Source organism: Rhodohalobacter mucosus, from assembly GCF_003150675.1.
Taxonomy (GTDB): Bacteria; Bacteroidota; Rhodothermia; order Balneolales; family Balneolaceae; genus Rhodohalobacter; species Rhodohalobacter mucosus.
The window spans coordinates 115,343-173,013 of sequence record NZ_QGGB01000010.1 but is presented as its reverse complement, the minus strand read 5'-3'; the positions used below and the strand labels follow the sequence as shown (position 1 = coordinate 173,013).

Below are 57,671 nucleotides of genomic sequence, written 5' to 3'. Positions count from 1 at the left end.
CGACGGGATTGTGATTGTACTGTACCTGATTGCCGTTGCCTTTTTCGGCATCTGGTCGGCGGGTAAACAGAAAACCTCTACGGATTATTTTCTCGGTGGGCGCAACATGCCCTGGTGGGCCATTCTGTTTTCGGTAGTAGCTACAGAGACCAGTACCCTCACGTTTATCAGTATTCCTGCCGTGGCGTATGGCGGAGACCTGACGTTTCTTCAGCTTACGTTTGGTTATATCCTGGGACGTATCATTGTTGCCGTCTGGTTTTTGCCGGCCTACGTGAAGGGGGAGATGACCACTGCCTACCAGTTTCTGGAGCAGCGATTTGGTTCCGGATTGAGAAAAGCTGCTGGTTCCACATTCATAATCACACGGTTGCTGGCGGATGGAGTCCGTCTTTTTGCCACTGCTATTCCCCTGGCGATCATTTTCCGATTTGCAGGACTGTTCGATTCATGGGGTGATGGATCACTCTATCTGCTTGCGATCACAGTTATTGCTGCCGTTACGCTGGTTTATACATTTATCGGAGGCATCAGGGCAGTAATCTGGATGGATGTAGTTCAGATGGTGGTTTACCTGGGCGGAGCGCTTTTTGCACTGTTGCTGATGGTCGGAAAAATTCCTTTGACAGGATCCGAAATAACGGCATTTCTGTCAGCTGAGAACAAGATGAGGCTCTTTAATTGGGGAACAGACCTTGGCATACGTGAAATACTGGCGAATCCGTATGTGTTTTGGGTGTCTCTATTTGGCGGTGCGATATTTTCCATTGCATCGCACGGTACCGATCAGCTTATTGTCCAGAGGCTGCTGGCAACAGGCGATGTGAAATCAAGCCGGAAAGCCCTGATCTGGAGCGGCTTTGCGGCGTCTGCACAGTTCGCTTTTTTCCTCTTTATCGGACTGATGCTCTACGTGTTTTATCAGGGAGCCGGTCTCGAAGAGCTGAACCTGCGAACGACCGATGAAATATTTGCCCGTTTTATCGTGGATCAGATGCCCCCGGGTGTCGCAGGGCTGATCATAGCTTCCCTTTTTGCCGCCGCCATGAGCAGCCTCAGTTCATCACTGAATGCGCTCGCGTCATCCACAACCTATGATCTTCTCAAGCCGGTTTTTGGCACCGATTGGGACGGTGAAAAAGAGCTCTGGATTTCCAGGCTAACCACTATTTTTTGGGGTTTGATGCTGAGCGGTTCCGCATTCCTTTTTACCTGGCTGCAGCTCTCCGGAGATGACCAGCCGGCGGTCGTTGAGCTGGGCCTGGGAATTGCATCATATACGTACGGCGGATTGCTGGGTATTTTTGTGTTGGGCAGATTGTTTGCAAAACCTGATAAGACCGATGCGATGGTTGGATTTTTTTCCGGCCTGATTTCCCTGCTGTTCATGGTTGAAGGTGCGCTTCAGCAGTATATTCCCGGGGAAGGACTTACAGTTGCGTGGCCGCTCTATACATTTGCAGGCGCTGTGATCGTAGTTGCCGTGGCAAACGGGTCATATTACTTTAGAAAGGCATTTCGCAACTAGCAGTGTATGCACTCCGGTTCCGGGTGAAATCGATAAATTGTTCAGTGCAGGTGTTCCTGATCGGTAAATTCCAGAATGAGGCTTCGTATTTCTTCAATACCTTTACCGGATTGGGCGGAACAGGGAATTACAGGTACGTCGATATTCATCTCTTCAAGAATTTTCCGGATTGCTGCAAGTGAGCTTCTCAGCTTGTTATTGGAGATCTTGTCGGCTTTGGTAAGAAGAATGGCAAATGGTTTCTGGTTCGAACCAAGCCAGTAAAAGAATTCTTCGTCCAGCTTGGATGGAGGATGCCGTGAATCTACCAGATGCAGGACGAGGTGAAGCGTGTTTCGTTTAAGCAGGTAGTTCTGAATATCCCGACCCCAGCGATCACGTTCTTTTTTGGGAACCTTTGCATAGCCGAATCCGGGAAGATCAACAAGGTAGAACGAGTCGTCTATCTCGTAGTAGTTCATCTGTTGGGTTTTACCCGGAGTATTGCTCGTACGGGCCAGCCTTTTTCGGTTGGTGATCTTATTGATGATTGATGACTTGCCTACATTCGATCGTCCCGCAAAACATATCTCGGGCAGCGATTCGGGCGGGCAGTCGGATAATTTTGGGGCACTTGTAATGAAGCGCGCCTTATTAAAAGCCATCAAACAATTTCATTTTCTTCTTTCTGTACGCCAAAATCGACGGGCACCGGGTAGTTACCGGTAAAGCAGGCTGTACAGTAGCCGTGCCTGGATGGGTTGGCTTCCCTGACGGCGGTTACCAGTCCTTCAGCGGAAAGGTAACGCAGGCTGTCTACGCCGATCTCTTCTGCAATCGCGTGCACATCACGATTGAAGCGGTTTGCGATGAGCTCGTCGGGGCTTGGAAAGTCCATGCCGTAAAAACAGGGGTGGGTGATAGGCGGTGAACTCACCAGGAAATGAATCTCAAGCGGATTGGCCTCCCGTATCATATCCACAAGATAGCGGGATGTAGTGCCGCGCACGATCGAGTCGTCCACGATAATAACGGAGCGGCCTTCAATCACACCTTTCACCGTATTGAACTTGGTCCGTACTTTCTGCTCTCTTGATTTTTGCCCGGGTGAGATGAAGGTACGGCCTACATAGTGATTTCGAATCAGCCCGATGTCGTACTTACAGTCATTGCCGGCTTTCTGATTTTCATGGGCATATCCCAGGGCGGCAGTATTGCTTGAATCAGGCACCGAAATGACAATTGGCTTTTTATCGGGATCGGGGTGGTTCAGAATCTTATCAATAGGGTGTTCCTTGGCCAGTTGTTTGCCAAGATTTCGGCGGATTTTATCCACCATCTCACCGAATATCTTGCTGTCGGGGCGCGAAAAATAGACATATTCAAAAATGCACTGACTGCTCGAGGTTCCTTTTTGCGGTTCAAGGTAGTAGGATTTGGGCTCCTTTCGTGCATTCGCCTCCCGGTCAATGACAATCACCTCGCCGGGCTCCACATCACGGATGTAGTCGGCACCGATGATGTCAAATGCACAGGTTTCGCTGGCAACCGTATAGGAGCCGTCGATCATGCCCAGTGCGAGTGGTCGGAACCCATTTGGGTCCCTGACCGCAATAAGCTTTGTGTCAGTCAGAATAACAAGGCAGTACGCCCCTTCGATCTGTTGAAGGGCGTCCATGATCTGCTCCATCTGTGTTTCCTTGCGGCTGTGTGAGATCAGGTGAAGTATCAACTCCGTATCGGAGGTACTTTGAAAAAGAACACCCTCATGCCGAAATCGCTCGCGAAGAGTTCTGGCATTCGACAGATTTCCATTATGTCCTATGGCCAGGTTTCCGTTTCTATAGTGTACGCGAAAAGGTTGAATATTGGCGGGATTGCGGGATGAACCCGATGTGGAATACCGGTTGTGGCCGATAGCAGAGCGACCCTTCAATTCCTTTTTGAAAATTTTTGCATCATCAAATACCGATAAAACCAAACCGAAATCCTTGTGCATGGGCATCACATAACGCCCTTTTTTTTCATCGTAATAGGTGCTTACGATCCCCGCTGATTCCTGACCGCGATGCTGGAGAGCGTGAAGTCCGTAGTAGGTGAGAAGTGCAGCATCGGTGTGGTCATAAATACCGAAAATACCGCAGTAGTCATAAGGTTTATCCATCATGTCAGAAGAAGCGAATCAATAGGGTTCCAAGGAGTTCAAAAGATATGGAAAAGATGCTTAAATCGCAGTCTGGTATTCTTGTGTTCCGGGTGGCAAAGGTTTCCGGCTATTTCGCTGCAACTCCAATTTTAACAAGCTCCGGTATCATTTTTTAGAAAGTATTGCGTATTATTATTGCCATGAAAGCAAAACAGATTCTTCCATACATCCAGACTTCGTTCCGGATTCTGCTCGGAGCACTGCTTCTGGTTGCGGGTATTTTAAAAGTTCAGGACAACAGCGCACTGTTCGAAAGTGTGGCATATATCACCTGGATCCCGCTTGGTTTAAAATCCCTGATCATTGATACACTTCCCTGGATTGAAATTGTGATGGGTTCCCTTCTGATTTTTAATCTGTTTGGCTCGGTTGTAAAACCTGCTGTGTCAGCCATTTATCTGGCATTCTTTATTTTTGCCATTTACGGTCTTGGATCCGGAATGGAGGGAGACTGCGGCTGCTTCGGAGATCCTGAAAACGGATCCATTCTGGCCATGCTTCTGGGTAGTGAATTCGGCTGGAAGATGGTGATGCGGAACGGCATTTTTGTTGGCATGGCAGGGCTTCTCTTCCTGAAAACGGGAAATAACAGTACAGACTCACCAGAATAGTGCACTCTGTATGTTGCTGGTCTAACAAGTAAATTCGTTTCCCGGACGAGATAAGGGATTCTATGAAGGTCCGGTTCTTCTGTTTTTTGAGGAATAGTTCATAGCGAATGGCACCGGTTTTGGTTTCGAATGACTTGTAAAACGTCAGGTCCCATGGAATTCCGGACCTGGTTGAAACAGTCCATCGATCGTTATGACGCTCCAGTCGTTGTTGCGGCGTCAGTGAGGTGTGTCCTTTGTAGTAGGTATCTCTGGAAGGACTGTACATAATGTAAGCGTAATACATGTCTCTTGATTACTTAAAATAAAAAAAGCTCAATTCATGAGTACACGAATTGAGCTTTTGAATAAATGGAGCGGGAAACGGGATTTGAACCCGCGACCCCGACCTTGGTCCCGAGGCGTCGGGATGCTCTGCCCCTGAGCTATTGAGTAAATTCATTTTCCCTGGACGAGATAAGGGATTCTATGAAGGCCCGGTTCTTCTGTTTCTTCAGGAATAGTTCATAGCGAATGGCCTCGGTTTTGGTTTCGAATGACTTGTAAAACGTCAGGTCCCATGGAATTCCGGACCTGGTTGAAACAGTCCATTGATCGTTATGACGCTCCAGTCGTTGTTGCGGCGTCAGTGAGGTGTGTCCTTTGTAGTAGGTATCTCTGGAAGGGCTGTAGATAATGTATGCGTAATACATGTCTCTTGATTACTTAAAATAAAAAAAGCTCAATCCATGAGTACACGAATTGAGCTTTTTAATAAATGGAGCGGGAAACGGGATTTGAACCCGCGACCCCGACCTTGGCAAGGTCGTGCTCTACCACTGAGCTATTCCCGCTAAAGTTGGTACAAAAAAACAGTATGTCACTCGGTTTGGCTGGGTGCGACCCCGACCTTGGTCCCGAGACTTCGGGATGCTCTACCACTGAGCTATTCCCGCTAAAGTTGGTACAAAAAACAGTATGTCAATCGGTCCGGCTGGGTGCGACCCCGGCCTTGGTCCCGAGACGTCGGGATGCTCTACCAATGAGCTATTCCCGCTAAAGTTGGTACAAAAAACAGTATGTCAATCGGTCCGGCTGGGTGCGACCCCGACCTTGGTCCCGAGGCGTCGGGATGCTCTACCACTGAGCTATTCCCGCTAAAGTTGGTACAAAAAACAGTATGTCAATCGGTCCGGCTGGGTGCGACCCCGACCTTGGTCCCGAGACGTCGGGATGCTCTACCATTTACCCTTTGAAGTCCGGGAATTTCCGGACGCAGGAGGGCTGAGCTATTCCCGCTTTTATCAAGACTGTAAATATACAGCCATTTTCGAGACCTTTTCAAGACTATTTTCTGATTTTCTGTAATACCTTCCTGTCTGTAATCCTGTTTTGGATGGCATCATCATCAGGTATAACCGGTTTATCACGGTATCGGTCTACCATGCACAGAAAACCGAGAGGTTCACCTTTGTCGGCATGAAACTGATGGATGGTATCCGGAGAGATGAATATGACGTCATGAAGTGCGAGATGATGAATTTCATTGTCCAGGATCAGCGAACCACTGCCCCTGATAATCACAACACTGTGCGGATGCCGGTGCTGCTCCAGGCTTGAATAACCCCCGTCCCGGATTTCAAAATACCTGCTGTGAAAATTCAGTTCCTCTGTTTCGTCACCCAAAAGTGAATAGCGATGGACCCCCTTGAAATTGCTGGTACCGGTTTTGTACTCTTTCCGCTCCACACCTTTCCATGTAAAACCGTCCGCTTTTATTATCCTGGATCTGTTTTTCATGTATTCCGTAATCTTTGTTGAAATTCAGCTGCAGCGAACTGCAGGCCCTCTGGGTGCTGATACAAGCTCCCGCCTATCAGAAAAACGGTATCCCGGCCGTATTTGTTCATCCACTCCGGTACAGTGTCTCTGTTTATTCCGCCTCCGGGCACCGGAAATGCACTTTTTATGCCTTCAATATTCTGCCTGCAATGTTCATTTATATCCATACACTGTTCAACAGTGAAAGAAAACCGGCCCATTGCGTTTGGATAGATGATAAAATCAGCTCCCATCGCTCTCCAGAGGGTTCCAAAGTAGAGCGGGGCAACGATCCCCTGAGAGTGACTTACAACCATGGATCCTGAAAATGAGGGATGTGCTATTACCGGCAGCTCACCAATCGTTGCAAGTTCCTTCATAATGGCGGGTCCGCAGAGCTGGGCAGAAACCAGAACACCGTCTGCACCGCAATCAGCAGCTTCCCGATACCGATCCATAAGCCGGTTGGGGGTGGTTGTAATGTTTGGAAAATAGAGTGTTCTCTTGCCGCTTTTCTGCATTCCTTTTTCAATTGCCGATACGCAAGCCTTTACTCGCGCCGAGAACGGGGCGCTCTGTTGATCTGCAAGGCCATGATCATCTTTTATGATGTCCAATCCGCCTGCTGCAAACTGTTCTGCGCGCAATGCAAGCTCATCGGGTGATAATCCCACGGGCTTGAGTGCGGTACAGCTTAGTGGCCTGTCAGAAACACCGGAAAGCTCCCGGATGCCTTGGATGCCGAATGATGGGCCCGGGAGCACCCCATGGAGCTTATCTTTTTCCAGATCGATTAGCTGTATTCCGGGCTGAAGGGAGATGTTCCCAAAAATCACGTTCAGAAACTGGGTTGGATCATCATCAAAAAGATGAAGGGGGTAGCCGATGGTTGCAGACCAAAGGTTATCACTGGAAGGGAATAGTGACAGAAGCTGAGCAATGGATGATGAGACATGATCGGGAACGGCATCGCGCGGCATTTCCACAGACTGCTCCAGGCAGATGGAATCAGCAATCTGTTCAGCCGCCCCGATGTCATCTGCGGTAAAGCGATAGGTTGCGTGAAACAGCTTGGACTCCGGTTCAACGGTGGCCATGGCACACCTCTCCTCAGCAGGTAATGGTTTCCGACCGTTTTGGACCGGTAGAGATGATCGTAAAACGAACTCCCGTGTACTCTTCTATAAACCGGATATATTTTTGTGCATTTTCGGGCAGCTCTTTGAATTCTGAAATATTTCTTGTTGAACTTTTCCAGCCTTCAAAATCTCTGTAAACCGGTTTAAGTTTATCAACCATATCAGCATCAAGTGGAAACACTGTGGTCTCTTTGCCATTCAGCTCGTAATGAGTACAAACCCTGATGGTTTCAAAATCGTCTAAAACATCCAGTTTGGTAAGCGCAAGTTCATTCATTCCGTTGAGTCGCACCGCGTATAGCAGAGCCGGAAGGTCGAGCCATCCACATCTGCGAGGCCTGCCTGTTGTGGCGCCAAACTCCTGTCCGTTCCTGCGTAGTGTTTCCCCGAAGTTGTCATTCAGCTCAGTGGGGAAAGGCCCGTTACCAACCCGCGTGCAGTATGCTTTTGTGATGCCGGTTGAGTGGGTGATGGCAAGCGGTGGTATGCCGCTTCCTGTGCAGGCGCCGCCGGCTGTGGGCGACGAAGATGTAACATAAGGATAAGTGCCGTGGTCTACATCCAGCAGACTGCCCTGTGCTCCCTCCAGAAGTACCGACTCACCTTTCTTCAGGGCGCTGTGAAGCAGATCGGTTGTGTTGCAGATGAAGGATTTCAAACGAACCATGGCAGGACGCAGGGCATCCATCATCTCGGAGGTTTTGAGTGTATCTTCACCATAGATGTGCTCCAGGGCATTGTTGATATCATTCAGGTTTCTTGAGATTTTTTCCTGAAGGAGTTCTTCGTGCAACAGGTCGCCCATTCTTATTCCAACACGCGACACCTTGCTGACATAGGCGGGCCCGATACCCCGGCCAGTCGTGCCAATGGCGTCTTTCCCCCTGCTCTTCTCTTTTACCTGATCCAGTATTTTATGATAAGGAAGGATAACGTGGGCTGAGCTGCTGATGAATAGCCGGTCTTTCAGATCCACATCCAGTTTTTCGACCTCTGCAATTTCCTCAACCAGGGCAACAGGATCTATAACGACGCCATTGCCGATCACACACCTGGAGTTGCCGTTAAACATTCCGGATGGGATAAGATGAAGCACAATGGTTTTATCATCAAACTTCAGGGTATGCCCTGCATTAGCCCCTCCCTGATACCGGACCACGTAATGGGCTTCCTTGCTCAGAAGATCAACAACTTTTCCTTTTCCCTCATCACCCCACTGGGCACCAATTATGATACGTACTGACATAGATTCCAAAAAAAAGGAGGTGCTGATACACCTCCCTGTTCATCGTTTAGATTAAGTGTAACAATGTTATTCTTCGAATGAAGCGATGGCTTCATCTAAAGATTTAAAATTCTTAAACACTGTAATGAGCTTGGTAACCATCAGAAGACTCTGAATTTTATCAGCAGCATTCGCAATTCTGAGATCACCGCCCGCTTTGCGCATTGTGGTGAGTCCGCCGATAAGCATGCCAAGACCCGAAGAGTTCATGAATTTTACTTTCCCGAGGTCGACAACGATATTTTTCTTGTCTTCCTCAATAAGCTCATGAAGTTTTTCATTCAGGTTTACGGCGTCAGGCCCCCCCATCACATTGCCTTTAAATTCTATGACAACACAGTTATAACGCTCAGAAACATTAAAGCTCATAGTATTTGCTGTTTTTAAAGTTAGATGAACGAAGATTAAGACTTCGCTTTATTCATGGCTCGTTTCTGAAGCTCAACGACGAGCGAACTTGCCACAAAAAGAGAACTGTATGTACCTAGAATGATACCCAAAACAAGTGCAAACGCAAAACCTTTCAGCACTTCACCGCCAAAGATAAATAGCACGAGTACTACAAACAAGGTAGTGACAGATGTGATCACAGTACGGCTGAGTGTATCATTCAGGCTTTTATTGATCATTTCCTTAAACTCCATCGTCTTGTACACTATGGAGTTTTCGCGAATACGGTCAAATACCACCACGGTGTCGTTCAGTGAATATCCGACAATAGTCAGGAAAGCCGCAATGATGGCCTGATCAATGCTTACGTTAAATGGTGCGATTTCGCCCATAACGGTAAATATTCCCAATACAATCAGTACGTCGTGGGCCAGGGCGGCAATCGCGCCGGCTGAAAAGTACCATCCCTTGAAGCGTATGAAAATGTAAATGAAGACAACCGCCAGGGCAAAGAAGATGGAATTTATAGCCCCCCGCCGTAGATCATCAGCAAAACGAGGCCCCACAAGGTCGGTTTTTTGAATAGATACGGGATTGTCCGGATACATGGCCGTCACAGTGCTCATGATGATGTCACTTACTTCGGTGATGTCACCTTCTGCATCGGTGCGTATCAGTATCTCGCTTTCAGATCCGAATAGCTTTATTTCCGGTGTGGAACCCAGCGGTTCTGTAAGTTCATTTCGTATGTCGGTGACGCTTACCGGGCTTTCAAACTGAAATACAAACTCTTTTCCGCCACGGAAGTCAATTCCGTAGTTCAGCCCCATTGTAAGGATTGCAACGATCGACCCGATTACCAGGGCTCCGGAAATGAAGTATGCAATATTGTGATATTTTATAAAGTCAAAACTGGGTGTTTCAAACCATCTCATAATGTATACCTGTTTTTTTAAGTAAAAATGTTTGTTTGAGGATCAACCGAAGCTGACATCTGCGGTTTTTTCACGGGTCAGATAGTCAACTACCACCCTGGTGATTACGATGGCACTGAAGAGAGATGCCACAATACCGGCCATCAGCGTAATTGCAAAGCCCTTGATCGGTCCTACACCAAAACTGTAGAGAATGATAGCCACAAAGAAGGTGGTCACGTTGGCGTCAATAATGGCGCTCATTGCATTAGAGTACCCGTTATCGATAGCGGCCCTGAGTGTCTTGCCGCCGCGCATCTCCTCGCGGATCCGGTCGAATATCAGCACGTTCGCATCCACGGCCATACCAATGGTAAGTACGATACCTGCAATTCCAGGAAGGGTGAGAGTAGCCTGAAAGCCGGCCAGGATTCCCAGAATGAAGATAATATTCAGGATTAGAGCCAGATCGGCTATGGCGCCACCAACACGATAGTATACAATCATAAAAATGGCTACCACACTGAGCCCGAAAATGACCGAATAAAGGCCGGCCTGAATGGAGGCTTCACCGAGCGAAGCACCCACGGTCCGTTCTTCCACAATATCGAGCGGGGCGGGAAGGGCACCCGAGAGAAGGATGTTTACAAGATCCTCAGCCTCCTGCACACCGCCAATACCGGTAATGGATGAGCGTCCGTTATTGATCTGATTCTGCACGGTCGGGTATGATTCTACATAACCGTCGAGCACGATGGCAACAGGGCGGCCGATATTGGCCCCCGTAATGCGCGACCAGCGCCGTGCACCCTCCGAATTCATCGTCATGGATACCTCAGCGGCATTGGTCGTGGGCTCAAACGCTACGCGGGCCTCTGTGATCACATCGCCTGTAAGCTCAATCTGGCTGCGGACCGCAATCAGTTCCACGAGTCCGGTTCCGCTATCAAATGCAAACGGCCGGGCTCCCCACATCAAAACCGTATTTCTGGGAATCAGTCGCTGTACCTCTTCCATCGACAACAAACGATTTACGGCAGCTGTATCCGTCTCCGCTGCGTAACCGAAGGAGTATTGCGATACACCCTGGAAACTGAAAATGTCAAGCAGGTTTTGCATACCCTGTTCTTCCAGCTCCTCGCGGTTTTCCTGGAAATAGGTCGAGATCTGCTGTTTTGAAGCATTGATTTCATCCGGTTCGGCCGCCATCCTGAATTCGAGTCGCGCCGTTCCTCTCAGAAGATCTCTTACACGTTCTTCGTCATCCACGCCGGGCAGCTCTACAATAATTCGGTTTGTACCCTGCTGTACAATTGAAGGCTCGGATACGCCAAAGCGGTCAACCCTTGACCTGATAATCTCCATGGCCCGGGTAACAGCCGAATCGCGCTGTGTTCTGAGATAGGTGGCAATCTCTTCGTTGGTTGAGCGTCGTGTGATATTTTCCGCATCCGAACGGTAATATCTGCTGAGGAGTCCGTCAGGGTTACGGGCCTCAAATTCAGAGACGAATTCATCCACAAAGTCAGTGTTGTTCTGAACAGCCTGTTCTTCGGCCACATTGATGATTTGCTCAAGCTCGTCATCCGCGTTATCACCGGCCAGTTCCAGAATCAGCTGTGGTTCTCCGATCTGAAGGGTTACGTACATGCCGCCCTGAAGATCCAGTCCAAGCTTAAGTGATCGTTCTCTGAGACTCTGCAGTTTTTCATTGTTATCGCTTTGGTAGCGAACCAGCTCGGTTTCGGTGAGGCTTTCCATGTGACGCTGTTCCAGGCTCCATTGGATGGTGGGGAACAGGTACCAAAGGGTCAGGCCCAGAAAAACGACGATAGAGCCGATTTTAAATCCGTTATTTTGATTTTTCATGATTGTATGAAAATGATTGGTTGGTAGAGTTTTAATATTTAATCAGCAGATCTGTCGCCAATCGAAAAGAGGGCAGCCAGATCTGGTATTAGCTATTCTAAAAATGTTTGCCGGGCGCGAACTGAAAGATGTATGTTCACGACACACGACAACTGGAGAAAAAATGAATCAGGAAACCATCAGGGAGCGTTGATGCTGATTCCAAAAGCAAGTGGAGAAGGTGCAGAAGAAGGCTCTGCTCCGGCATGCGATATAGCAGTTACAGATTCTGACTCATGATTAAGGTGAATATTAAATCCCGAAAGGCTGTTCCACCCGTTGCCCGAATCATGCCATTTTAAAAATATCTTCCCCGACTCATTGAGGAAACCGTTCATCTGACTGCTTTGATGGTGATAATCATTCCACTGTTCAATCAGCCATGACGGGTTTTGATCAGAGGGAAGTTCCGTTTCGCTTCCGCTGTGAGCGGAGAGCCGGAAAACTTCTTTATGACTGGCGATCAACTGCGACGCTTCTTTAAGCAGCAGCGAGAAATCACCTGTTTGATCGGGAAGCTTGCGGATGCTGTCGCGTACCTTTGATTCATTCTCATCACCCGTCTCCACAACGTTGTGGCTGAGCCAGCGGGTGAAGGACGTTTTTTTGGCCTGACCCGACAATGGGAGAAAAAGGTGAGACAGGAATCCGGCCATAACAAAACCGATTACGGCCGTACGATAGATATGTAGAAATCGATCAAACATCAGAACGGAAAAATATGCAGTAACAGGCCGGTTGACAAATTAATTTTGCAGGCTTTGAAACCCTTCACATATCAGTCTGCAGCCGCTTTCTCCCTGCTGCGCGAGAGTTCTTCATTCAGATAACGGCCCGTATGGCTTTCGGAAATGCGGCTAACCTCTTCCGGTGTTCCCTCTGCGATAATTTCACCGCCGCCTTCGCCGCCTTCGGGGCCAAGGTCAATGATCCAGTCGGCAGCTTTGATAAGATCCATGTTATGCTCGATCACAATCACCGTGTTACCTTTCTCTACCAGCTTTTGAATCACGTCAACCAGCATGCGAACATCCTGAAAATGAAGACCGGTGGTCGGCTCATCCATGATATAGATGGTGTCGCCGGTGCCTATCTTGGAAAGTTCCCTGGATAGCTTGATTCGCTGCGCTTCACCGCCGCTCAGCGTGGTACTCGACTGGCCAAGTGTGAGATAACCAAGGCCCACGGAGTTCAATGTCTTCAGTTTGCGTTTGATTGCCGGTACGGAGTCAAAAAATTCAACGGCTTCGCTAACAGGCATCTGAAGCACGTCCGAAATATTTTTGCCCTTATAATGAATTTCAAGGGTCTCACGATTGTACCGTTTGCCGTTGCAGACTTCGCAGTTCACATAGATATCGGGCAGGAAATTCATTTCAATTTTACGAACACCGTCACCCTTGCAGGTTTCGCACCGGCCGCCTTTTACATTGAATGAAAAACGGCCCTGATCGTATCCCCTGATTTTGGATTCGGGCAACTCTGCAAAAAGCGACCTGATATGGTCGAAGACTTTGGTGTATGTGCCCGGATTGGATCTCGGTGTACGGCCTATCGGACTCTGATCAATGGAGATCACCTTGTCAACATGGTTCAGGCCCTCTACAGTTTTATAGGGAAGGGGGACTGATTTGGAATTGTAAAATTCGTTGGAAAGAATAGGAACCAGCGTTTGATTGATCAGTGAACTCTTTCCGCTGCCGCTAACCCCTGTAACGCAAATAAACTTTCCGAGGGGTACCGAAAGATCCACTTCTTTCAGGTTATGCCCCCTGGCGTTATGAATGCGGATCTCTTTGCCGGAACCCTTGCGCCGCTTCCCGGGAAGGGGAATAGACTCCTCATCACGCAGAAATTTCATCGTCATGGAGTCCGGGTCGAGTTCGTCCGGTGTGCCTTTGGTAACGATGTAACCGCCATGCGTTCCTGCCCCGGGACCCAGATCCACCACATAATCCGCATGTTCAATGGTTTCCCGGTCATGCTCTACAACAATAACGGAGTTTCCAAGATCACGCAGGGTTTCAAGTGATTTGATCAGTTTGATGTTATCCCGTTGGTGAAGGCCGATACTGGGCTCATCAAGGATATAGAGCACCCCGACGAGCTGCGTACCGATCTGGGTAGCCAGACGTATCCGCTGAGCCTCACCGCCCGAGAGCGTTTGTGCTTCGCGATCGAGCGACAAATAGCTCAGGCCAACATTCAACAGAAAATCGATTCGGTCGATAATCTCTTTGAGCACCTGCTGGCCAATTTTGCGCTGTCTCTCCGACAGTTTCAGGTTGCCGATTGTTTTCCGAAGGTTCCGGATATCCCGCTGCACCAGGTCCTGAATGGTGAATCCGTCAATCTTATAGGATAACGCTTCATGATTCAGCCTTCCGCCGCCGCACTCGGGGCAGGTTATTTTTGATAAAAACGCTTTTGCCTTGTCGCGCTGTTTGTTTGATTTGCTCTCCTCATACTGTTCGCGAATCACCGACCGCAGACCGGAAAATTTATGCTTGTAGGTGACGTTGCTGTTTTTGAAATCATAACTGACGTTGAATTTCTTGTCTCCGCCTCCCTCAAACAATAAGTCGAGTGCTTCATCGCTGAAATTTTTCAGTGGCATGTCAAAATCATGATCAACCGACTCAAGTACCGCACGAATTTGCTTGAAGATGAATATATCCCTCGGCTGTCCCAGGTAGCGGATACCCCCGTCACTGATCGATTGCTCCGGATTGGGTATAACCAGTTCACGGCTCACGTCGTATCTGTAACCAAGACCGTTACACGCTTTACAGGCTCCGTACGGTGAATTAAATGAGAAGAGATTCGGAGCGGGATCCTCATAGGAGAGGCCGCTTTCAGGATCAAAAAGGTGTTTTGAATATACCTGATCCTTCAGTCCGCCGTCCTTTTCCTGAATTCCAAGAATCAGGTTTCCATCAGCCATTTCCAGGGCCATGTGGACGCTTTCAGAAATGCGTTTTTCACTGTTTGGCGAGATAACAAACCGGTCGACCACAACTTCAATATTGTGGGTTTTATACCGGTCGAGCTTTATCTCTCCCTCAAGGTCGAGCATCTCGCCATCCACGCGGGCCTTAACAAACCCCTGCTTTTGCATCTGATCAAAGAGTTCACGGTAGTGGCCTTTCCTGCCCCTGACAACCGGTGCAAGGCAGTAGGCTTTGGTGCCTTTTGGAAGCTGCAGAATGGCCTCTACAATTTGATCAGAGGTCTGTTTCTCCATTTTATTGCCGGACAGATAGGAGTACGGAATACCGATTCGGGCATAGAGAAGTCTCAGAAAGTCATAAATCTCGGTCACCGTTCCTACGGTGGAGCGCGGGTTTCGATTAGTGGTTTTCTGATCGATAGAGATCACCGGTGAGAGCCCGTCGATAAAATCAACTTCGGGCCTCTCCATCATTCCCAGAAACTGCCGTGCATAGGCAGATAGCGACTCCATAAATCGTCGTTGTCCCTCTGCGTAGATGGTGTCGAACGCCAGGGATGATTTACCTGAACCTGAAAGCCCGGTGAAAACGACCAGCCGTTCCCGGGGAATATCTATGTCCAGATTTTTAAGATTGTGTTCGCGTGCTCCGCGTATAATGATGTGTTGATGCAAGAATCGGTAATTAAATTGCTAAACCAACAAAAATACAAAAGCTTTAGGGCAATGGCATCTTATCTGTGGGGTAAAAAACGATTGCCGGAGCTGAATCGTTTACCCATTTGATGCCGCACGTTAATAAAGTGGCTTCTTCAGTAAGGTATCTTAAAACACAAATGATCCGTATCTTGGCACTCTTTTAACAAATTATCTGCAGCAATAACGTAAGAATTAGGAATGAGTACCCCGTCCAAAACCGCCAACCCCATTCAGATACCCGAGATGTTCGAAAGTGAAGGGTGGCATCCGTTATCCTGGAATAAAAAGGAGATCAGCCAGCTACCTCCTTATCCAGACACAGAGGAGCTTCAAAAGGCATACAATGAACTCCGGTCTCTGCCGCCTCTTATCACTTCCTGGGAAGTGGAAGCACTGAAAGAGAAGCTTGCAAACGTCTCGGAAGGCAAGGCATTTTTGCTGCAGGGCGGTGACTGTGCTGAAACTTTTGATGCCTGTAAGGCACCCAAAATTGTGAATATGCTCAAAGTAATGCTTCAGATGAGCTTTATTCTTGTGCACGAAATGGGAAGGCCGGTTGTGAGAATAGGCCGCATTGCGGGTCAATACGCCAAACCGAGGTCCAGAGACTTTGAAACGGTGAACGGAGAGGAAATGCTCAACTACCGCGGGGATCTGATTAACAGTATTGAGGCGACCCGTGAAGCCCGTACACCCGATCCGCAGCGCCTTCTTACGGCCTATGAGAAAGCTGCGCTTACGCTGAATTTTTTGCGGGCACTGTCGGACGAAGGATTTGCCGATCTGCAGCACCCCGAGCAGTGGGAGCTCGATTTCATGAAAAACAACGAGTACTACAAAGAGTACGAGGCAATGGTGAACTCCATCCATAAAGCGATCAATTTTATGGAGACCATCACGCCAAACAGTTTCAGCACGCTTCACAAAGTTGATCTCTATACGTCTCATGAAGCATTGAACCTATATTACGATGCGGCGCAGACGCAACGGGTGCCCAGAAAAACAGGCTGGTTCAACCTGAGCGGACACATGGTCTGGCTTGGAAATCGTACAAAGCAGCTCGATGGCGCACATATCGAATACCTGAGCGGCATACGCAATCCAATCGGAATCAAGGTCGGGCCGCCTTTTGACCTTGAAGAGACCCTGCAGGTTATTGAAAAACTAAACCCAGGCCGTGAAGCTGGTAAAATTGTGATCATAACCCGTATGGGCGCAGATTACGTGGATAAACATCTGCCGACTTTCATCCGCGCACTCAAACAGGAAGGACATCCTGTAGTCTGGAGCTGCGACCCGATGCACGGCAATACATTTTCCACAGAGAAAAATCTGAAAACGCGCAGCTTCAATAATATTCTGGAAGAGATCAGGACAACGTTTGCCGTTCACCGATCGGAGGGAAGCTACCTTGGCGGGGTTCACCTGGAACTTACGGGTGATAACGTAACCGAGTGCGTTGGCGGTGCAAACGGCCTAAACGAGACCGGCCTTGATATCAACTACGAAACATATTGCGATCCCAGGCTCAATTACGAACAAAGCCTGGAAATGGCCTTTCTGGTCGCGAAGGAGTGGAACAAAAGCTACGGACAAGCGTGATTCTAAACTGCATGCCTGCTTTCGGCATGTTACAATAAGCCTCCGCCGGAAACTGCAAGCGCCACTTTTGCAGTTTTTACAAGCCAGTCTGTCTTTCACATAATGACAGGGGGTCGTATTGCGTTATAGGAAGTGAAATACCTGCAGTACAGTTTGTCAGGTATGACAAAAAAACGCCTGATTATCCGTTTGGCACTTCAATTGCAACATGTAGTAACAAACAATTGAAACAAAAAATGGAGGTCCGATTATGGCACTCATTAGATATTCACAACCACAAACCGATCCGTTCGGCAAGAGATTTTCCGACATTATTGATGAATTCTTTAATGATGCGGTTGCTACGCGTCAAGCAGGTTTCTCTCCCAGAATTGATATTTCTGAAAATGAGAAACAGTTTCTGATTGATGTTGCGCTGCCGGGTGTTAATAAAGACGACATCGACGTAAATCTTGAGAATGGCCGTCTGACAATCAGCGGTGAACGCAAATTTGAATCAGAAGACGAAGGAAAACAGTATCACAGAGTTGAAAGTCATTACGGTTCTTTTACACGAACCTTTCAGCTACCTGATAATGTAGATGACAACAGCGTCTCAGCAGCCTATAAAGATGGGATTTTGGAAATATCCATTGATAAAAGTGAAGAGAAGCTGAAAAAACAAATTAAGGTCAAGTAACCATATGTTTAAAAGAGCTGTTCTACTTAGTCCCCTAAAGAGAGCAGGTTAGTTAGCGCCGGAGCTGCTGTGAAATGCGCCTCCGGCATTTTTTTGAGATGTAACGATACAATATTGTACGTTTGAAACAGGTTAATCTACAGGGATTATCCCGCCTGTATCTCATTTTGATTGTAAACGAAGAACAGTTTTCAATCTGACGAATTAAATAAAACACTCACATTTAATATTTCCATGGATCGATTAACCAAGAGTATTATTGCAGTTGTAGCCGTCGCTTTTTTTCTGATTGGTATAAATTTCGGATCGGATCTGGGTTTCACCTCAGATTCAGCCGGATCAGGCCAGGAGCTTCCCGAATTCAGAACACTGGATAAATCTGAAGCGAGTCCAAACGTTCTGCGGGACTTTAACAATGCGCTGGTTGACGTGGCCGACCGTACCAACCCGACCGTTGTGACCATTAATACAACGCAGACCGTTACCCAGCGCCAGCGATCGCCTTTTTCACTCTTTTTCGACGATCCCCGCTTTGATCAGGAGCGTGAATTTCAGAGAAGGGGACTCGGATCCGGCGTGATTGTATCCGATGACGGATATATACTGACTAACAACCACGTGATTGAAGGAGCTGAGGAGATCCAGGTATCGTTATATGATGGAACTGAGCTGGATGCAGAAATTGTAGGTGCGGATCCTGCAAGTGATATTGCTGTTCTGAAGATATCCATGGATGACCTTACGGCCATACCGCTTGGAGACAGCGACGAACTTCGAGTGGGTGAGATGGTTCTCGCGATCGGAAGCCCGCTTCAGACCCAGTTTGCCAATACGGTTTCGATGGGTATTGTGAGTGCCAAAGGACGTACAGGGGTCAGGCTGAATCAGTTTGAAAACTATATTCAGACCGATGCAGCCATCAATCCGGGCAATTCAGGCGGCCCCTTGATTAATGTGGATGGAGAGCTTATCGGTATCAATACAGCCATAGCAAGCCGTAGCGGCGGCAGCCAGGGAATCGGGTTTGCCATACCGGTAAATATGGCGCGCAATGTTATGGAAGCACTTATTAGCGAAGGGCGTGTTTCGCGAGGATATCTTGGCATTACGCTTGGCGGTGAAGTGGACAGAACAATGGCCCGCGCATTGGGTATGGAAACACCCCGCGGTTTTGTGGTGGGCGATGTTGTTGAAGGAGGCCCCGCAGATGAATCGGGACTCATGGAAGGAGACGTAGTTGTACGACTGAATGGCGAAATCGTGCAAAACTTTCTCGATTTCAGGATCGCAATTGCCAATACAATGCCCGGTACGGAAGTTGAGATTGAAGTTTTCCGTGACGGAGAGAACCGCACATTGACCGTAGAACTTGGTGAACTCGAAACAGAAGAAATTGTATCCGAAATGGAGAACAACGATATGGAGAATCTCCGTGAAGAGCTGGGTTTTGCAGTGGATGAACTGACCGATAATATTCGGCGACAGCTGAATCTGGACTCTCAGACGTCCGGTGTGGTTGTTTCCGATATCAGCGAGGGCAGTCAGGCCTACGGTCAGGGACTGCGCAGGGGCGATGTGATTTCGCAGGTGGCCGGAACACAGGTGACATCACCGCAGGAATTTTATGGTGCAATTCAGGCATTGATGGATGAAGGCACTGAAGTGGCCCTGTTGCGCGTTAACAGACAGGGAAGGAATATTTTCGTAGCATTTGAGTTGTAAAAACTCAAATATGTTAATGGTTAAGGTCAGGCCTGCCGGTTGATTCGGGCAGGCCTTTTCTATTTCTATGTAATGCCTGTAAGAAAAGCTTACAAACTCTGTGTATCTTAAAAAGATGAACATTTTAGGCATTGAATCATCGTGCGATGAGACGGCAGCGGCTGTATACAGTGACGGTGAAATACTATCCAACGTGATCGCTTCACAGACCGTGCACGAACGGTTTGGTGGAGTTGTTCCTGAACTCGCCTCACGTGCTCATCATAAAACCATATGGAGCACGGTAGAACAGGCTTTGAGCGAAGCAGGTACCGAACTCCGCCATATTGACTACATTGCCGTAACCCGGGGCCCGGGCCTGCTGGGCTCGCTGTTGGTCGGACTCAGTTTTGCCAAGGGATTGTCAATTGCGCACAACATCCCATTGATTGGAGTTAATCATATCGATGCCCATCTGTATGCCAACTTCATTGAACACGAAGAGAGTTACCCGTTTGTGGGCCTGATCGTATCCGGTGGGCATACGAGACTGGTGCACGTGAAAGAACCCCTGAAACATGATGTGCTGGGTGAAACACGAGATGATGCTGCAGGCGAAGCCTTCGACAAAATCGGTAAACTTCTGGGGCTGCCATATCCGGCAGGCCCCGAAATGGACAAACTTGCGCAGGATGGGAATCCCGGTTTTCATGATTTTCCACGCTCTATGATGGGCAAGGGGCTGGATTTCAGTTTTTCAGGACTGAAGACCAGCGTGCTGTACTATCTGCAGGAGAAGGATGAAGCATTTATTGCTGAAAACCGTCACCATATCTGTGCAAGCGTTTCGGCAGCAATAACGGATGTGCTGACCGCAAAACTGAAAAGGGCAGCCGAAAAAACGGGAACGAAGCAGCTGATGCTTGCCGGAGGGGTTTCTGCAAATTCGATGCTAAGAAAAAAAACCGGAATACTTGCCGAAAGATCGGGTTACAAATTAATGATTCCCTCTCTTCAATACTGTACGGATAATGCAGCCATGATCGCCATAACAGGATCCATAATGGCTAGAAAAGGAATGGTGGGCGACCTCACAATGAAGCCATTTGCCAGGCTTGAGACGCAGTCGGCGAAGGTGTAATGGAGTGCTGAATTCCATACATTGCATGTTCACTACTAAAAATCATAAATCACTATCATGCATAACGTTGTATTGATTCCCGGAGACGGAATCGGCAAGGAGATTACAAAATCTGTTACAACCATATTGGAAACGGCCGGTGCTGAAATGAACTGGGTGAGATGCAGTGCCGGTGAGAGTGCAAACAAAGAATTGGGAAACCCGCTGCCTCAGGAAACGCTGGATGCCATTGAAAAGCACAGAATTGTTCTCAAGGGGCCGCTGACAACTCCCGTGGGAGCCGGATTTCGTTCGATCAATGTCGCGCTAAGGCAGAAATTCAATTTGTACAGCAATATTCGACCGGCGCGTTCTTTACCAAATATTGAAAGTCCGTTCAGGGGCGTGGATCTTGTCTTGTTCCGTGAAAATACACAGGGTCTCTATATCGGAAAAGAGCATTGGATTGATGATGAAGAGAAGCACGCAGAAAGTATCGCGGTCGTGACCCGGGAAGCCAGTGAAAAAATTATTACCGCCGCATTTGAGTATGCAAAGAAATTTGGACGTAAAAAGATAACGCTGGTCCACAAAGCCAATATACTGAAACTTACCACAGGGTTATTTCTGACAATCGGGAAGGAGATTTCCGCTAAATACCCGGAGATAGAATTTGAAGATCTGATCGTGGATAATATGGCAATGCAGATGGTGATGCGTCCGCAGCGGTTTGATGTGATCGTTACCACCAACCTTTTTGGTGATATTCTATCGGATCTTGCATCCGGTCTGGTTGGTGGCCTTGGGGTTACGGGCGCAGCCAATATCGGGGACGATGCGGCCATGTTTGAGGCCGTTCACGGCTCAGCACCCGACATTGCCGGAAAAGGGCTCGCCAACCCAACGGCACTTCTGTTTTCATCCCTGATGATGCTCGAATATCTGAATGAGGGCAGGGTTGCAGAGAAGATCCGGTCAGCAGTCTACACCGTTCTGCAGGAACACAAGTCCAGCTGCACCCGTGATGTAGGTGGAGAAGGGACCACAGCAACTTACACAGAGGCAATCTGCAGACTTCTGAGAGACTAATTGAACGTGCGTTCGACAGTAGAGTGGGTTGCAGCGCTACTTTTTTTTAAGGGGTCACCGATCTCAATGAATTGCAGTCAGTCGTGGTTCAGAGCTCAGTGAAACGTACCTGCCTGGAAGCAGTATCGAACAGGGCTACCATAGCATCCTCATCAAATCCTTTGACGCTTCCCGGATTGATGACGAGGGTGTTCTCAACGGTATCCAGCCTTGCCTGGTGTGTGTGGCCGGATATCACAACGTCATATTTCCCGCAGGTTTCCAGGCTTTGCGTAATTTCGGGGTAGGTTCCATGATAAACGGCTATTTTCACCTTATCAGTTTCAAAGGCGAAAAAGTCACCGTGAAGTTCCGCTCCGATTTCATCAAACTTTTTTACCAGCAGATATTTATCTCCATCATTATTGCCAAAGATTCCATGCAGAGGCAGGCCGGCAAAATGTGAAATTGTAAACGGGCTGCAGTAATCTCCCGCGTGGATAACCCGATCCACACTGTTCTCCCTGAAAACGGAAACGGCCTTTTGAATATGGTCAACGTGATCGTGTGAGTCGGAACAAATACCAATAAGCATAGCACTGATTTTTTATGGATGCATTTCTATTAAAACAAACAAAAAAGCTGATCATACAAAAGTGCGGATATGCAGGTTGCAGAGAATTCATATCAAAAAGTTTTGACTACATTTGTTACTTTAAGGCCTTCAGGAATGAACAGTTAAAAGGAAGAAACAGATATGTCGGTCACAAAAGAAGATGTTTACTATGTAGCCAACCTTGCACGACTGCAACTAAGTGACGAGGAAGCGGAAGGGCTCCGGAAAGATATGAACAAAATTCTGGGCTATATCGAGACGCTGAATGAGCTGGATACCACGGATGTGGAACCATTGGATCACGTTACGGAAATTACAGCCACATCATTCAGGAAAGACGTGGCCAAAGAACCGCTCAGCCATGAAGATGCACTCAGGAATGCCCCGGATGCCGACTCCGACTATTTCCGTGTACCCAAAGTGATTGAATAAGCGTACGTACGTAAGCTTAAAGCCTCAACCCGACCCTGTACAATCCCATCTCAAAGAATGGCTTCAAAAAAGAGCAAAAAAAAACCATCCGCTGAATCTGCAGATTTCTGGCAAGATCTATCGGCAACGAAACAGCATCTTTTTTCACTTATTTTTCTTTTTCTGCTCCCGGTTATCCTGTTCTATTCTACGGTACTGGGAGGTAAGCAGTATATGGGTCATGACGCTATACAGTGGCGGGCCGGAGCTGAGTCGCTGATAGAATACCAGGAAGAGTTTGATGAGCCGGCACACTGGGCCTCAAACATGTTTTCAGGGATGCCGGCAACCACAATTTCACATCCGCCGCAAATCAGCAATCTGGATAATACACTGCTGAATGCTCTGGATGTAATCTACCCGGCAGCCGAAATGTGGATACTGCTGGGCGGAGCCTATCTCATGTTCATCTTATTGGGTGCCCGACCTCTGGCGGCCGTTTTCGGATCCGTTATCGTAGGTTTTACAACCTATATTCCCATCATAATCGGTGCGGGCCATAACGCCAAATTTTTGGCCTATATCTATATCCCCTGGCTCTACAATGGATATCTTCTTCTCACCCGGTCTAAAATAAATCCCTGGCTGGCCGCATTTGTTTTTGCCTGGGCGCTCACACTACACCTCAGGGCCTACCATCCGCAGGTTACCTATTTCTTTCTGTTTCCGCTGGGAACCCTGTTTTTGGCCGACCTGGTAAAGGCTGTCCGCGCCGGTGAGTTAAAATCATTTTCAATTCATACCACCTGGCTGTTGTCGGCAGCGGTGATAGCCGTATTGGTGAGCATTCAGCTCTACTGGAGTACCCTCGAGTACTCTGCGTTCAGTATGCGCGGGGGATCGGAGATAGCCGGCACGGATGGCCTGGCGAGGGAGTATGCGTTTGCATGGTCGCAGGGTTGGGGCGAACTGTTGACACTTTTGATCCCCGGAGCTTTTGGCGGATCTGAACTATATTGGGGCCCCAAGTCTGTAACCAGCGGGCCCCATTACTTTGGCGCACTTGCCTTTTTCTTTTTTGTAATTGGTGTGATGAAGTCGAAAAGCAGGTTTCTTTGGATCTTTCTGGGACCGGGCATTGTAACGTTGCTCTTTTCACTGGGTGAAAATTTCGGGGCCCTCAATAATCTCATGTTTGCGGCCTTTCCGCTTTTCGACAAGTTCAGGGTTCCGGAAATGTGGCTGATGATTTCGGTTTTCTGCTTTACCGTGCCCTCTGTTTTTGGGTTTGACTGGATTACGCAGGAATTAAGAAGTGGATTGCCGGCCGGCTGGAAGAAGCCCGTCTATATTGCGTGCGGGCTGTCTGTGGTCTTTGTTATTATCGGCTTTACAGCTCTCTCTTTTGAAAAGCCAGGGGAACGGCAGGCAATCGCCAGGCAGATTGCCGCGCAAAACCAGGTATCGGCCGGCGATCCCAGGGTAGCGCAGACTGTGGACCGCTATATTGAAAACGAGCTGATCCCTGAAAGGGAGCAAATGGCAGGCAGCGACACACTGCGGTTCGCACTCTTTATCGCAGCCGGAACGGGGATCGTATTTGCAATAGGTTTGGGGAAAATCTCCGTTTCATTGGGTGCCATCATGATTTGCGTACTGATAGCATTTGATCTGATTCAGACAGATCGTCAATACATGAACGAAAATGCACTGGTTGATGGGGACCTGACGAGGGAAGGTTATATTCAGAGAACCGAGAGAAACATTGACCGGTTTCTGTCCGAAGAGACCGGGACTCCTGAGGAGTGGCACTACAGGGTGCTTCCGCTGCTCGACAATCCCTTTAATAACGCAATACCCGCCTACTTTTACCCATCGGCAGGTGGTTATTCCGGCGCCAAGCTGGGATATTATCAGGATCTGATTGATGAAGCCTTATTTTCGGGAGCGGCGGGCATCAACACGGGCGTGCTGAATATGCTCAATATCAAATATCTCTCCGTACAGGGAGCGGTAGGACTTCCCGGATTTGAAAGGGTGTACAGCGGTGATGACGGCGTGGTGATGGAAAACCTCGGCGTTCTACCCAAAGCGTGGTTCGCAGATTCCGTTGCGGTTCTGGATTCCCAGACCGACGTGCTTGAACGGATAAGCGAAGATTTTGAACCCTCAGCCGAGGCGTTTGTGGCCACTGAAAGTGAAATAACAACGGCACCGGACTCTCTATCAGAAGTACGTATAACTACGTACAATGCCAATCAAATCACACTTGAAATAAACCGCAGCAATCCGGGTTTCCTGGTTTTGGGTGAAATATGGTATCCGCAAGGCTGGGAGGTTACCCTGAACGGAGAGCAAACGGACATGATTCGAACCAATTATGTGCTGCGCGGATTTGAAATTCCGGCCGGCGAACATATACTGGAGATGAAAATGGAACCGGTATGGTACTCAACAGGACGAGTGATGTCGCAGCTGGGAACGATTCTGCTATTCGGAACCGGTGCGATCGGTCTTTTTCTACTCTACCGGAAGCCGGGGGAGGAAGCAGAAACAGGAAATGAATGATCCGCACCATTCTCAATAAACTGTTTTGGGGCGTATATCGACACATGGCGTCCGATGAGCAGTACGCAAGGGCAAGATACCGCCTTACCACAGGAAGGAAACTGAGACTGAACCCACCGGTCACCCTTTCTGAAAAAATCAACTGGCTCAAGCTGAATGACAGGTCAGAATTGAGGAGGATTGTGGCCGACAGAACGGGTGTCAGGCAGTTTGTTGCTGATCGTGCCGGCCCGGAACACCTGATTCCCCTGATTGGAATCTATGACAAGATAACCCATGAGGTCTGGAAAAGCCTGCCCCGTCAGTTTGTACTGAAAGCCAATCACGGATCCGGCATGGTAAAAGTGGTCAGGGACAAAAATCTGGAGGATCCGGAGAAGATTATTCGCATGACGCAGGCGTGGCGGCAGACCGACTATTCAGAATTCGGACGCGAGTGGGTATACAAGGACCTGCCCCGAACCATACTGGCTGAAGAGCTATTACTGACAAATGAGGGCAAAGTACCCGCTGACTACAAATTTTTCTGTTTTGAAGGGCGGACAGTGCTTTTTCAAATCGACTTCGACCGTTATGGAGATCATACAAGAAATTTTTATGACCGCGCCCTGAATCGGGTTAATGCGAAGATCATCTATGAACCGAATGAACAAAAAGTGGTTTTTCCTGATAATCTGCAGGAAGCACTGACTCTTGCTGATCGCCTGTCGGAGGGTTTTAACTTTATGCGGGTAGATCTCTATCTGACCCGTAAGAGGGTATGGTTTGGCGAGATGACCAATTTTCCGGGTAATGGATTTGAAGCATTTTCACCCTATGAGTTTGACGAAAAGATGGGCCGGCTTCTCGATCTTGACACCTCCGGACAGTGAACCGGGAGAGTGCCTTCAAAGGAAAAGCTTGCGCGTAATCTCTTTCTTCAGCAGACTCAAGGGTGCGGACCTGAAGAGTTCAAGCCAGCCCGCTTTATGCCCTTCCGCAAGCTTCAGCCTGTATCTTTGATAGCGAATCTGCGAAGTATTCATTTTGTGACGGTGTTTTTCAAGGCAGGCACGGTATCCCCGCACTTTATTTTCTGATGTCGTAATCCGGTCCCGTTCTTCCTCCGCATTCACAGACTGCAGTACACGGGGAACGGTACGTATTGGTCCGAATCGTTCGGTGAGGCGTATCCAAAGGTCATAATCCTGCGCGGCTGGAAGCGATTCATCGTACCCTCCCGCTTCAATGATGTACTCTTTTTTTGTGAGCAACTGGTTACCCGCCATATTGTAGTAAAGAAGATCTTCGAACGCTATCTCACGCTTTTTTTTCCAAACGCGGCTTTTCTTCCCGTAGATCATGCGGTCGTAAGACGTAACCGCGGAAAAACCGGCTTTGAAGTGCTCATAAAGTACGCGTATGCGCTCCGGATCCCATAAATCATCATCATCCAGCCCCGAGATGAATGATCCGTTTGCATGCTCTATCGCAATGTTCCGGCTCGCAGCGGCTCCCCGAGGCGTGTTGTTTCGCAGGATTTTCACAGGAAAAGGTCCGCTGAGTGTTGCCAGTGCCTCTTTTGTGGAGTCGTCGGAAGCATCATCCACTACGATGATCTCAATGGCAGGGTAGGTCTGCCGGAATACGGATTCCACAGCGTTCAAAACCGAATCTGCGCGGTTGCGGGTCGGAATGATAACCGATACTGTAGGATCTGATTGAGCACGCACTGTTCTTCACTGTTCTATTGAGTATATTTGCCGCAGCGGATAACATATGAACAATCAACCTCTCATAACAGTAGCCATTTGTACCTATAACAGGGCAGATTACCTGGCTGATACGCTGGACGCACTTGCCCCGCAGGCTTCCGATCCGTCACTTTGTGAGATCCTGGTCATTGACAATAACTCAACGGACAGTACAGGCAGCGTTTGCAAAGACTTTGCAGGGAAGCACACGGGTTTGGAATTCAGGTATTTTAAAGAAGAGTCGCAGGGGCTGTCATTTGCCAGAAATCGTGCTGTACATGAAGCAGCTGCAGATTCAATACTTTTTATCGATGATGATGTGGTTCCGGATCAGCACTTCATTGAAGCCGCTGCAGGCTATATTGAACGGTATCCGGATGTAATGTGTGCGGGCGGGCGAATATTTGTGTCGTTCGATGAGGCGGATCCCGGGTGGATACCGAAGCAGCTGATGCCGATGTTTGGTTTGCACGATTTAGGCAGTGAAGTGATGCAATACCCCAAATCCAACTTTCCGAGAGGCGGCAATATGATGATCAGGCGTGAGGTGTTCGATACGTGCGGAATGTTTGATACGGAGCTGGGCAGGAAGGCGGGCCATCTCCTTGGAAGTGAGGAGAAAGCTTTCTTTGCAAAGGTAAGGGAAGAGGGATATTCACTCTACTATTGGCCGGAAATGCAGCTGCACCACAGAATCGGTGCAAAACGTCTGACAAATTCCTATCTGAAGAGGCAGTCGGAAGGAATTGGCCGAAGTGAACGGATCAGGGTACAGTCTTCCGTACTGTCAACTGCTGTGAAACTGTTGTCGGAATGTATAAAACTGTTCGGCAGCCTGATCTTGTCACTGGGCTATCTGATCCGTGGAAAGAAGAGGGCTGCTGCACTGCTGATTCGATTCAGAATCTGGGTGCTTGCAGGATTTCTGAAACCTCAGGATCCTGTCTGAGAAAATGTGGGAATATTTTTCAGCATTTTCTGCGTGCTCTGTATAAGTGAATCTACAGTGTCCGGATTGTTCCCGGTTACAATGTGCATTTCGAAAGGCTTCTCATCCTCAATTTTGCGAAACGACTGACTTGCGCTTTCAACGCAGCTTTTAAGGCTTGAAAGATTGATTTTACCCATGGTACTCCTCGTATGAATGTATTCTCAATTGAACTCTCTGAATAAAAGGAGGGACCAGATATGCGTTTGTTACAATAATTTTTTCAAATATTAAATTTGGGTCAGAAATGCCGGGGTTGACACTGCTGAAAGCGAGAAATATTTGAAATGACGGCCGGATAAAAAATCTCAGGATTCATGAAATGGATCACTATTTTGGAGGTTGAACCAAACGGCAGGCGCCATCCGCCGATTAACGTAGCTGAACCTGATACCTGAAGTGGGAATCGTAATCCGACAAAGCATTGTAAACGCAGCCATCACCTATTTTGGGATTGGTCTCGGATTTGTGCTAACCATTTTTTTGTATCCGCACATACTCGACCCGGATCAATATGGCCTTACAAGGGTATTGATATCAGCTGCCCTCATCTCTTCACAGTTTGCCCATCTTGGGTTTCATAACCTGATTCTTCGCTATTTCCCTTTTTTTAAAAAAGCTTACCCGGAAGGGCATGGGCTGTTATTCTGGGCTTTTATAATCCCCTTTTCCGGGTTTCTGGTATTTGCACTGCTCTTTTTTTTACTGGATGATCTTTTCATCTCAGTGTATTCGGAGCGCTCCCCGCTTTTTGCCGATTTTTACCTCTGGGTTCTGCCTCTTACTCTGTTTGTTCTCTATTTTGAGGTGCTCAACAATTATCTCAGGTCACTGCGCGATGCAGTTTCAGGCTCCTTTGTCAATGAAGTATTTCAGCGGGTTCTTGTTATTGCATTGCTGTTACTCTACCTGTTTGGGCTGATGTCATTTTCTCAATTTATTGGATTGTTTGTATTGAGTTACGGACTTCAACCTGTTTTTCTAACCATTCAGATTGCGCGGCAGGGCGGCCTTGACCTGAAACCAAGGTTTGATATTCTTAGAAAAAAACTCTTAAAAGGGATGGCAAGCTACTCCCTTTTTTCACTGCTCGGCGGGCTTACTACCGTGATGGTCTGGAACGTAGATGTACTTATGCTTGGAGCAATGACAGATCTTGAAAGCACCGCTGTTTATGCCATCGCATTTTATATCGGGTCGGTCATTGCCGTACCCCAGCGGTCGGTTGAAAAGATTGCGGGTCCGCTGATATCAGAATTCATCAAAAGCAAAAAATGGGATGAGGTCGCGATTCTGTACAAGAAAACATCTCTGAATCAACTCATTCCGGGAATATTCATTTTCGGACTTATCTGGATCAACCTGGAACTACTCTTTCAGTTTCTGCCGGATATTTACTCTTCCGGCCGGTGGGTTGTTTTTATCATTGGACTCGCAAAACTGATTGAAGTCGGAACCGGTGCCAACGGAATCATACTACTTAATTCCAGCCATTACAGGGTAAGTTTCTACAGCAATGTTTTGCTGGTTCTCCTGACAATTGCTGCAAACTACCTGCTCATCCCAACATATGGTATCGAGGGTGCAGCAATGGCCTCCGCATTTGCCATATTTGTTTATAACAGTGTAAAATCGATCTATATCCTTTTAAATATCGGTATACAGCCACTTACCGGTGCTGCAATGACCGCACTGGCGATAGGATTTTTCCTGATATTTATCCTGGATGCTACAGGTCCCTGGATTGGTGATTCAGTCTGGTTCAGAGCTATAGCGCAATCCGTGCTGTTTACACTGTTTTTTGCTGCCCCCGTACTCCTTTTCAGGCTTTCAGAGGACCTGAATAATCTGGTTGCGAAATTTTTCCGAACATTTATGTAATCATGAAGGCACTACTGGTAGATCATCAGAATGGCTCACCGGTTATGAGAACCGGTACGTTTCCGGATCCTGTACCCGGTGACCGGGAGTTGCTGGTAAAAACAGAGGCTGCTGCCCTGAATCGTGCTGATCTTCTGCAGAAAGCGGGGAAATATCCGCCCCCGGATGGTGAATCACCCATTTTAGGTCTGGAAATGTCGGGTGTTGTGGAGCAAGCTGGAAAAGATGTAGAGGGCTTCAAGCCGGGAGATCCCGTATTCGGACTGCTTGGGGGCGGCGGTTATGCGGAGTACTGCATCATCGACTACCGAATGGCCCGTATAATTCCTGAAAATTTTTCATTTGAGGAAGCGGCTGCCATACCGGAGGTATTTTTGACAGCGTATCAGGCCCTCTTTCTTTTAGGACGTTTGGAAAAGCGGGAAACAGTTTTGATTCATGCAGGTGCCAGCGGGGTTGGTACAGCTGCCATACAGCTTGCGCGTGTATTGAAAGATGCGACTGTGCTGGCAACGGCAGGTACGCCTGAAAAACTGACGTTATGCCGTGAACTCGGTGCAGATCTGGCCATCAATTACAAAAAGGAATCGTTTGCCGAACCAATCATTGAGCATAAAGGGCCCGATTCCACAAATCTGATAATTGACTTTATCGGTGCTCCCTATTGGCACGACAATCTGCGGATTGCAGCAACCGATGGCAGGATCATTTATCTTTCGATGCTGGGTGGATCAAAAATTGATTCAATCAGCCTTGTGCCTGTTTTGAAAAAGAGGCTTACCATAGCCGGCTCAACCCTTAGAAACCGCAATGCTGAGTACAAAATCGATTTAATGCGAAAGTTTTGGGAAGATTCTGCCGATAAGTTTCCGAAGCAGGAGATAAAACCCGTAATTGACAGCATATATGACTGGAAAGATGCAGAAAAAGCGCATCAGTATATGGCTGATAATAGAAATGCCGGTAAGATCATCCTGATGGGAATGTAGCGGTATTAAGAAAAAATAATACCTGATGTGTTTTATTAAGCAGATTTAAGTAGAATTACTCTCTGAAAAACCTACTTTACATAAAAATGTATCATTTATCATACAGGCGGATCTTACTGCAGATATTCTTTTGCTGTTTCACTGTAACCGGTGCAGCGGCTCAGAATTCTGATCCGGACAGTGGGCTATCAGTAAATGTATCCATAGCCCCTGATTTCGACGCAGTAAACATTGAAAACCTGATTACCCTGACGTTCAGCAGCCTGAATGAGAAGCCGGTTGTGAACTATGAAATAGCCAACAATCGCTCATCCGGGACTGCACGATTCCTGATAGAAACATTCATACGGAGTGAAAACGAGGGGCTTATTCTGCGGTCATCACAGAACCCGAATACGGTATTCGAGATGGATGCGGGAGAAATACTCCGTTTCAGCAACCTGGATATCATCCGCGGCACGATTCCGGGTCAATCCGGCGATGTTAAATTCGATTTTGTGCTGACCAATCGCGGGAGACAGCTGCTAAGCCGCTTAAATGAAGGGGCTGTTGTCGATGAAGACCGTTTTTACGTGGATGTTCGAATTCTGCCTGAAGACGATTATCAGGCTGAGCCTGTGGCGTCATCAAGTGCTGAAATCGAAACGTCCGTTCCTGATGTTTATCTGGAAATAAGGGGGCACGGGCCAACGCTGAATGCGCTATCTGCGCTTGAGTCCACCGATAATCTGCCATCTTTGAGATGGGTTGCACCGCAAAATCAGCGGTACAGATTGATTCTGGCCTCTGTCGACGAAAGTTCCGGTGCCGCTGAGAACGTTCTTGAAAATCGCTTCAGAAGCGAGTTTAACCCCCGATCTGTAACGGATCTCCGGGAAAACATTCTTTTAGATGTACTTGTGGATGAAACGGAATTTCAGGTTCCCGGTGCAATTGAGCAGCAATTAGTTCCAGGAAATGATTATGTTTGGCAGGTTGGAGCAGAAATTGCTACACTAAAGCAGACTATGCAGGTGAAATCAGACGTCTGGAGATTTACAATTCCGGAACCTGACACCGTTAATGAAGAATTAATATCCATATTGTCGGAAATTTTAGGCGAAGACAAAGTAGACGATATGGTAAATCAGGGATATGAACTTCAGCAGGTCGAATTGGGCGGGGAAGTCTATTCGGCTGAGGAAGCAGTAGTAATATTAAGAGAGATGCTGCAAAAAATCAGAAACAGACGAGCAACAATTGGTGAATAAAATGGAAAATAAAAATAAAGGATTACTCGGATTTGCAGTCGTGGTGATTGCCGCTATTGTGGCAATTATATACATGATTCCTGAAGAGAGCGTGGATTTGACAACTGAAAACGCAGAGGATGAAATCGCATACGTACGACGTTATGTACCTTCCGTTACGGTTTCAAACATAACGGCAGACACCATTCAAACCGTTGGTCAGCCGCTTGTTTCAGGTGATACGCTAACCACAAACCAGAGCGGCTATGCGATGCTGCTATTTCTGGATGAAACAGTTGCAAGGGTAAGCCCATCCTCGCAAATGGTGATACGCAGCTCGCTCAATGAGCAGCGTAACCTGAACCTCAGAACACAGATAAGTCTCGCTATAGGCGGACTTTTTATGGATGTTCAGAGAGGTACGGATAAGGAATTTGAGGTAACTACATCAAACACAGTGGCTTCTGTAAAAGGAACCAAATTTGGCGTCAATGCAGACGGCTATGTCTGGGTTGAGGAAGGTGAAGTGGAGGTCGAGGTCCGTTCTACGGGAGAATTGATCACACTCAACGACATGGAATTCGTAAGAATTACCGACGATGGTTCACCTGAAAGCGGCGCACTGACTGAAGAGGAGCTTGAGGATCTCACCTCGGTTTATCAGATTCTGGAAAGTGATTTGATTGAGCGGCAGATGCGTCTGCAGTTCAGAAATCAGCAGGGCGACACTCTCGATGAAGACCTGAGGATCTTTGAACAGGAAAATGGAGAGGATGAGAATCAGGATTAATCCAGCTGTTTGAGTACGTTTATGCCTTTTTTATCTTAAGGCATGCGAAAGAAAATGAATAAGCCTGCAGTTGCCGTCATTGGCGGAGGAGCTGCAGGCTTTTTTACTGCAGTAAATGCTGCCCGGCTTAATCCTGGCTTGCGGGTTACCATTTTTGAGAAGTCGAAAAATGTTCTCTCTAAAGTGAGGATATCAGGAGGTGGCAGGTGTAATGTAACCCATCACTGTTTCGACCCTGAACAACTGTCCGCTCACTATCCCAGGGGTGCGGCTATGCTGCGTTGGAGTTTTGAACAGTTTCAGGCTCGGGATACTGCAGCGTGGTTTGAGTCGAGAGGCGTGGCACTGAAAACAGAGCCCGACGGCAGAATGTTTCCTGTCAGCGACAGCTCGGAGTCTGTCATCAGCTGCCTGATGCATGAAGCCCGTATCCACGGCGTGAAAATTCGTAATAAAACCCGGGTTGACCGAATCAGTCCATTAAGTGATTCAGGGTTCAGCCTTTCCATAAACAAGAAAGAAGCTGAGTATTTCGATGCTGTTGTTGTGGCAACAGGCGGCTACAACAGAGAGAAGGCCTACGAATGGCTGAAAGAGCTGGGACATACAATCCGTACGCCCGTACCCTCCCTGTTTACCTTTAATTTCAGGGAGAAAGTGTTCAGTGACCTGGCGGGGATATCAGTCAACCAGGCAGAAGTACACATTGAAGGTACCCGATTTACGGAATCAGGTCCTTTATTGATTACACACTGGGGTTTGAGCGGCCCCGCGGTACTCAAACTCTCGGCATGGGCGGCCAGGGAGCTGCACGAGAAGGAGTATCGGTATACGGTTCGCGTGAACTGGCTGGCACCCATGAACGAGCTGCAGGTTCGGGAAAAACTGCTTGATTTGCGTGAACGGAACGCCAGGAAAAAGGTTGTCAGACAGGATCTCCTACCTCTTCCTGCACGGCTCTGGGAGCGCCAGATTCAGCTTTCGGGAATCGATGACCGGAAACGATGGGCTGAACTGTCGAACAAAGAGGTGCACGAACTGGTACAGAACCTGGTAAATGCACGATACGATATCCAGGGAAAAACCACATACAAAGAGGAGTTTGTTACATGCGGAGGTATCCGGCTGAAAGAGGTGAACCCGGATACACTGGAGAGTAAAAAAGTACCCGGTCTCTATTTTGTGGGAGAAGTACTCGACATTGACGGCGTAACCGGCGGCTTTAACTTTCAGGCAGCCTGGACCAATGGCTGGCTTGCTGCCAAAGCCCTTGCAGAGAAGTATCAGACCGGAAAATAGATTGTCAATTCAGGCATGTGAAATACAGATTCCTGCCTGAAAACCCGCATCTGACAACGAACAGCCGGTCACAAATATATTTATTACAAAAACTTACTCGCCAGGTTTGCAAGCGTTGACCGCTCACCTTTTTCCAGATTTATATGGGCGTAGAGGTCATTGTTGTTCATACGGTCTACCAGGTACGAAAGGCCGTTCGACTGCGTGTCAAGGTAGGGGGTGTCGATTTGGAAGATGTCGCCCGTAAAGATGATTTTCGTATTTTCTCCGGCACGTGTAATGATCGTTTTGATCTCGTGCGGCGTTAAATTCTGTGCCTCATCGATGATGAAAATGACGTTATTGAGGCTTCGGCCGCGAATATAGGCCAGAGGTACGATTGACAATTTTTCGGTTTCAACCAGTTCATCAATTTTTTTGTACTGCTTGCTGCTCTCTTTGAACTGGTTTTTAATGATGTTCAGGTTGTCCCAAAGGGGTTGCATGTAGGGATCAATCTTGGATTTCACATCTCCGGGCAGATACCCGATGTCACGGTTGCTTAGCGGAACAATGGGACGGGCAAGATAGACCTGCCGGTATTGACGCCGCTGCTCAAGGGCACATGCAAGGGCAAGAAGTGTCTTGCCTGTTCCCGCCGCACCTGTTATGGTAGCCAGCTGAATGTCGGGATCCATGAGTGCATGCATGGCAAACGTCTGTTCAGCATTTCTTGGCGTGATACCGTATGCGTTCAGTGCTGCAACCAACTCAATTTTCTTGCTTTTTGGATTGTAGTAACCAAGCGCAGAACTCTTGTGATTTTTTAAGATGTAGTAATGGTTGCTTACCGGTTTACTCTGTTCAATTTCAGAGTGGCTGATCTGCCCCTCTTCGTAGAGTTTGTTGATGGCTGAATTGTCATCAAATTTGAGATCCGTCTTTCCTTTGTAGAGGTGATCAATGTCTTTGATCTGGATGGTTTCGTAATCTTCTGCATCGAGCTGAAGAGCCCTTGCTTTTAGTCTCAAATTGATATCCTTGGAGACGAGAACTACTTTTTTGTCGGGTTCTTCCTCACGCAGTTTAAGGGCAGAGTTAAGAATCCGGTGATCATTTTTGACGGAACCGAAAACTTCCGATGCATCCTGGCTGCTGCCTTCATCGCTGATCACCCTCAATTTGCCATGCGTCCGGCCATTAAGCGGGATCCACTTCTGAATCATGTTGGCATCCGAAATCTTGTCAAGATACCGGATAAATTCCCGTGCATGCAGATTGGTGACCGAATTTCCTTTTTTGAAAGAGTCGAGCTCTTCCAGAACGGTAATCGGAATGGCTATGTCATGCTTTTGGAAGTTTTTAACGGCATCGGAGTCGTAGAGTAGTACAGAGGTGTCAAGAACGAAGATCTTCTTCGTTTTCTTCTTAGAGGGCATAAACCTTCCAGTTTAAATTGCAAGAGGAGGTGTCTGTAATGATACATTAACTAACAATAATTAAACGCAGAGTGAGAGTCAATTCGACTTTAAATCTTAACGCAGAAATAACGTTGATTTTAGTCTTGAGTCTTGAGAAGTGTGAAGGCAGAAGGCAAAAGGCAGAAGGCAGAAGTGAAACGTGAGACGGGAGAGGGTAGGGTGATCTCTGATTGGAGATTGTTGAATTTCGATCTCAGAAGGATTTTTTAGTACTACACCCTGCACCCTGTACCTTGAGCCTTGAACCCTGCACCCCCTGGTCTGCGAAGCTTTAGCATAGTAGATAGCGTAGTAGACTGCTCCCTGCCTTAGCTCACCCTGCAAAATGCCACAAGCCAATACTCAATGCGATAGCAGCATTGAGGCTCTCAACATACTCCTCGTGCCCATCGATGCGAACCGGTATCCGTCCGTTGGTGAAGAGGCTGCTGCTGATGCCATTGGCTTCGTTGCCAACAACCAGAACGGTTTTTTGGTGAGGTTTCACCTGCTTGATGGATATTGCATCTTCACCTCCATCCAAAAGACAAGTCCGGTATCCTGCCTTCTCCAGCTCGGCCAGTTCTTTGGAAAGAGGGCCTTTTCGGTATGGAAGTATTCCTGTTGCACCGGCCGTGCTTCTTACCACCTTCGGATGAAAAGGGTCTGCGGTACCTTCACCGAGAAGAATGCCGGTTGCACCGAACCAAGATGCCGTGCGGATCATGGTGCCCAGATTTCCCGGGTCCTGTATGGCGTCCATGGCAGCGATAAGCCCGCCCGTTCCGGCCAGTTGTCCGGCAGCAGATTCATCGGGAATAACGCAGACAGCAGCCACACCCTGAGGAGATTGTGTATCGGTGATTAAGCCAAAATCGTGAGCTGAAAGAGTATAAGCGGGAACTTCATCGTGCCGGAATCGACCTGTATCAGTTGAATCATCCAGCAGAAGGACGGATTCAACCATAATTTTTCGGTTTTCCAGAATCTGCTCAACGCATCTCTCGCCTTCAGCAAGAAACCGGTTCATTCGCTTACGGTATTTGCTCATAGACAGCTTCTTCCATGATTTAATCTGATTGCCGGAGGCCGGTTTTATTGACATGTTTCGGCAGTTGTGAAGAGAGTGATTGGGTTTCGCAGTGCGAGGCTATATATTTAAAGTATAACAGAACAGCGCAATCTGCCATTAAGCAAAGTAAAAGGTACCCAATTCATGAAAGACTTTCTGAAACAGCTTGGAATCAAAAACGAGAATGCAGGAACCTCAACCGGACAAACATTTTTACAGAATGATGAAGCACCCGAGATCATGAGCTATACGCCGGTAGACGGTTCAGAAATTGCAAGTGTTTTTGAAACTACGAAAGATGAATATGAAGAAGTTATAAAAGCGTCTCTGCAAGCTTTTGATACGTGGAAAATGACCCCGGCTCCGCAAAGGGGAGAGATTGTACGCCAGATTGGGCTGAAGCTTCGTGAATACAAAGAACCGCTTGGGAAACTGGTCTCCTATGAAATGGGTAAAATTTACCAGGAGGGACTCGGTGAGGTGCAGGAGATGATCGATATCTGTGATTTTGCCGTCGGACTTTCGCGACAACTTTATGGTCTCACAATGCATTCGGAGCGGCCAAGGCACCGGATGTATGAGCAGTGGCACCCGCTGGGACCGGTCGGTATCATATCGGCATTTAATTTTCCTGTGGCCGTTTACAGCTGGAATGCCATGATCGCAGCAGTTTGCGGTGATACGGTGATCTGGAAAGGTTCCGAAAAAACGCCGCTATGTGCAATCGCGGTTCAAAAAATCATTGCTGAAGTACTGAAAGAAAATGACCTGCCTGAAGGGATTTTCGGTTTGATAACAGGAACGCGTGATACGGGTGAGTGGATGACAGGGGATGAACGAATACCCCTGATTTCAGCAACAGGATCGATACCGATGGGCCGTGCCGTTGGTCAGGCCGTAGCGGCACGCCTTGGCAAGACCATCCTCGAACTGGGCGGAAATAATGCAATCATCATCAGCAAGCATGCGGATCTGGAAATGACGATCCGTGCGGTTGTATTTGGCGCGGTAGGAACCGCAGGTCAGCGCTGTACAAGCACACGGCGCCTGATTATACATGAAGATGTGTATGATGAAATACGGGACCGACTGGAAGGAATCTATCAGAGCATCAACATTGGCGACCCGCTTGACCCGGACACTCTTGTAGGACCGCTTATCGATAAGGATGCAGTCGAAAATATGCAGACTGCGCTGAAGAAAGTGAAAGAGGAGGGAGGTTCGGTACTCTGCGGTGGTGATGTGCTGGAGAATATGGAGGGGCATTACGTGAAACCCGCAATCTGTGAAGTAGAGAACCACTATGAGATTGTGCAGCACGAAACATTTGCTCCCATTCTTTATCTGATCAAATACAAGACGATGGACGAAGCTATCGGCTATCATAACGGTGTACGTCAGGGGCTCAGTTCGTCAATATTTACGCTGAACATCCGTGAAGCGGAGAAGTTTCTGAGTCACATCGGATCGGACTGCGGTATTGCCAATGTGAATATCGGCACAAGCGGTGCGGAAATAGGTGGTGCATTCGGGGGAGAGAAAGAGACCGGGGGCGGACGTGAATCTGGATCGGATGCATGGAAAGCCTATATGAGGCGCCAAACCAACACCATCAACTGGGGAGACGAGCTGCCGCTGGCACAGGGTATAGAGTTTGATGTGTGATTCAGGCACGGGGCTCAGGGCGCATGGTACAAGTAACAAGCAGCAAGCGGCAGGTTGCAGGCGGAGGATACATCAGAAATTATTTTCTCAGATAAAAAAAGTGAAAACGTGGTAGTGTGTTAAGGTGTTAATGAGCTGCAGAAAAGAGACTCCCACGGTTGCTGTGGCATAATACTGCCCCGTTTATCGTCTGACGCCTCACCCATTCGGCTCCGCTCAGGGCATGCTTTTGCCTTTTGCCATTTGCCTTTTCTCTCACCATATTACAGAACCGCTGATAACAGAACAGACGATTAAAGGGCGTACAGTCAGGTTTCATAACACAAAAGAGAACCTCATGTTTCAGAAAGAGATCCAACTGAAATCGGGAGAACAGATTTTGCTCCGTTCCAGGATGCATCCGGGACTTATGATCGCGGGTTGTATGATCATATTTTATGCGATTTTTGTTTCCATTTTCACCGGATACATTTCAAATCTTATCTCTGCCGGATTTGGAGCTCTATTTATGATTATCGGTTTTTTCAAATGGTCGTATTACGAGTTTATTCTCACCGACAGCAGGCTGCTGAAAGTTTCAGGGTATTATTATATCCGTGCGGAGGAAGTGCTTCTTGAAAAGGTGGGACATGTAACGTTATGGCAAAATAAACTGGATCGCTGGTGGGACAGGGGCATTATTACGTTATACGGCATAGGGATCCGAACCCAAAAAATCCGCGGAGTTTCAAATGCCTCGAGCTTCAGGAATGCGATACACAGCCAGCTTTCAGTGGAGCCTGAACACTACTTTGAGTGAGATGGACGCCTATCCCGAGTGATCTGCCTTTGCGCTTCAGGTTGGAAGTTCAATGAAAAAGCTGGGACCACGCAGATTCACTCTATTGCCCTTATTTATATAACATTCTCAAAAATAAATGTTTGTTGAACACTACGTTTCCCGCCATCAGTTTCACGGCTTCTTCTGAGATTTTTTCCCGGGCCATGCGTTGTTTAGGGTCCTCAAAAAGATAACCCTGTGAAAAAGCCCCGATCGTGCGTGCAAGGATCTCAGCTCCTACATGTACGGAAAACCACTCGATCTCATCTCCGTTTATTAACTCCTGATACAGTTGTGATGTTTCTCTTTTGTACCCATTCATGGTACGGCCCCAGATATCGGTAAACAGATCCCTGGTTCCAGCCGATGCCACAGCATGGTGCATCATACAGTGTGCGCAAAAATGGGCCAGATCCTGCAGCGGCCTTCCGTAGTGAACAAATTCCCAATCGATAATTCTGATTTTGTTTCTGCTCCAGAGAAGTGAAGGCGGCCATAGATCTCCCATCAGAAGGCAACGCCCCTGTTTCATTAACAGCCTGCCCAGCTGTCTGCATCGTTCGGCCGCCGAACGAAAATCAGGATCATCTTTTTTTGAGAGCGTTTCTGCCAGTGACATATACTGAACGTGATATCTCGTCTCCTGAACCGGCATATTGTGAAATTGCCCGGCGATAGCAGGTTGTCCGTATGTGATGCGGTGAAGCGCACCGATAAATCGGCCCAGATCCCTCGCCGTCTCAATCTCAGCACGGCCTTTTCTGAGTGCCTCAAACCATGGAACTGAGGGTGTGATATCCTCCATCAGAAGCAGGCTGGCATCGGTATCATGCCCGAGCAGCTCCGGAGGCTGAACATAGGTTTGGTCAATTCCGGATAGCGGGCCTGACTGCATAAAACTGCCAAGAGCCCGTGCTTCAAACGAAAGCCGGTTACTGTTCATTGGAACATCGGGACTGGCTGCAATGTAGGGTGGGGCGTACTTTACAATTACACTGTCCGAATCTCCCGGTATGCGCCAGACCCGGTTTATATTGCCTCCGATCAGCTCTTCGGGGCTCCCGGCTGGTTCAAAATCAGGCAGACACTTCTGAACAAAACGGAAAATTTGATTCCTGTCGGGGGCCATCTCAATAGCGGTAAATTTGGTTGGCAAATACTACTGGCTCCCCGTGTTCTATAAAGTCAAGGAGGATGGACTCCGTGGCTTCGCGAGCGTCAACAAGGGTTTCCGCAATCTTCCGGACCTCCGGGTTAATTCTGCCGGGAACTGAATATTTATGCCCGACCACCAGGGCTGAGACCGGAATTTCGAGTTCATTGGCCAATACCACTTCGGGTGCCAGGGTCATGGAGTTGACCTGACCCCCAAGCTGTGCCCACATCCTGTTTTCGGCAGCTGTTTTGCTGCGCGGACCGCCTGCATAGACGAAGACCAGACCGTTTTCGGGTTTAAAAATAGATCCGGGATGTCGTGCAGAGATCTGTTCATTGAGGCTTTGTGAAAAGAGACCCTCCCGGATCAAAAGATGGCCTTGATGAGCCTTTGGTTCGGGATACATGGTACACGTGGAGCCGTCCGGCAGCCTGTTTTCGGGCATCAGCAAATCCGTTACAAGCATCGGCTTGTAGATGGGCAGGTCGGGGTCGAGCACGCCGACAGAACTGTTGATAAGAAGAGCGCCACAGTTTACCTGCTGAAGTGCGGCGGCCTGGGCACGATAGTTGATCTGGTTGGGTAGAAGGGAGTGAGGCAGGCCATGACGGAACAAAATATAGACGGGCCTGTCGTTGCTGAGCCCGCTACTGAACAGGGTTATTCGGCCCCATGGAGTATCTGCCACTTCAGGCTCAAGCATAAGTTTTGATGCAAATTCATTTTCGAATGCGCTGCCCAGAATGATACCAAGGCTTTTAGGTCCGGCTTTTCTCTTTTTGGAATCTGTCATGTGGTTAAAAAAAAGTTTTATGCATTCCTGGAATCAAAACGTTATTTCCACGTTGAAAACTCGGATATCTATGAAAAGGTGCTTGTGTGAGAATTATGATTAATTCCTTCACAATGATTTTAATCTAAAAACGGCTCTATCGCATCAGATTTTTCCAGAATGTCAATTCATCCTGAACGCCCGTTTGGGCATCATTGATAAAATCATCGTGATTATCGTATACATTCAATGATCCGTTTATCATCATACCGAACCGTGTACCGGTAATCAGCGCTTCTTTAAGATCGTGTGTCACAAACATAGTGGTGATTTTTTCACTTTTTGAAATCTCCACAAAGAGCTGCTGCATTTCGCTTCGCGTTTCCGGATCCAGACTGCCGAAGGGTTCATCCAGAAGCAGTACGCGCGGGTGTATGATAAATGCCCGGCCAAAAGCTACACGCTGTTTCTGCCCGCCGGATAGCTGATGCGGATACTTTTCCTCCTGCCCCTGTATGTGCAGCCGCTCAATCATTTCACCTGTCTTAATACGAATAGTTTTGTCATCATATCCCTGGATTCTGAGGCCAAACCCAATGTTCTCACTCACGGTAAGATGCGGGAACAGAAGCGGCTCCTGGTAGAGATAGACCATTCCGCGCTCGCTGGGCTTCAGGTTGTCGATCGCCTGACCGTTAAGCTGAATGGTTCCCGTATATTCCTGTGTGAGTCCTGCAAAGATTTTAAGTAGGGTGGTCTTGCCGCTGCCTGACCTGCCCAGTACGGAGAGCGTTTCGTTCTCCGAAAGTGAAAAGCTTACATCCTGCAGAACCTTTTCATTGCCGTATGATTTCGATATGCCGCGTGCTTCAATCATCATGACTGCGGTGCCCATACGTTTTGAAGGAGATATTTCCGGTTTGTGATCAGAAGCAGAACAGGCGGAATGACCAGCAAAACACCTGCAAGAGCAGCCAGATAGGGATTAGCCTCGCTAACATATCTGTAAACCATAACAGTGAGTGTTTGCACTTTGCCTACGCCGATAAACTGAGTCAGCCCGTATTCAAACCAGGATATCAGATAGCACTGAAAAAAGCAGATGGTGAGCAGTCCCCTCGCCGAAGGAAACAGTGCATGCTTCACGATGGTAAAAAAACTACCGCCCATGGTTGAAACCAGACCCTCCAGATTACGCATCTCCGTGTTCCAGAAGCCATAAAAAAAGATAATGGCATAGGGAAATGTTATTAAAAATTGTGCAATGATAACGCCGCCAACGGTACCCGACAACTGTAGCTGCAAAAAATAGTAGTTAAGCATCACAGCCAGAACAACCGGAGCAATAACATAGGGAAAATAAGCTGAAACCACCCACCAGCGGCTCCTGGTATAGTAGGCGATGGCCCGGCTGGCGAAAAATCCGCAGATTACGGAAAGTGCACTCACTGTGATGGATAGAAGGACCGAAAGAACCGTACTCCTCAGAAGCTCAGAGCCGCCGCTGAGGTACCACGTCCAGTGTTCGGTGGTAAACGGATGATCGATGATGGAGGGGTAGTACCACTGCACTGAAAAGGAGAGGTAGAGCAGCGTTGCGACGGGTACCAGGAAACTGAGCAGCAAAAACAGGAGAACGGTGAGCTTTTTCATACGAACACCTTCTTTTGGGACCCTGAAAAAAGCCAGGCTATAGTGGCTATACAAAGAATAGCGTACCAGACCGCCATTGAGTGGGCCACCGGGATATCTGCCAGGTTAAAACGCTGCAATTTTTCAAGGATCAGGATCGAAATCATCTGTGGTGAGGACTCTCCCAGGATCAGTGGTATTTCGTAGGCGCCCATAAAAAAAATAAAATAGAGTGCGATCAGCGGGGAAAGACCCCTGAGGAGGATTGGCAGCTGCACCTGAAAAAGAATGGTTCCGGTTGATGCCCCAAGTGTTGAAGCGACCCTGCCCAATTCCTCAAGCTTCTGATGTTCGTACAGTTTCAGGGAAATGAGAAGAAAGAATGGGAAAACGAGAAACAGGTGTGCCAGGATAATGCCGATTGCCCACGGATCCTGAACAAGTGCCGGAAACCGGCTTGCTTCGGTGATCAGGTTCATATGGTATGCAGCGCGGGAGAGAAGCCCCGAACCGGACAAAAGCTGATAGATAGAAAACGCCAGCACGATGGGCGGGATGGCAAGCGGCAGGAACAGGCTGTTGTATATAGTTCGGTTGCTGAACTGCCTGCGAAATAAAAAAAGCATTCCCAGGGAGGTAAGCAGTACCAAAATAGTGGATGCCCCGGCAACCCATGCAGAGTAGAGAATAGACTGCAGAAACTCACCCTGAAAAAGACCGGCCCAATATGAGAAAGTGAACCCATCCTGAAGCACTCCCGCCAATCCAAGGCTGTATAAAAAAGAGTAGCCGATTGCCATACCCAGGGGAGCAAGCCAGGCAATGGCAAAGAGAGCGACCATTAGTTTACGTTTAGACATACTCAGCGGTTTACCACATAGGTTCTGAAGTCCTCAAAGATACGGATCATATACTCGGGCCCCGGTTCCTGCAGAGCTCTTTCACGAATCTCAGAGCGGTCGGGGGCTTGTACTCTTCCGGGAATCCGGCTGAACCTCTGTTGCCACCCTTCCGGCAGATCGGGTATGGAGAGCACGGTTCCGTCGCCCCAAACATCCGGTTTCATTTTTTCAAGTTGAGCTTCGGGCGATTGCAAAAAGTTAATGACCACAAGGGCCGCTGCTTTATGTGCGGATTTCCGGGGAATGCCCAGGTAGTGTGAATTCCGGATCGTGCCGTGTTCCGGAACGTATGCGCGGCTGGTTTCAGGAAACAAACCCCGGGCAATTTTGTTATCGACTTCACCGTCGTTGTTGCTCATGGTGAATGATATTTCCCCGTTTGCAAAGAGTTGATGCATCTGGGCCACACTTGCCGGAAAGGTCTCTCCATTACGCCAAAAGTAGGGTTTCAGCCTGTTCAGACGATCCCATAACTCCCTGCTGGCCGATTTATAGAGCTCCTCATCAAAATCACCGTAAAACGGTTCGGGAGATCCATTGAGTGTCATCATCCATGATTTGAGAAGGGTCATTCCGGCAAATTCGGTGGGTATGGTAAAGCGTCCCGGATTAGTAACGATCCAGGTTTCGAAATCCTGAAATGTCTGGGGAGGAGAGTTTACCTGACCGGGATTGTAAATCAATGTGAACTGAACATTGCCCCAGGGCGCTTCATACCCGTCAACGGGCTGCTGGAAGTCGGTTCCGATAAACGGGTTATCGTAATTGACGAACGTTGAATTGGGAAGCATACCGGTAAATGGGCCATAGAGCGCATCAATCTGCCGCAGCTGAAAGAAGGTCTCCCCGTTTATCCAGACAAGGTCAATCTGACTGGTGCGGGTTCCGCCTTCGATCTCAGCCATCAGGGTGGAGACGATCTGGGCACCCTGGCCGCTCACAATATTCAGGTCAATATTGTAGCGGTTTTTCACCTCCGGCACCACGTAATCGTTCATGTAGCCGTTGATATAGGGATCCCCCATCCACATCATCAGTGTCAGATCTTCGCCCTCCGAAAGCTCCCTGATCTCGTCCCATTCAAGCTGAGCGAAATCTGGTTCATCCTCCACTGGATTGCTGCATGAAACCGAAAATAGGAGCAGCACGAATAAGCTAAATCTGATGAGTGTAGTAGCCTTTGAACTCTTTCTCGCAGATTTGCGCAGAGGGATGCGCTGATTTTCGCGGATGGATGGAGCAGGATTATTCATTCAGATTAAGTGAAACGTTCTGAAATTTACTATGGTAAAATTCTATTTATTACTGCGAAGACACAAAGCCACCAAGAGATCCGAACCATGATCAAGTTCTTCAAATAAAAGTTCTTTGCACCTCCGCGCATCGGCGGTGTAACTAAAACAAATATCGAACTGAAAACTGGAACTGGCGGGGCGGGCTTACGTTGCGGACCTCACGTCCCTCCGGACCCACCTGGATCTGGTTGCTCTGCGTCAGGTTGGCGTTGAACCCGCTCAGGTTTTCAGCATTAAACAGGTTATAGATATCCGCACCCAATTCAAACCTGTTGTCATCAATATCAAGCGTGTATCTCAGGTTCAGGTCAAAAACGGTGGACCATGGCAGCCGGTCACTGTTTCGGCTCAGCCCCGGACTTCGGTCGTTGTTGCCCACAAACTGTTGGGAGAACGAGCGGCCGTCGCCGTTCAGGTCATTGGTTCCATATTGCGAGGCGTCCGCTACTCTGTTAATCGGCAGACCGCTCTGAATGAGCGGGGCAACCGTTATTGAGAGGCTGTTTACCGGGGAGTAGCTTACCAGCGCATGGATCATGTGCCGCCTGTCGTTAAGTGCCGGCCCCCATTCCGCATCAAAGTTATTTGCATCCATCGCGCGGAAGTTGATGTCTTCGGTATTGTTTTCAAGATAGGAGAGCGTATAGATCACGCGCAGAGCTACGTCGCTCTCGCCCCGTGTGCGATCGTACGTCAGGTTCAGGGCATAGTAGTTCGATCTGCCCTTGGTCTCCGTCATCACAATACTGCGGGCCACACCGTGCAGCCTCTCGCCACCCGGGCCCGGGGTGTAAAAGCCTTCGTTATCCTGGAAAATGGGTGTTGCCCTGGTTGCATCGGCCTCTTCCTGTGTGCGCACCTCAACGTTCTGCGGATCAATGGGGAAGGCTGCAGGAGCATTGAGATCACGCAGTCGGTAAAGGTTGTAGGTTCTGTTGTGCATCAGATCAACATACAACAGCGAATTGCTTGTTAGCTGCCGCTGAAAACCGACCATGAACTGATGTGAATAGGGATTATCAAGCCCGTTCGGGTTTAAAATTCTGAGTTCGTTGCTGAAAACGGACTCCCGCTCACTTTGGAGCTGCCCGCGGTCGGGGCCCCGGAGGTAGCTCGCAGAGGGTACGCCTGCAACCAGGTTCCCTTCATTCGTTACCTTGTCGATGTCGGTATCCGACGGCAGAATACCCTGGTTTACCAAAAGTGAGATCTGGGATCTGAAATCATCCGAATTCGAACTGAACTGCAGCGCATCGCTGTAAACGGCATACAGAATTTTGTCATAGTAGATGCCGTAGCCCGCCCTGATGCTGCTGCGGTCGTTCAGTCGGTAGTTGGCACTAAACCGTGGCGCGAAATTGTTGAAGTCGCCGCTTGAGTCACCGGCTTTTGAGAGGTTGTCATAGTCGTATCGCAGCCCGAGATTCAGATTCAGATTGCTGTTTACGGAAAACTGATCCTCCAGATAGATACCGATAAGGTTCTGTCTCTTTTTAAAGGCATCGGGCCGCAGTTCAACTCCAAAATTGAGTACGTCAACATCCGGCGGAAGATCCTGCGGTGCCAGATTCTGCGTTACACCGCTGTTTCTAAGATTCTGCAGCTGCTCCGGGCTGAGCTGAACCAGCCAGCTGCCGTCCGGATTTCCCCCGCCGCGCAGTGCAAAACCCGATGTTTTAAAGTCGGCACCTGCTTTCAGTGTGTGCCGGCCCTTGTAAAAAGTGAATTTTTGCTGAAGCTGGTGCGTGTTCTCAGTCTCGTCGAACACGAATCCCGGGTGCCCCAGCAGGGCGATTGTTTCACCGTTGGGAGCCAGAACCGTAACATTGGGTCCCGCATCAGAGTCCGGGTTTGCGTAATTCCAGCGGAAACGCCCGTACTGATATCCCGTTTCGGAAACAAAGCCGTTCCCGGAATAGGTATTCCGGTTGGCTATTGCAAACGAATTTCTGTCCTGCCGGTTTCCCGCGCTGGCGAATGTCACACCGCCATCAATACCTCCACCCTGTCTCTCGATATTGATAATTCCTTTATTGATCCGGAGATTGGATCGGAAACGGCTGCTCCAGTTATGGTCTAAACGTCCTGAAAGGAATGTGAAGTGATTGGTTCCCGATACGGTTTCGTTAACGCCAAGCTGGGGCACATTCAGCAGATTGTCCTTCAGGTCGGTGTAGTGTTCAGCATTTACAAAAAAGAATGTTTGGTCTTCCACGATCGGCCCTCCAACCGAGAATCCTACCTGGTAGCGTGCAAAGCCATCTTTCACCTGGTTGCCGCTGAGGTCGCGCTGCGCAAACGGGGATGAGGCATCGAGCGGCGGGCCGGGACGCGTCATCAGAAAAACTTCGCCGCTCAACTCATTGCTTCCCGAAAGGGTTGTAATATTGATCACGCCGTTGCTTGTTCTGCCATATTCCGCACTGAAGTTATTGGTAAGCGCTGTGATGTTTTGTGTGATGCCGACCGGGATCCGAAAACGCTGTCCGCCCAGAAAATTTTCATTGTTATCAAACCCATCGATTTGGTAATTGGTAAAGAGAGAGTTGGCGCCGTTGATGGCCACATTCGGGGCCTCCGGAAAGAAACCGGTTGACTGTGATATATTCGGGAGCCTGTAGAGGGCACGGGAAATATCGCGGGCTTCAATGGGTATCGATTCAATTTCGTTTGCCGATATCTCCGAGGCCACCTGTGCATCAACCGTATTGATTGTTGTGGAGCGTGCGGTAACGGTGAGTTCATCGAGCCGTCCGGTTCTTCGGCTGAACACAATCAGCAGCACGCTGGTGTTGCGATTCGATATAAGGGATATGGGTTCACTTATCGACTCAAAATAAGCTTCAGAGGGTTCAGTTCTCACAATGTACTCTCCGGATGTAGATAGTCCCGTAAGCACAATTCTTCCGCTTTCTGATGTTGTTCGGGATACCGAAAATCCGATATCCGGATTCTCAATAATGACCTGTGTGTTTTGCTGAGCCAGATTCGTTTCATTTTCAATGACGGTAATGGTAAGAGATTGTGCATGCAGCTGCAGGGTGGCTGCTATGAAAAGGAACAGAAACAGATAAAATGATTTCATGGGAGTAATGATATCCTGGCCGCTCTTTGCCGCGGCTTCAGACGATTAATCTAATGAGTAGTTGTTGAATGGGTGCGAACGGGTCCGTTCAGTGAAGAGGAGAGGTGATGGGCGGTGCACGCGGGGGGATATGTTCAGCGTACCGGGGCACTGTACGTTCTATTGGGAAGCAGGGCACGGAGGCCGTGTTGAGAATCTGGCTCAGAAGGTTCCTGACGATCCGGATGATTCCGGTAGCGGAGTGAAAGAGGTACCTTTCAAGGTCGCCGTATGTATTGATGTCGGTTTTGGTGCGTAGAATGTATACGCCGGAAGACCGCTTCAAAAAGTAGTTCTTCAGTGAGTCGAGCAGGCTGTGTTGCTGCCACGGCAGGCTGCGGAAGGTCTGCTCACAAAATTGATGCCTGCTCAGGCCAATCAGGTAGGCGCCGTTTCGCTGAGTCGGTCCCAGAACAGCTTCCCGGCCTGAAAGTTTTGCGGCAATGTCATGCCAGGGGATATCATGCAGATGGGGGCAATCGCCTCCCACGGCAATGACTTGTTCATACCCCAAAGCGAAAACGTCGGCGATTGCGTTGCTGAACCGCTCCGCAAATCCGGTTCCGCGCTGACGTTCTTCACTGATCACTACCAGAGGGAGGGGAGCAGCTCGCAGCTGATCCAGTGTTTGGCGCCATAGCACCTGCTGAACGGACTTGTTTCGGGAGTCGCTTCGCCCGGCCAGGCGTTTCATACGGGCTTCAGACTCAGGCGTTCTGCTGAACAGTAGAATGGCGGTATGTGCAAATCCTTGCATATCGATAGGTTACGTCATAAAAAGAGCAGAAAAATCACGAAAGGGTCAATTTTGCCGGTTGACTGTTGCCGTTGCTCCCAACCCTCGGGAACTGTTGCCTGTCGAAGTTTATAACTGAAAAGATACTGATATAGTTGAAAGTAAGCTGTTGCAAAAGTAACGCTTTCGCTGCACTCCCCGGTCAACAAAGCTTTCCTGATCTTACATAGCTTCAGCGTAGTAGACTGCACCCTACTCTATAATCAGTTGATCCACAATCCTGAAGCTCTCCGGTCCATACTGAAACAGCAGATCGAGCAGACAGCAGCCGGGATGGAACCCATCGAAGTGCTGACGATAGCGGGGGTGGGTAAAACGGAATTTCTCCTTATTCCTGCCCTGGCGCATGTAGTGGCGCGAACCGTGCTCCTGCCAGTATGTGTCCGCGTCCAGGTTCCCGGCAAGTTTGTCGGGGTCTGAATGATAAAGCTCCATGGCCGATGAGTGGTGTGTCTTCGCACCGATATCAATCTCCATAAACCGCAGGATGCGGTTCCTCAGAAAGAGATTGAAGTCCAGAAGCAGTTCAAACTGGTGACCCATTTCAAAATCTGCACGTATTTCCGGCTCATAAAAATCGTAGTAAACACTGTTCCGGTAGTTGTATTCCAATGATCTGAGTATGGGTTCAATCCACTTTTCAGCATGATCGATCCGGATTTGCCGAATGGGCTTCTTCCTGTCGTCTGTTCTGACCGGTACATTGAGGTAGTCTGTTCCGTCGGGCGTGCGAATCAGTGCCCTGTGCGTGCGACCTTTTCTGGACCAGGTCTCGGAATCCTGATAGACGATCATATCGGCCGCCAGCATCATGGCAAGGTCGTGCAGATCGGGTATAAAGACGGGCTGGAGAATGGCTAGTTTCAAAGTGATGGACTCCTTATGGTATCTCGCGCCGTATGCATCCCTGCGGGGCAGATTTGCGCAGAAGAATGCGCGGAGTCGCGCAGATTATCTAATATGTTAATAGGTTCGGAGCAAGTTGATGATATCTCCACTCCTTTTCAAGGAGGGGATTAAGGGGTGGTTGATCAAGGTTTTTAAACGAATGATTCAATGGTAAATCTAATCAAAGATTTGAAACCACCCCCGGCACCTCCTTAAAATGGAGGGGATCATTCTTGCTTTGCTCGAAAGGCAAAAGCTGGAAAAACGATTTTATAAAGACTTTTTCAACCGCTGCCCTGGTGCTCCGCGGCCCACTCTTCTTCAATGAATTCGATGCGTCCGGCAACGTCTTCCCACTTGTTGAGGTGATCGGCCAGTTCCTGTTTGACTTGCTCATACTCAAGAGAGACCTCCTTTACCTTCTCTGGGTCGTCATAGAATCCGGTATCGGCCATCAGGGACTCGATCTCAGACTTTCGGTTTTCCCTCGACTCGATGCCTTTTTCAATCTTTTCAAGCCGTTCCCTGAGCGGCTTCACTTTTTTGGAAAGCGCATTGCGCATTTCGGCCTCCAGGCGACGCTGCTCCTTTCGGCTGAGATTGCCGTCTGATGCCCGCTGCTTCTCCCGGCCGCTCTCACGATTCAGGTTTGAAAGATCCTCCTCCTGCTTTTTGTCGAGATAGTAACTCACGTTACCCAGCCACGTTTTGATGTGTCCGGGCTGCACCTCCAGCGTTTTGTTGACGATGGGATCGAGAAAATCGCGATCGTGAGATACAATCATCAGAGTACCTTCATATTGCTGGAGTGCCTGCTTCAGGATTCCTTTCGACTGCATGTCAAGATGGTTGGTGGGTTCGTCAAAAATGAGAAAGTTACCCGGATTCAGCAGCATTTTGGCCAGGGCCAGCCTGCTTTTTTCACCGCCCGACAACACCCTTACCTTTTTGAAGACGTCATCTCCGGTGAATAGAAAGCATCCCAAAATGGTTCGAAGCCGCGTTTCGGATTCCCTGGTACCCGCGTCTTTCATCTCATCGAGGGCGGTATTTGCAGGATTCAGCTCTTCGGCCTGGTGCTGTGCAAAATACCCTGCGGTCACATTGTACCCTGCTTCGCGCTTACCTGAAGTGATGGGCTCAATTCCTGCCAGAATCCGGATCAGCGTTGACTTGCCGGCGCCGTTTGGTCCCACGACCGCTATTTTATCGCCCCGTTCCACCTCATAATCAATTCCATTGAACACGGTATTGTCACCGTAGCGCTTAACAAGATTCAGGAGTGTAAGAACAACCTGTCCGGACCTCTGGGGTGAGGGGAAACGAAAGGAAATCTCAGACTGCTCATCCTCAAGTTCAATCAATTCCATCTTCTCCAGCTGCTTGATGCGGCTCTGAACCTGCTTCGCCTTGGTGGCTTTATACCGGAACCGGTCGATGAATTCGCGGGTATCCTTTAACTCTTTTTGCTGATTCTCATACTGCTTTTTCAGAAGCTCTTTTTGTTCGGCATACTTCTTCTCATAAAAAGAATAGTTGCCGGCATAGTCCTCAAGCTGCCCCCGCCTTAACGAAAGTGTGCGATTGGTTACTGAGTCGAGGAATGCACGATCGTGAGAAACTAGTATTACGGCGCCTTCATAGTTTTTGAGAAACGACTCTATCCATTGAAGGGATTCAATATCGAGATGGTTGGTAGGCTCATCGAGCAGCAGATAGGTTGGATTTAACAACAGCAGTTTGGCCAGCGCAATACGCATCAGCCATCCCCCGCTGAATTCCGTTGTGGAACGGTTAAAATCAGTCTCACGGAATCCCAAACCTGTAAGAATTCTCTCTATATCGGTTTTAAGCGTGTATGATCCCGAATGCTCAAGCCGGTGCTGAATCTTGCCGAACTCCTCCAGCGCTTCTTTGTGATGTTCGCTTTCAGGGTCAAGCGTATCCAGTTTCTTCTGGATTATGTCGATTTTGCTGCGCAATTCAAGAATTTCCTCAAAAGCCTTTTCAACCTCTTCAAAGACAGTAAGCCCCGGGTCAGGATCCACGCCATCCTGGGGCAGATACCCTATTGTGGCTGTGTTGCTCATCGATATCTTGCCTTCATCAACCGGCTGTTCGCCCGCAATCACTTTTAGCAGGGTGGATTTCCCGGCGCCGTTGGGTCCTACAAGACCAATTCGCTCACCCGGATTGATCATCGCCGATATGTTATCGAACAGCGGACGATCGCCAAAATGCAGGGTTATGCCGTCAATGTGGAGCATGGGAAAAAGTTATCAGGGGTTTTTAGATAATTTTATATCAGGTTCCATTCTCTCCTCCTTCACCAGGAGGTGAGAGATTTACCGGTCACAAAAATCCAAACTGTGAGTCAAAATTTGCGAACGTCCGCACTTCACTTTGCGATCATCTGCGAGAAACTTAAGCGAAAATCCTTTCAACAGTTAAAAAATGCACCGAACAGGATTTTATCCCGTTTATGGCTTATACTTTGCACGTTCTACCCGACCAGGCCTTCTGACTCAGGCCGGATTGTACGGAAGGCGGTAAAATACCATCATTACGGATTGATTTAAACACGTTCTCATGACACAGCCCAGATTTTTATGCATCCTCACAACGATTCTCGGATTCGTTCTTCTCTCATCCTGCGGTGAAGAACGCCAGCGGCCTGTTTTTGAATATACATTCACCAATCCGGCGGATGTGGGCTCACGATACCCCAACTTTTACACGGATGATTCCGGTACGATCTATATGAGCTGGATCATGGGAATAGAAGAGGATATTTATGCACTTCAGTATTCACGAATGGTTGGAGGACGTTGGACAGAACCTGAAACGGTGGAGGTTGGTACAGAATTTTTTGTCAACTGGGCCGACTTTCCCTCAGTTGTAGGGCACGAAGGGGTTGCAACAGCGGCCCACTGGCTCAGAAAGATTGAGGGAGGGCCCTATGCGTATAATGTGGAGGTGGCCTTACGCGATGAAAACGGAGACCGATGGAGCGAAACTGTAACACCTCATAATGACGGTACCCCTACCGAACATGGATTTGTTAGCATGGAACCGCTGGGCAACGGGAATACGCTGGTGATTTGGCTCGACGGCCGGGAGACGGCCGGGCGCGCCCACGATGAGTACAGCGACTTCAGCAAGGCGATGACTCTGCGTTCGGCTGAAATTACGCCGGCGGGCGAGGTGATTCGTCCGAGACTGATCGACGACTCGGTGTGTGACTGCTGCCAGACTGACCTTGTAAAAAGCGATAGTGAGGTTTATGCTGTGTACAGAAACCGGACTGAAGACGAAATTCGTGATATCTATCTTGCAACATACAATATTGAAACCGGTGAGTGGAGCACACCCGATGCGGTTGCAAATGACGGCTGGCAGATCAGTGCCTGCCCGGTGAACGGACCCCGGATTGTTGCCGACCAGGATCGGCTGGCTGTGGCATGGTATACCGGCGCAGATGATTCCACCCGGGTACAGCTCGCGATATCATCAGATAGGGGGGAATCGTTCAGCGAACCGCAGGTTATTGCGGGCGGCAACACCCTTGGAAGGTCCGATCTGCTTCTGACGGAAGAGGGCAGCATCTATGTGAGCTGGATGGCCAACGTGAACGGTTTGGGAGAAGTTACCATGAGAAAGGTATCACCAGATGGTACGGCCGCAATGCCGTTCCGGGTGGGATTGACCGGAGCCTCGCGCAACAGCGGATTTCCGAGGCTTGCGGATGCCGGGGAGTTTATTCTTGTTGCATGGACCCAGACGGATCCCAACCTAAAGGTCAGAACGGCCAGGGTTCCTTACAGCCAGTGAAGAAACTATTTTCGAAATAGCAGAGTAGTCAATTTACTGGGTGAGAGTCATTTATAAGTATCCCCTACTTCGCAAGGAGGGGAGTGTTCTTCTCAAGTCGTTATAATTAAACACTGTACACAAAATCAGCGCGACTCTGCGGAAAACTCTGCGAACATCTGCGAGAAATAGTAGATTTAGATCTTGAATAGATGTTTAGATTTTTAAAAACACCCAGTTCATTTCATTCATAACCATCCAACTATGCTTTCAGACATGCGAATCACTCTTCTCGTTCTTTTCTCCACACTGCTGGTCGGCTGCGGATCCCTCTCCGCACAGACCGACAATGACGACTATCGTCAGCAAGCCATTGAAATCCTTGAAAGCGTCCCGCTATTTGACGGACACAACGATGCTCCGTGGCAGTACCGCAACCGGGTTGGCTACAAGTTTTCCGAACTCGACTTTTACGACACCACACAGTTTGAACGACCCATGCACACCGATATCCCGAGACTTCGAGATGGAAGGGTGGGTGCCCAATGGTGGTCGGTTTATGTGCCTGCCGGGATTCCGGAACCCACGGCTGTGAAGCAGACTATGGAGCAGATCGATTTCGTGCACCGAATGACGGAGCGCTACCCGGATGTGTTTGAGATGGCACTGACAGCCGATGATGTGGAGCGCATTTTTGAAGACGGAAAGATTGCATCCCTGATTGGCATGGAGGGAGGCCACTCCATTAACAACTCCCTCGCCACACTGCGCATGTTCTATGAACTGGGTGCGCGCTACATGACCATCACCCACAGCCGCACGCTCGACTGGGCCGATGCGGCCGGCGATGAGCCCCGGCACGGCGGACTCACGGAGTTCGGTGAGGAAGTAATTCGCGAGATGAACCGCCTTGGCATGATGGTGGACCTCTCGCACGTGACCCCGGAAACCATGAAGGATGCACTACGGGTTACGGAAGCCCCGGTGATGTTCTCACACTCCAATGCGCGTGCGGTATCGGGTCATCCTCGTAATGTACCGGACGATGTTATCATGATGCTTCCCGAAAAAGACGGCCTGGTGATGGTTACCTTTGTGGAGTCCTTCACTTCCGAGGAGCTGCGGCAGTACTACGCAGAGCGAAACGGATACCGTGCCAAAATGGAATCGCTGTGGGGCGGGCAGCCCGACAGGATCAGCGAGGCAATGGAGGCCTGGGAGGCTGAAAACGAAGCGCCCAAATCAACGCTTGAGCAGGTTGCCGATCATATCGACTATATCCGCGACCTGGTAGGCGTGGACTACATCGGCATCGGAGGCGACTACGACGGTGTCTCATCCCTGCCCCTGGGCCTTGAAGATGTCTCCACCTATCCCGATCTGTTTGCAGAACTGCTTAAGCGCGGCTACAGTGAGGAAGATCTGGAGAAGATTGCAGGGCTGAATATGCTGCGCGTTCTGCGTGGTGCAGAAGAAGTATCCGAGAGGCTGAGAGAAGAACGTGGACCGTCAGAAGTGCTGATAACGGATTTTGAGTGAGGTGGTGATTCACTCTTTTTGGATTTCTGAAATGGAAAAGGCCGGAGTGTTCCGGCCTTTTTTTATGCAAATGACAGTGACCCCGCCGGGACTCGAACCCAGATCTAGAGCTTAGGAGGCTCCTATTCTATCCGGTTGAACTACAGGGTCATTTTCACCGCAAAGGCGCTAAGAACGCGGAGAAAATTTGCCACAGAGGCACGGAATTAGTTGTATTCTTCAAATCACTATTTCCGTCACTGCAAACTTTTTTCCGTGCTTCCGTGGCTTACAAAACTCTGCGGCCTTCGCGTCTCTGCGGTGAATCTTTTAGAGCCGGAGACCCCGATCCCGAACTTTCGGGAGGGGCGACCTACCCTTTTCTTTGAGCCGGAGATCGGATTTGAACCGACGACCTATTCTTTACGAGAGAATTGCTCTACCCCTGAGCTACTCCGGCATGCAAAGACTTTTAAGATAAAGGCAATTTGGAAAAATTGGAAGCTATGAATAGAGGATTTCACCGCGGTGCCACCAGGAACGCTGAGAAAATTTGCCACAGAGACCCGGAGTTATTTGTAATTATCAATTCATCGATTTAAACATCCCTAACCTTTTCTGTGCTTCCGTGGCAAACAAAAAATCTCCGCGAACTTGGCGCTTCTGCGTTTAACAAAGAGTTAACCCCGATCCCGAAACTAGATATCAACCGGGGCCGCCTCCACACCTTCTTCCGGATTCTTGCCGAAGAATTTGAGGATCAGGTAGAGAATAACAACTCCTGCAATCAGCCCGAATACAGGATGGATGAAGTCAAAAGCGGCGGGGATTTCTCCCACAACCAGTGCGACACCAGCGATTACCAGCGCATAGGGCAGCTGGGTACGCACATGATCAATAAGGTCGCAGGCAGAGCTCATGGAGCTCAGTACCGTAGTGTCAGAGATCGGAGAACAGTGATCGCCAAAAACCGCACCTGCCATGACGGAACTAACGGCCCCCAGCAGAATACCGTAATTTTCACCGCCGGCAAATCCGATGCCCGCACCCATCGCTATGGAGAGCGGCACCACGACAGGAAAGAGGATGGCCATGGTGCCCCAGGATGTTCCGGTCGAAAACGCTGTAAGCGCTGCAATAAAAAATACCAGGCCGGGGAGCAGTGAAAGCGGCAGTGATTCCTGCAGCAGCGATGCCAGATAAGGCCCTGTGCCGATCAGTTGCGTAATACCGCCCAGCCCCCAGGCCAAGACCAGGATAACAATGGCCATCAGCATCGATTGCATACCGCCGACGAGGGATTCAATGGCCTGATTGATGGTAAGTATACGCTGAACAAGCAGCAGGCCGATCGCTACCACACATCCGGTAAAAGATGCCCACAGAAGTGCTGCAAACGGGTCAGCATTGCCAATTATGGCGGTTATACCACGTTCGCCGGGCGCGAGCGCTGAAGCACCCGTGGAGTACAGCCCATAGAGTGCAACCAGGATCACAAAACCTACCGGCAGAACCGCATTGTACCATCGCTTGGGTTTACCCGGAAGGGGCTGGAGCGCATCCAGACTCATATCGCTGGCCGGATTGGAATTAGGCCGCAAAACACCCCCGCCGGAGTAGGCCCTGCGTTCGGCTTCCAGCATTGGTCCAAACTCTCTATTCATCACTATGGTCATCAGTACAAAGATAAGGGCAAGGATAGGGTAGAATAGATAGGGAATGGAGTGCAGGAAAATGATAAATGCATTTTCTGCACCGGCCAGGAGCTGTTCAGAAAGCACCGGGTCGGTGGTTATTTCAGCAATGCCTGTCAATGAGTTTTGAATCTGAGTAATCTCAAAACCGATCCATGTGGTAATGACTGCACTCACCGCAAGGGGTGCTGCCGTGGAGTCAACGATATAGGCCAGTTTCTCGCGCGAAATATTCAGCCTGTCTGTTATCGGGCGAAGGGCATTGCCGCGAATCAGCGTGTTGGCATAGTCATCAAAAAAGATAAAGAGGGCCGATGCCCAGGAAAAAATCTGTCCTTTTTTACGGGTATCTGCGAATGACCCGATTTTGTCCACAATTCCCTGCGTGCCGCCCCCGCGTGTAATCACGCCAACCATACCTCCCAGAAACAAGCTGAAAACAACGATGGCAACATGATCTGCATTTACAAGTGCATCCGTCAGTACATCAATGGAACGGGCTGTTCCCTCGAAAGGGTCAAGGCCTACAAGCATCAGGGCACCTATCCATATTCCGGCAAAAAGCGAAACTACGACTTCTCTCGTGATCAGCGCCAGGCCGATGGCTACCAGCGGAGGGATCAGGCTGATCCAGGTACCGAATATACCGGACGATTCAGGTCCTTCCTGGGTGAATGCCTGCAGATCCAGCCAGCCAACGAGCAGCGTCGACAAAACCATAAATAGTGCAATGAGTCCGAATTTCTTCATTTGCAATCATGTGATAAGTGAAAAAAGGATGTAAGAAAATACAAGCATTGTAGAGAAATACAATTGGAAAATTGGCGAAGGACCCGGGAAGCATAAGGCATAAAAAAACCGGACGCATCCGGATCCTGAGATCCGGATGCGTCCGGTTAAAGAAGTATCCCGTCGGGGATTTATATCATGCAGGTGGGGTCAAACGTTTGGCCCTGCGTTGATTATTTCATCGCTGCTGTCCTCTTCATACTTTTTGAAATTATT

At 48.8% G+C, this 57,671-nt stretch carries 48 protein-coding genes, 3 tRNA genes and 1 pseudogene (2 of these 52 running past the window's edge); 20 read left to right on the top strand and 32 right to left on the bottom strand.

Features of this window, described 5'->3' with window-relative positions:
* Positions 1–1,528 carry the 3' portion of a sodium:solute symporter gene (locus DDZ15_RS14950; RefSeq protein WP_109647919.1) on the top strand. 17 nt of this gene lie to the left of the window's left edge, so the window shows 1,528 of its 1,545 coding nt (coding positions 18–1,545); its start codon lies beyond the left edge, outside the window; it ends in the stop codon at positions 1,526–1,528.
* Between the two features lie 41 nt (positions 1,529–1,569).
* On the opposite strand, the gene yihA is transcribed toward DDZ15_RS14950, so the two are convergent.
* On the bottom strand, positions 1,570–2,172 hold the full coding sequence (yihA, locus tag DDZ15_RS14945; protein ID WP_109647918.1) for a ribosome biogenesis GTP-binding protein YihA/YsxC: 603 nt from the start codon (positions 2,170–2,172) through the stop codon (positions 1,570–1,572).
* Positions 2,172–3,674, bottom strand: a complete 1,503-nt coding sequence (gene purF, locus DDZ15_RS14940) for an amidophosphoribosyltransferase (RefSeq protein ID WP_109647917.1) — start codon at positions 3,672–3,674, stop codon at positions 2,172–2,174. Before purF ends, yihA begins: the two co-directional genes overlap by 1 nt.
* Positions 3,675–3,853: 179 nt before the next feature.
* On the opposite strand from purF, the gene DDZ15_RS16980 reads away from it, so the two are divergent.
* On the top strand, positions 3,854–4,324 hold the full coding sequence (locus tag DDZ15_RS16980) for a MauE/DoxX family redox-associated membrane protein (protein WP_146198610.1): 471 nt from the start codon (positions 3,854–3,856) through the stop codon (positions 4,322–4,324).
* A gap of 82 nt (positions 4,325–4,406) precedes the next feature.
* On the opposite strand, the pseudogene DDZ15_RS17100 reads toward DDZ15_RS16980, so the two are convergent.
* The 11 genes and pseudogenes from DDZ15_RS17100 to uvrA form a co-directional block, all read right to left on the bottom strand.
* A pseudogene (locus DDZ15_RS17100) lies at positions 4,407–4,610 on the bottom strand (GIY-YIG nuclease family protein); the annotation flags it as partial.
* 139 nt (positions 4,611–4,749) lie between these two features.
* A complete protein-coding gene (locus DDZ15_RS14925) occupies positions 4,750–5,016 on the bottom strand; it encodes a GIY-YIG nuclease family protein (RefSeq protein ID WP_109647914.1) in 267 nt (88 codons plus the stop codon).
* A 66-nt stretch (positions 5,017–5,082) separates the two neighbouring features.
* Positions 5,083–5,157, bottom strand: a tRNA-Gly gene (locus tag DDZ15_RS14920).
* A 493-nt stretch (positions 5,158–5,650) separates the two neighbouring features.
* The gene (locus tag DDZ15_RS14915; RefSeq protein ID WP_109647913.1) at positions 5,651–6,103 is read right to left on the bottom strand and encodes a cupin domain-containing protein; all 453 of its coding nucleotides are present in this window, start codon (positions 6,101–6,103) and stop codon (positions 5,651–5,653) included.
* On the bottom strand, positions 6,100–7,221 hold the full coding sequence (locus tag DDZ15_RS14910; RefSeq protein WP_109647912.1) for a RuBisCO large subunit C-terminal-like domain-containing protein: 1,122 nt from the start codon (positions 7,219–7,221) through the stop codon (positions 6,100–6,102). The genes DDZ15_RS14915 and DDZ15_RS14910 overlap by 4 nt, the downstream gene beginning before the upstream one ends.
* Positions 7,222–7,234: 13 nt before the next feature.
* Positions 7,235–8,509 carry an adenylosuccinate synthase gene (locus DDZ15_RS14905; protein ID WP_109647911.1) on the bottom strand — a complete coding sequence of 425 codons (1,275 nt, stop codon included), beginning with the start codon at positions 8,507–8,509 and terminating at the stop codon, positions 7,235–7,237.
* Positions 8,510–8,575: 66 nt separating this feature from the next.
* Complete coding sequence (locus tag DDZ15_RS14900) at positions 8,576–8,917, bottom strand: STAS domain-containing protein (protein ID WP_109647910.1); 342 nt, start codon at positions 8,915–8,917, stop codon at positions 8,576–8,578.
* A gap of 35 nt (positions 8,918–8,952) precedes the next feature.
* Positions 8,953–9,873, bottom strand: coding sequence for a protein translocase subunit SecF (secF, locus tag DDZ15_RS14895; RefSeq protein ID WP_109647909.1), 921 nt, complete (start codon positions 9,871–9,873; stop codon positions 8,953–8,955).
* 42 nt (positions 9,874–9,915) lie between these two features.
* Positions 9,916–11,721 carry a protein translocase subunit SecD gene (secD, locus tag DDZ15_RS14890; RefSeq protein ID WP_109647908.1) on the bottom strand — a complete coding sequence of 602 codons (1,806 nt, stop codon included), beginning with the start codon at positions 11,719–11,721 and terminating at the stop codon, positions 9,916–9,918.
* Between the two features lie 179 nt (positions 11,722–11,900).
* Positions 11,901–12,467: a hypothetical protein gene (locus DDZ15_RS14885; protein ID WP_109647907.1), complete on the bottom strand. Its 567-nt coding sequence runs from the start codon at positions 12,465–12,467 to the stop codon at positions 11,901–11,903.
* 71 nt (positions 12,468–12,538) lie between these two features.
* On the bottom strand, positions 12,539–15,385 hold the full coding sequence (gene uvrA, locus DDZ15_RS14880; protein WP_109647906.1) for an excinuclease ABC subunit UvrA: 2,847 nt from the start codon (positions 15,383–15,385) through the stop codon (positions 12,539–12,541).
* Positions 15,386–15,607: 222 nt separating this feature from the next.
* Between uvrA and DDZ15_RS14875 the strand changes: the two genes are divergently transcribed.
* The 5 genes from DDZ15_RS14875 to DDZ15_RS14855 all read left to right on the top strand — a co-directional run bounded on the left by DDZ15_RS14875 (position 15,608) and on the right by DDZ15_RS14855 (position 21,600).
* Complete coding sequence (locus tag DDZ15_RS14875; protein ID WP_109647905.1) at positions 15,608–17,011, top strand: 3-deoxy-7-phosphoheptulonate synthase class II; 1,404 nt, start codon at positions 15,608–15,610, stop codon at positions 17,009–17,011.
* Between the two features lie 250 nt (positions 17,012–17,261).
* The gene (locus DDZ15_RS14870; RefSeq protein ID WP_109647904.1) at positions 17,262–17,690 is read left to right on the top strand and encodes an Hsp20/alpha crystallin family protein; all 429 of its coding nucleotides are present in this window, start codon (positions 17,262–17,264) and stop codon (positions 17,688–17,690) included.
* A gap of 234 nt (positions 17,691–17,924) precedes the next feature.
* The gene (locus DDZ15_RS14865; RefSeq protein WP_109647903.1) at positions 17,925–19,412 is read left to right on the top strand and encodes a DegQ family serine endoprotease; all 1,488 of its coding nucleotides are present in this window, start codon (positions 17,925–17,927) and stop codon (positions 19,410–19,412) included.
* A 115-nt stretch (positions 19,413–19,527) separates the two neighbouring features.
* Positions 19,528–20,532, top strand: a complete 1,005-nt coding sequence (gene tsaD / locus DDZ15_RS14860) for a tRNA (adenosine(37)-N6)-threonylcarbamoyltransferase complex transferase subunit TsaD (protein WP_109647902.1) — start codon at positions 19,528–19,530, stop codon at positions 20,530–20,532.
* A gap of 57 nt (positions 20,533–20,589) precedes the next feature.
* Complete coding sequence (locus DDZ15_RS14855) at positions 20,590–21,600, top strand: isocitrate/isopropylmalate dehydrogenase family protein (RefSeq protein WP_109647901.1); 1,011 nt, start codon at positions 20,590–20,592, stop codon at positions 21,598–21,600.
* Between the two features lie 88 nt (positions 21,601–21,688).
* Here the strand turns inward: DDZ15_RS14855 and DDZ15_RS14850 are convergent, their stop codons facing one another.
* Complete coding sequence (locus DDZ15_RS14850) at positions 21,689–22,174, bottom strand: metallophosphoesterase (RefSeq protein WP_109647900.1); 486 nt, start codon at positions 22,172–22,174, stop codon at positions 21,689–21,691.
* Between the two features lie 162 nt (positions 22,175–22,336).
* Here DDZ15_RS14850 and gatC point away from each other — a divergent pair, with 162 nt between their 5' ends.
* From gatC to DDZ15_RS14835, 3 genes are read left to right on the top strand one after another with little or no spacing between them, the layout of a single operon-like run.
* Positions 22,337–22,627, top strand: a complete 291-nt coding sequence (gene gatC / locus DDZ15_RS14845; protein ID WP_109647899.1) for an Asp-tRNA(Asn)/Glu-tRNA(Gln) amidotransferase subunit GatC — start codon at positions 22,337–22,339, stop codon at positions 22,625–22,627.
* Between the two features lie 57 nt (positions 22,628–22,684).
* Entirely contained in the window at positions 22,685–25,174 is a 2,490-nt protein-coding gene (locus DDZ15_RS14840) for a hypothetical protein (RefSeq protein ID WP_109647898.1), read from the top strand.
* Positions 25,171–26,046, top strand: a complete 876-nt coding sequence (locus DDZ15_RS14835; protein ID WP_109647897.1) for an ATP-grasp fold amidoligase family protein — start codon at positions 25,171–25,173, stop codon at positions 26,044–26,046. Before DDZ15_RS14840 ends, DDZ15_RS14835 begins: the two co-directional genes overlap by 4 nt.
* Positions 26,047–26,061: 15 nt before the next feature.
* Here DDZ15_RS14835 and DDZ15_RS14830 read toward each other — a convergent pair whose 3' ends face one another.
* Entirely contained in the window at positions 26,062–26,886 is an 825-nt protein-coding gene (locus DDZ15_RS14830) for a glycosyltransferase family 2 protein (protein WP_109647896.1), read from the bottom strand.
* Positions 26,887–26,932: 46 nt separating this feature from the next.
* Here DDZ15_RS14830 and DDZ15_RS14825 point away from each other — a divergent pair, with 46 nt between their 5' ends.
* A complete protein-coding gene (locus DDZ15_RS14825) occupies positions 26,933–27,856 on the top strand; it encodes a glycosyltransferase (RefSeq protein ID WP_109647895.1) in 924 nt (307 codons plus the stop codon).
* Here the strand turns inward: DDZ15_RS14825 and DDZ15_RS14820 are convergent.
* On the bottom strand, positions 27,841–28,035 hold the full coding sequence (locus tag DDZ15_RS14820; protein ID WP_109647894.1) for a hypothetical protein: 195 nt from the start codon (positions 28,033–28,035) through the stop codon (positions 27,841–27,843). The two genes, DDZ15_RS14825 and DDZ15_RS14820, sit on opposite strands and share 16 nt — an antisense overlap.
* Before the next feature lie 259 nt (positions 28,036–28,294).
* On the opposite strand from DDZ15_RS14820, the gene DDZ15_RS14815 reads away from it, so the two are divergent.
* The 5 genes from DDZ15_RS14815 (at position 28,295) to DDZ15_RS14795 (ending at position 34,083) form a co-directional block, all read left to right on the top strand.
* Positions 28,295–29,776, top strand: coding sequence for a lipopolysaccharide biosynthesis protein (locus DDZ15_RS14815; RefSeq protein WP_158278729.1), 1,482 nt, complete (start codon positions 28,295–28,297; stop codon positions 29,774–29,776).
* Positions 29,777–29,778: 2 nt separating this feature from the next.
* Positions 29,779–30,765 carry an NAD(P)H-quinone oxidoreductase gene (locus DDZ15_RS14810; protein ID WP_109647892.1) on the top strand — a complete coding sequence of 329 codons (987 nt, stop codon included), beginning with the start codon at positions 29,779–29,781 and terminating at the stop codon, positions 30,763–30,765.
* An 86-nt stretch (positions 30,766–30,851) separates the two neighbouring features.
* Positions 30,852–32,015 carry a hypothetical protein gene (locus tag DDZ15_RS14805; RefSeq protein WP_109647891.1) on the top strand — a complete coding sequence of 388 codons (1,164 nt, stop codon included), beginning with the start codon at positions 30,852–30,854 and terminating at the stop codon, positions 32,013–32,015.
* Between the two features lies 1 nt (position 32,016).
* Positions 32,017–32,784, top strand: a complete 768-nt coding sequence (locus tag DDZ15_RS14800) for a FecR domain-containing protein (protein ID WP_109647890.1) — start codon at positions 32,017–32,019, stop codon at positions 32,782–32,784.
* Between the two features lie 54 nt (positions 32,785–32,838).
* Entirely contained in the window at positions 32,839–34,083 is a 1,245-nt protein-coding gene (locus DDZ15_RS14795) for a BaiN/RdsA family NAD(P)/FAD-dependent oxidoreductase (RefSeq protein WP_109648034.1), read from the top strand.
* 83 nt (positions 34,084–34,166) lie between these two features.
* On the opposite strand, the gene DDZ15_RS14790 is transcribed toward DDZ15_RS14795, so the two are convergent.
* Positions 34,167–35,501: a PhoH family protein gene (locus DDZ15_RS14790; RefSeq protein WP_109647889.1), complete on the bottom strand. Its 1,335-nt coding sequence runs from the start codon at positions 35,499–35,501 to the stop codon at positions 34,167–34,169.
* Between the two features lie 355 nt (positions 35,502–35,856).
* A complete protein-coding gene (locus tag DDZ15_RS14785; protein ID WP_109647888.1) occupies positions 35,857–36,627 on the bottom strand; it encodes a TrmH family RNA methyltransferase in 771 nt (256 codons plus the stop codon).
* Positions 36,628–36,738: 111 nt separating this feature from the next.
* Here DDZ15_RS14785 and amaB point away from each other — a divergent pair, with 111 nt between their 5' ends.
* Positions 36,739–38,259 carry an L-piperidine-6-carboxylate dehydrogenase gene (gene amaB, locus DDZ15_RS14780; protein ID WP_109647887.1) on the top strand — a complete coding sequence of 507 codons (1,521 nt, stop codon included), beginning with the start codon at positions 36,739–36,741 and terminating at the stop codon, positions 38,257–38,259.
* A gap of 337 nt (positions 38,260–38,596) precedes the next feature.
* Positions 38,597–39,058: a YdbT family protein gene (locus DDZ15_RS14775; RefSeq protein WP_109647886.1), complete on the top strand. Its 462-nt coding sequence runs from the start codon at positions 38,597–38,599 to the stop codon at positions 39,056–39,058.
* 91 nt (positions 39,059–39,149) lie between these two features.
* On the opposite strand, the gene DDZ15_RS14770 is transcribed toward DDZ15_RS14775, so the two are convergent.
* From DDZ15_RS14770 to abc-f, 10 genes are all read right to left on the bottom strand, one after another.
* Positions 39,150–40,235 carry a phosphotransferase family protein gene (locus DDZ15_RS14770; protein WP_146198609.1) on the bottom strand — a complete coding sequence of 362 codons (1,086 nt, stop codon included), beginning with the start codon at positions 40,233–40,235 and terminating at the stop codon, positions 39,150–39,152.
* Complete coding sequence (locus DDZ15_RS14765; RefSeq protein WP_109647884.1) at positions 40,210–41,028, bottom strand: phosphorylase family protein; 819 nt, start codon at positions 41,026–41,028, stop codon at positions 40,210–40,212. Before DDZ15_RS14765 ends, DDZ15_RS14770 begins: the two co-directional genes overlap by 26 nt.
* Positions 41,029–41,164: 136 nt before the next feature.
* Complete coding sequence (locus DDZ15_RS14760; RefSeq protein WP_109648033.1) at positions 41,165–41,887, bottom strand: ABC transporter ATP-binding protein; 723 nt, start codon at positions 41,885–41,887, stop codon at positions 41,165–41,167.
* Positions 41,884–42,660 (bottom strand): ABC transporter permease, encoded by a 777-nt coding sequence (locus DDZ15_RS14755; RefSeq protein WP_109647883.1) that lies wholly within the window; start codon positions 42,658–42,660, stop codon positions 41,884–41,886. Before DDZ15_RS14755 ends, DDZ15_RS14760 begins: the two co-directional genes overlap by 4 nt.
* Positions 42,657–43,499: an ABC transporter permease subunit gene (locus tag DDZ15_RS14750; RefSeq protein WP_109647882.1), complete on the bottom strand. Its 843-nt coding sequence runs from the start codon at positions 43,497–43,499 to the stop codon at positions 42,657–42,659. Before DDZ15_RS14750 ends, DDZ15_RS14755 begins: the two co-directional genes overlap by 4 nt.
* Positions 43,500–43,501: 2 nt before the next feature.
* Entirely contained in the window at positions 43,502–44,794 is a 1,293-nt protein-coding gene (locus DDZ15_RS14745; RefSeq protein ID WP_199222984.1) for an ABC transporter substrate-binding protein, read from the bottom strand.
* Between the two features lie 142 nt (positions 44,795–44,936).
* The gene (locus DDZ15_RS14740; RefSeq protein WP_109647881.1) at positions 44,937–47,921 is read right to left on the bottom strand and encodes a TonB-dependent receptor plug domain-containing protein; all 2,985 of its coding nucleotides are present in this window, start codon (positions 47,919–47,921) and stop codon (positions 44,937–44,939) included.
* Positions 47,922–48,009: 88 nt separating this feature from the next.
* Positions 48,010–48,717: a TIGR04282 family arsenosugar biosynthesis glycosyltransferase gene (locus DDZ15_RS14735; RefSeq protein ID WP_109647880.1), complete on the bottom strand. Its 708-nt coding sequence runs from the start codon at positions 48,715–48,717 to the stop codon at positions 48,010–48,012.
* Between the two features lie 231 nt (positions 48,718–48,948).
* Positions 48,949–49,623 carry a WbqC family protein gene (locus tag DDZ15_RS14725; protein ID WP_109647878.1) on the bottom strand — a complete coding sequence of 225 codons (675 nt, stop codon included), beginning with the start codon at positions 49,621–49,623 and terminating at the stop codon, positions 48,949–48,951.
* A 305-nt stretch (positions 49,624–49,928) separates the two neighbouring features.
* Positions 49,929–51,911, bottom strand: coding sequence for a ribosomal protection-like ABC-F family protein (gene abc-f / locus DDZ15_RS14720; RefSeq protein ID WP_109647877.1), 1,983 nt, complete (start codon positions 51,909–51,911; stop codon positions 49,929–49,931).
* A gap of 322 nt (positions 51,912–52,233) precedes the next feature.
* On the opposite strand from abc-f, the gene DDZ15_RS14715 reads away from it, so the two are divergent.
* Positions 52,234–53,475, top strand: coding sequence for a sialidase family protein (locus tag DDZ15_RS14715; protein WP_109647876.1), 1,242 nt, complete (start codon positions 52,234–52,236; stop codon positions 53,473–53,475).
* Between the two features lie 243 nt (positions 53,476–53,718).
* A complete protein-coding gene (locus DDZ15_RS14710) occupies positions 53,719–54,993 on the top strand; it encodes a dipeptidase (RefSeq protein ID WP_199222983.1) in 1,275 nt (424 codons plus the stop codon).
* Between the two features lie 77 nt (positions 54,994–55,070).
* On the opposite strand, the gene DDZ15_RS14705 is transcribed toward DDZ15_RS14710, so the two are convergent.
* From DDZ15_RS14705 to pckA, 4 genes are all read right to left on the bottom strand, one after another.
* Positions 55,071–55,143: transfer RNA gene (locus DDZ15_RS14705), tRNA-Arg, on the bottom strand.
* A 217-nt stretch (positions 55,144–55,360) separates the two neighbouring features.
* Positions 55,361–55,432 (bottom strand) — tRNA-Thr (locus DDZ15_RS14700).
* Positions 55,433–55,670: 238 nt separating this feature from the next.
* Complete coding sequence (locus DDZ15_RS14695) at positions 55,671–57,416, bottom strand: Na+/H+ antiporter NhaC family protein (RefSeq protein WP_109647875.1); 1,746 nt, start codon at positions 57,414–57,416, stop codon at positions 55,671–55,673.
* Positions 57,417–57,605: 189 nt separating this feature from the next.
* Positions 57,606–57,671: the end of a phosphoenolpyruvate carboxykinase (ATP) gene (pckA, locus tag DDZ15_RS14690; protein ID WP_109647874.1), read on the bottom strand. It continues 1,527 nt past the right edge of the window; 66 of the gene's 1,593 nt are visible here — the last part of the coding sequence; its start codon lies beyond the right edge, outside the window; it ends in the stop codon at positions 57,606–57,608.

Excerpts from the sequence above, each read along its gene's own strand:
- DDZ15_RS14695 (WP_109647875.1), bottom strand. The coding sequence starts at position 57,416 with ATGAAGAAATTCGGACTCATTGCACTATTTATGGTTTTGTCGACGCTG.
- DDZ15_RS14870 (WP_109647904.1), top strand. The coding sequence starts at position 17,262 with ATGGCACTCATTAGATATTCACAACCACAAACCGATCCGTTCGGCAAG.
- DDZ15_RS14765 (WP_109647884.1), bottom strand. The coding sequence starts at position 41,028 with ATGACAGATTCCAAAAAGAGAAAAGCCGGACCTAAAAGCCTTGGTATC.
- DDZ15_RS14850 (WP_109647900.1), bottom strand. The coding sequence starts at position 22,174 with ATGCTTATTGGTATTTGTTCCGACTCACACGATCACGTTGACCATATT.
- gatC (WP_109647899.1), top strand. The coding sequence starts at position 22,337 with ATGTCGGTCACAAAAGAAGATGTTTACTATGTAGCCAACCTTGCACGA.
- DDZ15_RS14820 (WP_109647894.1), bottom strand. The coding sequence starts at position 28,035 with ATGGGTAAAATCAATCTTTCAAGCCTTAAAAGCTGCGTTGAAAGCGCA.
- DDZ15_RS14790 (WP_109647889.1), bottom strand. The coding sequence starts at position 35,501 with ATGCCCTCTAAGAAGAAAACGAAGAAGATCTTCGTTCTTGACACCTCT.
- DDZ15_RS14735 (WP_109647880.1), bottom strand. The coding sequence starts at position 48,717 with ATGCAAGGATTTGCACATACCGCCATTCTACTGTTCAGCAGAACGCCT.
- DDZ15_RS14925 (WP_109647914.1), bottom strand. The coding sequence starts at position 5,016 with ATGTATTACGCATACATTATCTACAGCCCTTCCAGAGATACCTACTAC.
- DDZ15_RS14800 (WP_109647890.1), top strand. The coding sequence starts at position 32,017 with ATGGAAAATAAAAATAAAGGATTACTCGGATTTGCAGTCGTGGTGATT.
- DDZ15_RS14885 (WP_109647907.1), bottom strand. The coding sequence starts at position 12,467 with ATGTTTGATCGATTTCTACATATCTATCGTACGGCCGTAATCGGTTTT.
- DDZ15_RS14805 (WP_109647891.1), top strand. The coding sequence starts at position 30,852 with ATGTATCATTTATCATACAGGCGGATCTTACTGCAGATATTCTTTTGC.
- yihA (WP_109647918.1), bottom strand. The coding sequence starts at position 2,172 with ATGGCTTTTAATAAGGCGCGCTTCATTACAAGTGCCCCAAAATTATCC.
- abc-f (WP_109647877.1), bottom strand. The coding sequence starts at position 51,911 with ATGCTCCACATTGACGGCATAACCCTGCATTTTGGCGATCGTCCGCTG.
- amaB (WP_109647887.1), top strand. The coding sequence starts at position 36,739 with ATGAAAGACTTTCTGAAACAGCTTGGAATCAAAAACGAGAATGCAGGA.
- DDZ15_RS14760 (WP_109648033.1), bottom strand. The coding sequence starts at position 41,887 with ATGATGATTGAAGCACGCGGCATATCGAAATCATACGGCAATGAAAAG.
- DDZ15_RS14900 (WP_109647910.1), bottom strand. The coding sequence starts at position 8,917 with ATGAGCTTTAATGTTTCTGAGCGTTATAACTGTGTTGTCATAGAATTT.
- DDZ15_RS14795 (WP_109648034.1), top strand. The coding sequence starts at position 32,839 with ATGAATAAGCCTGCAGTTGCCGTCATTGGCGGAGGAGCTGCAGGCTTT.
- DDZ15_RS14775 (WP_109647886.1), top strand. The coding sequence starts at position 38,597 with ATGTTTCAGAAAGAGATCCAACTGAAATCGGGAGAACAGATTTTGCTC.
- DDZ15_RS14840 (WP_109647898.1), top strand. The coding sequence starts at position 22,685 with ATGGCTTCAAAAAAGAGCAAAAAAAAACCATCCGCTGAATCTGCAGAT.
- DDZ15_RS14835 (WP_109647897.1), top strand. The coding sequence starts at position 25,171 with ATGATCCGCACCATTCTCAATAAACTGTTTTGGGGCGTATATCGACAC.
- secD (WP_109647908.1), bottom strand. The coding sequence starts at position 11,721 with ATGAAAAATCAAAATAACGGATTTAAAATCGGCTCTATCGTCGTTTTT.
- DDZ15_RS14810 (WP_109647892.1), top strand. The coding sequence starts at position 29,779 with ATGAAGGCACTACTGGTAGATCATCAGAATGGCTCACCGGTTATGAGA.
- DDZ15_RS14855 (WP_109647901.1), top strand. The coding sequence starts at position 20,590 with ATGCATAACGTTGTATTGATTCCCGGAGACGGAATCGGCAAGGAGATT.
- DDZ15_RS16980 (WP_146198610.1), top strand. The coding sequence starts at position 3,854 with ATGAAAGCAAAACAGATTCTTCCATACATCCAGACTTCGTTCCGGATT.
- DDZ15_RS14745 (WP_199222984.1), bottom strand. The coding sequence starts at position 44,794 with ATGAATAATCCTGCTCCATCCATCCGCGAAAATCAGCGCATCCCTCTG.
- purF (WP_109647917.1), bottom strand. The coding sequence starts at position 3,674 with ATGATGGATAAACCTTATGACTACTGCGGTATTTTCGGTATTTATGAC.
- DDZ15_RS14915 (WP_109647913.1), bottom strand. The coding sequence starts at position 6,103 with ATGAAAAACAGATCCAGGATAATAAAAGCGGACGGTTTTACATGGAAA.
- DDZ15_RS14875 (WP_109647905.1), top strand. The coding sequence starts at position 15,608 with ATGAGTACCCCGTCCAAAACCGCCAACCCCATTCAGATACCCGAGATG.
- DDZ15_RS14710 (WP_199222983.1), top strand. The coding sequence starts at position 53,719 with ATGCTTTCAGACATGCGAATCACTCTTCTCGTTCTTTTCTCCACACTG.
- tsaD (WP_109647902.1), top strand. The coding sequence starts at position 19,528 with ATGAACATTTTAGGCATTGAATCATCGTGCGATGAGACGGCAGCGGCT.
- DDZ15_RS14910 (WP_109647912.1), bottom strand. The coding sequence starts at position 7,221 with ATGGCCACCGTTGAACCGGAGTCCAAGCTGTTTCACGCAACCTATCGC.
- DDZ15_RS14865 (WP_109647903.1), top strand. The coding sequence starts at position 17,925 with ATGGATCGATTAACCAAGAGTATTATTGCAGTTGTAGCCGTCGCTTTT.
- DDZ15_RS14740 (WP_109647881.1), bottom strand. The coding sequence starts at position 47,921 with ATGAAATCATTTTATCTGTTTCTGTTCCTTTTCATAGCAGCCACCCTG.
- DDZ15_RS14825 (WP_109647895.1), top strand. The coding sequence starts at position 26,933 with ATGAACAATCAACCTCTCATAACAGTAGCCATTTGTACCTATAACAGG.
- DDZ15_RS14755 (WP_109647883.1), bottom strand. The coding sequence starts at position 42,660 with ATGAAAAAGCTCACCGTTCTCCTGTTTTTGCTGCTCAGTTTCCTGGTA.
- secF (WP_109647909.1), bottom strand. The coding sequence starts at position 9,873 with ATGAGATGGTTTGAAACACCCAGTTTTGACTTTATAAAATATCACAAT.
- DDZ15_RS14905 (WP_109647911.1), bottom strand. The coding sequence starts at position 8,509 with ATGTCAGTACGTATCATAATTGGTGCCCAGTGGGGTGATGAGGGAAAA.
- DDZ15_RS14750 (WP_109647882.1), bottom strand. The coding sequence starts at position 43,499 with ATGTCTAAACGTAAACTAATGGTCGCTCTCTTTGCCATTGCCTGGCTT.
- DDZ15_RS14715 (WP_109647876.1), top strand. The coding sequence starts at position 52,234 with ATGACACAGCCCAGATTTTTATGCATCCTCACAACGATTCTCGGATTC.
- DDZ15_RS14785 (WP_109647888.1), bottom strand. The coding sequence starts at position 36,627 with ATGTCAATAAAACCGGCCTCCGGCAATCAGATTAAATCATGGAAGAAG.